The sequence below is a fragment of the Marinobacter sp. UBA3607 genome (assembly GCF_002375525.1).
GTDB classification, from domain to species: Bacteria; Pseudomonadota; Gammaproteobacteria; order Pseudomonadales; family Oleiphilaceae; genus Marinobacter; species Marinobacter vinifirmus.
Genome location: NZ_DFLY01000024.1, coordinates 59,023 through 107,886, shown reverse-complemented (window position 1 = coordinate 107,886; position 48,864 = coordinate 59,023). Strand labels below are relative to the sequence as shown.

The window sequence follows — 48,864 nt, the reverse complement described above, 5'->3', positions numbered from 1 at the left end:
AAGCGGGGAGGAGACCATATATGTATTCCGTGGCTAATCAATTTTGTTTAACAAACTCAACAATCCGCCGGGCAGCCTCCACACACTCCTCCAGCGGTGCTACCAGCGCCATTCGTACGCGGTTTTCGCCGGGATTGTGGCCGTCGACGGTGCGGGAGAGGTAGCGGCCAGGCAGTACGTGTACGTTCTGCTGGGCGGACAGTTCACGGGCGAAGGTTTCGTCGCTCATGGGCGTTTCCGGCCAGAGATAGAAACCGGCATCCGGGAAGTCTACGTTCATCACTTCGCGCAGGATGGACACCACGGCCTCGAACTTGGCCCGGTAGGCGGCACGGTTCTCCCGTACGTGGTCTTCGTCGTTCCAGGCAGCGATGCTGGCCAGCTGGTTATGAACGGGCATGGCGCAGCCGTGGTAGGTGCGGTATTTCAGGTAGCCGGCCAGTACCTCGGCGTCGCCCGCCACAAATCCGGAGCGAAGGCCCGGCAGGTTGCTGCGCTTGGACAGACTATGGAATACCACGCAGCGTTTGAAATCGTGCCGACCGATGGCGGCGCAGGTTTGCAGCAGGCCTTCGGGCGGGTTGGCTTCGTCCGGGTAGAGTTCGGAGTAGCATTCGTCGGAGGCGATCAGGAAATCGTGGCGGTCGGCCAGTTCGATCACTTTTACCAGGGTTTCCCGGGGAATCACGGCGCCGCTGGGGTTGCCGGGGGAGCACAGGAACAGGATCTGGCAGTCCTTCCAGACCGATTCCGGAACCGCATCGAAGTCCGGAATAAAGCCGTTGCTTGCGTCGCAGGGCAGGTAGACCGGATCGGCACCGGCCAGGAACGCTGCGCCTTCATAAATCTGGTAAAACGGGTTTGGGCTCACCACGGTTGCTGGCTTGCTGGAATCTACAACCGCCTGCACCAGGGCAAAGATACCCTCGCGGGTACCGTTAACCGGCACCACGTGTTTTGCCGGGTCCAGTGTGCCCTCGGCCAGCTGGAACCGGCGGCTGGCCCAGTTGGCGATGGCTTCGCGCAGCTCGTCCAGGCCTTTGGTGGTCGGGTAGTTGGCGAGTTTGTCCAGGTTGTCGGCAATCACCTGTTTAACAAAGGCGGGTGACGGGTGTTTGGGTTCGCCGATGCCCAGTGAAATCGGTGCCAGGTGCTCCGGCACGCTGATGCCGGCTTTCAGTTTGGCCAGCTTTTCAAAGGGGTAGGGGTGCAGTCTTTCCAGGTTTGGATTCATTGAATATCGTCCAGCATTTTACTCATGTGCTGTTGTAGGGCCTGGCATACGTTCGGGTCGCTCAGGGGTTTACCGTGTTCGTCGGTAATAAAGAAAACGTCCTCTACCCGTTCGCCCAGGGTGGCAATCTTGGCGTTGGTCAGGCGCACCCGGTGTTCCAGTAATACCTGGCCAATCCGTGCCAGCAGGCCCGGACGGTCGGGGGTGATGACTTCCATCACCGTGCGCTGATTAATGGTGTCGTTGGAGAAAGTCACTTCGGTAGGAAATGCGAAGTGCTTCAACTGGCGCGGAGTGCGCCGGTGGATGATGTCGGGGTAGTCTTCCGGATCGTCCAGTTCTTCGATCAGCCGCTTGCGAACCCGCTCTTTGCGGGCCGGGTCAACACCCAACGGTTGGCCCTGCTCGTCCAGCACCACGTAGGAGCTGATGGAGTAGGGGCCTTCACTGGAGTTGATGCGGGCGTCGACAATGTTCAGGTTCAGCTGTTCCAGTACCGCGGTGGTGGCGGCAAACAGGGCGACCCGGTCTTTCATATAGATGATGATTTGCGAGTAGCCGTCGGTGGGGCCACCCCGGGTGTCGCGGATCAGTACCAGCGGGTCCGGGTTGTCGCCGTGGCGGATAATCGCGGCGGTTTGCCAGGCGATATCCACGGTGGAATCCTGCAGGAAATATTCCTCATCGACCGTGTCCCAGATTTTGTCGATCTGTTCGTTAGTCATGTTCTGGGCGCGCAGGATTTCCCGGGCCTCTTCGCGGGTGGCGTCTATCCAGGCCTGGCGGTCTACCGGGGTATCGATACCCCGGCGCAGGGCTCGCTTGGCTTCGATATACAGTTGGCGCAACAGCGAGGCGCGCCAGGTGTTCCAGAGTTTCGGGTTGGTGGCACTGATGTCGCACACCGTGAGGATGTACAGGTAATCCAGGTGCGCCTGGCTGGGCATGGCCCGGGCGAAGGCCTGGATGATATCCGGATCGGAAATGTCCTTGCGCTGGGCGGTCATGGACATGAACAGGTGGTTCTCCACCAGCCAGGAAATCAGCTGGGTATCCCGTTCGCTCAGGTGATGACGCTGGCAGAAGGCCTCGGCATCAATAGCGCCCAGTTCGGAATGGTCACCGCCCCGGCCCTTGGCCACATCGTGGTACAGGCCGGCAATGTAAAGGGTATCCAGCTTGGGCAGCCGATGAATCAGGCGCGAGGCCAGGGGGTATTCGCTCTGGGCCTCGGTGCCGGTCAGTCGCACCATGTTGCGGATTACCCGCATGGTGTGGGCATCCACGGTATAAATATGGAACAGGTCGTGCTGCATCTGGCCGATGATCTGGCCAAACTCCGGCAGGTAGCGGCCCAGCACGTTGTACTTCTTCATGGCGGACAGGGTCTGGTCCAGTGCATGGGGCGTGCGCATCAGTTCCATGAACAGGGTAGTGACAGCCAGGTCGTTACGGAAGGCATCGTCAATCAAGTGCCGGTGCGCCCGCAGTGAACGGATGGTGGTGGCGCGAATGCCCTTGATCTCCGGATGCTGCGCCATCAGCACAAAGATTTCCATGATGGCGTAGGGGGCGTAGGCGAACACCTGGTTGTTGATGGCTTCTATATACAGGTTGCGCATCTGGAAGCGCTTGTTGAGCGGACGGATTTCGTCTTCCGTGCCGCTGCCGATAATCGCTTCGTCGTAATACTGCAAAAGCACGTCGGTGATTTCGGCCAGGGCCAGCACCGTACGGTAGTACTGTTGCATCATCAGTTCGACGCCCAGCCGCTTGCCCTGGTCCTGGTAGCCCAGCATCTGGGCCAGTGCCCGCTGGTGGTCGAACAGCAGGCGGTTCTCGTTGCGGTCGGCAATCAGCTGCAAGCCATAGCGCAGGCACCACAGGAAGGTTTCGCCTTCGTGCAGAATCTGGTGCTCTTCCTCGGTGAGGATGCTGAAGCGGGTCAGGTCCGCGATGCTTTGCAGGCCGAAGTGGCGTTTGGTAATCCAGCCGATGGTCTGGATGTCCCGCAGGGCGCCCGGGGAGCCTTTTACGTTGGGCTCCAGGTTGTACTCGGTGTCGCCGTATTTCTTGTGGCGTTGCTGCTGCTCTTCCCGCTTGGCCACAAAGTAGGCCTTGTCGGAACTCACCTCGTCGGAGTAGGCCTGTTCGCTCAAGGCTTGCCGCAGGCTGTCTGGCCCGGCAATGGTACGGGTTTCCAGCAGGTTGGTAAGTATCGAGATATCTTCCCGTGCGGCGGAGATGGATTCGTCCATGCTGCGCACGCTGTGGCCGATATCGAGTTTCAGGTCCCACAGCAGGGTAATGAAGGCGCCCAGATCGTCCTGCCACTCGGGCGCCATGCCCTCGCGGGTGAGGATCAGCAGGTCAATATCGGAGTGGGGGTGCAATTCGCCCCGGCCGTAGCCACCTACGGCAATCAGGGCGATGTCTCCGGAGCGGGCGAACGGATATCGATTCCAGATCAGCCGGAGCACGGTGTCTACGGTGTCGGCCCTTGAGCGAACCAGGGCCCGGACGTCTGCGCCCTCGCGGAATGCATCGGCATCGGCGTCGTAACTCTCCCGCAGTAATTGCCGGGCCGCGGAGACCGGTGAGCGGTCGTTACTGATGCGGGACTCCAGCTCACTCCGGTCCACTTAGAAGGACTCTTCCGATCGCTTGGTCAGTACTTCGTGGCCATCGGCAGTTACCAGGATGGTGTGTTCCCACTGGGCAGACAGTTTGTGGTCCTTGGTCACGGCGGTCCAGCCGTCGGCCAGCATCTTGGTGTGGTACTTGCCCTGGTTCAGCATGGGTTCGATGGTGAAGGTCATGCCTTCTTTCAGTTCCAGGCCGGTTCCGGGCTTACCGTAATGCATCACCTGTGGCTCTTCGTGGAATACCGCGCCAATGCCATGGCCGCAGTAATCCCGAACGATCGAGTAACGGTGTTTCTCGGCGTGCTGCTGGATCACATGGCCGATGTCGCCCAGGCGTGCGCCCGGCTTGACCAGTTCGATACCTTTATAGAGGCACTCCTGGGTAATCTGGATCAGTCGCTCGGTGCCGGGCTTGGGCTTCCCGACAACCCACATCTTGCTGGTATCGCCGTGGTAGCCGTCTTTAATAACCGTCACATCGATATTAATGATGTCGCCGTCTTTCAGTACTTTCTTGTCTGAAGGGATGCCGTGGCAGACAACGTGGTTGACCGAGGTGCAGATGGACTTCGGAAATCCCTTGTAATTGAGCGGGGCCGGAATGGCTTTCTGCTCGTTCACAATGTAGTCGTGGCAGATGCGGTCGAGTTCCTCGGTGGTTGCGCCGGGCTTTACGTGCTCGCCGATCATCTCCAGAACTTCAGCAGCCAGGCGGCCGGCTACGCGCATCTTTTCGATTTCTTCGGGGGTCTTGATAGATACCTGCATCGGACTTCCTGTTGATTTGCGTCAAACAGCCATTTTAAGGGGCATGGGGGTAAGGTACAAGGCGGGGTGGTGCTATGGATGCCATAGCTCCCGGTTAAGTTGCGGGGCAAAAATAATGGCGTGCGGCAGGTGCTTTGTGGTATAAACGCGCCCGCTGGAAACGAATCCGGCAAATTCACACACGTGTCAGCACGTTGTCCCAGGGTGCCGGTACCTGCTAGCAGCTCACATAATGCGCTTGCAGAGACTGGTTGGGGCAATCGGACGCGTGGAGGTCTAACCCGAAGCTAAAAGGTAAATATCATGGCTCAGGTAAATATGCGTGACCTGCTGAAAGCAGGTGCTCACTTTGGTCACCAGACTCGTTACTGGAACCCGAAAATGGGCAAGTTCATTTTCGGTGCCCGCAACAAGATTCACATCATCAACCTGGAGCAGACTGTTCCGGCCATGAATGAAGCCCTGAACTTCATTCAGTCCCTGGCTGAGAACAAGAATAAGATCCTGTTCGTTGGCACCAAGCGTGCTGCCGCCAAGATCATCAAGGAAGAAGCCGAGCGTTCCGGCCAGCCGTTCGTTAACCACCGCTGGTTGGGTGGCATGCTGACCAACTACAAGACCATCCGTCAGTCTATCCGTCGCTACCGTGACCTGGAAGCCCAGAGCAAAGACGGTACTTTCGACAAGCTGACCAAGAAAGAAGCTCTTGAGCGTACCCGTGAAATGGACAAGCTCGAGCGTTCCATTGGTGGTATCAAGGATATGGGCGGCCTGCCTGACGCGCTGTTCGTTATCGACGTAGACCACGAGCGTATCGCCATCAAGGAAGCCAACAAGCTGGGCATTCCTGTCATCGGCGTTGTTGATACCAACAGCGATCCGGACGGCGTTGACTACGTGATCCCGGGTAACGATGACGCCATCCGCGCCATCCAGATCTACGTGAAGGCTGTTGCTGATACCTGCCTGGAAGCTTCCCAGTCTGCAGGCGGTGCTGACGAGTTTGTTGAAGTCAGCGAGAACGCCGAAGGCGCTGCTCCGGCTGCCGAGTAACACTTAAACTTCACGTTTGAGTTGTAAGGTATGCCCGCCTGTTTATCCGGGCATACCTCCCCACCGAATTCGGAAACGATTTAAGAGGATTGAACATGGCTGCAATTACCGCTGCAATGGTCAAAGAGCTGCGTGAGCGTACCGGCCTTGGCATGATGGAATGCAAAAAGGCACTGGTTGAAGCGGGTGGCGACGTTGACGCTGCAATCGAAGAGCTGCGCAAGTCTTCCGGCCTGAAAGCCGCCAAGAAGGCTGGCCGTACCGCTGCTGAAGGCGTGTCTCTGGTAAAAGTGTCTGACGACAACACCGTTGCCTACATTCTGGAAGTGAACTCCGAGACTGACTTCGTTGCTCGTGACGACAACTTCATGGGCTTCGCTAACGACGTTCTGAACGTTGCTTTCGAAAAAGGCGAAACCGACGTTGCAGCCCTGATGGCTGGCGATCTGGAAGCCAAGCGTGAAGCGCTGGTTCAGAAGATCGGCGAGAACATCACTGTTCGTCGTATCATCAAGGTTGAAGGCCCGGTTGTAGGTGGCTACGTTCACAGCAACAACAAGATTGCTTCTGTTGTAGCTCTGAGCGCCGGTAACGAAGAGCTGGCCCGCGACATCGCCATGCACGTTGCCGCTGTTAACCCGCGCGTGGGTAAGCCGGACGAAATGCCTGCCGAAGAGCTGGAAAAAGAGAAGGAAATCATCAAGGCCCAGCCGGACATGGAAGGCAAGCCTGCAGAGATCATTGAAAAGATGATGGGTGGCCGTATCAAGAAGTTCCTGGCTGAGAACAGCCTGGTTGAGCAGCCGTTCGTCAAGAACCCTGACCAGAAAGTGGGTGATCTGATCAAGGCCGCCGGTGGCGACCTGGTTGGCTTCGTTCGCCTGGAAGTGGGTGAAGGCATCGAGAAAGAAGAAGTGGATTTCGCCGCTGAAGTGGCTGCTGCCGCTGGCACAGGCAAGGCCTGATCCCTCTTCCCGGCCCGGTCGCGCAAAGCGGCAGGGCTACCTGAGTCTGCCACGTCAGCCGGGTTTTCCCGGCTTTCGTGGCGGGCTTGTATCTGAGATACCCCTTTTTGAGGAGTATGTCAGATACAAGCCTGCAGCGGGTTTGATACCGGATAGCCAACAGACGAGAAGGGGATCACCATGTCGACATCTTCAAAAACCCAGCCCAGATACAAGCGCGTTCTGCTCAAACTCAGTGGTGAAGCCCTGATGGGCGAGCACGATTTCGGTATTGATCCCAAAGTTCTTGACCGCATGGCCCTGGAAATCGGTGCCCTGATAGGCATTGGTGTTCAGGTGGGGCTGGTGATTGGTGGTGGTAACCTGTTCCGTGGCGCCGCACTGAGCGCTGCCGGCCTGGACCGCGTAACCGGTGACCACATGGGTATGCTGGCCACGGTGATGAACGGCCTGGCCATGCGTGACGCCCTGGAACGCTCCAACATTCGTACCCGCGTAATGTCTGCCATCCCCATGAGTGGTATTGTTGAACATTACGACCGCCGCCGCGCCGTGCGCGACCTGAAAGAAGGCGACGTGGTGATCTTCAGCGCCGGCACCGGTAACCCGTTCTTTACCACGGATTCGGCGGCCTGCCTGCGCGGTATCGAGATCGAAGCAGATGCGGTACTCAAGGCCACCAAGGTGGATGGCGTATACTCTGCCGATCCCAATCTTGATCCTACCGCAGTAAAATATGACCACCTGACCTACGATGAGGTTCTGGAAAAGAAATTGGGTGTGATGGATCTGACAGCCATCGTCCTCGCCCAGGACCACGGTATGCCGCTGCGGGTTTTCAACATGAACCAGCCCGGCGTTCTTACCCGCATTGTGACGGGTGAGAGAGAAGGCACACTGATTGAATAACGAATTGAGGATTTTTACGTGATTAACGACATCAAAGCAGAAGCCGAAAAGAAAATGAAAAAGAGCCTGGAGGCTCTGGGTTCGGCGTTTAACAAAATCCGTACCGGCCGTGCCCATCCGGCCATTCTCGACAGCGTAATGGTGAACTACTACGGCCAGGAAACGCCCCTGAAGCAGGTGGCAAGCGTGAACGTAGAAGATAACCGCACGCTGTTGGTGGCGCCCTGGGAAAAGAACCTGGTACCGACCATCGAAAAAGCCATCATGATGTCTGACCTGGGCCTGAACCCGTCCACCAATGGCGACGCCATTCGCGTACCCATGCCCATGCTGACCGAAGAAACCCGTAAGGAAATGGTCAAGCAGGCCAGGGCCGATGCCGAGCACGGCCGGGTTTCTATCCGTAACGCCCGTCGTGACGCCAACAGCATGCTGAAGGATTTGCTGAAGGACAAGGATATCAGCGAAGACGACCAGCGCCGTGGCGAAGAAGAAATCCAGAAGCTGACCGACAAGCACATCGCTGAAGTGGACAAGCTGCTGAAGGTGAAGGAAGAGGACCTGATGGCGGTATAATCGCCCGGGTCTGTTCAGAGCAGAATGAGCGGCGGCTGGATGTCCGCCGCGCAGAGGATTTCATGACGGGACAAGTAACCGCAGAAATTCCGGTGGAGGCAGACAGCCGCCCCCGGCACGTGGCCATTATCATGGATGGCAATAACCGCTGGGCCAAGGCGCACCGGCTCAAGGGAGTGGCAGGCCACAAGGCCGGCGTGGATGCGGTGAAAGCCGTGGTAGAAACCTGTGCCCGGCAAGGCGTGGAAGTGCTCACCCTGTTTGCGTTTTCCAGTGAGAACTGGCGTCGTCCTAAAGACGAGGTTTCGGCGCTGATGCGCCTGTTCCTGATTGCCCTGGAACGGGAAGTCCGCAAGCTGCACAGGAATAACATTCGCCTTCGCATTATCGGCGACCGCTCCGCGTTTAATTCGACCCTCCAGGAACACATGGAGCGGGCCGAAACGCTCACCCGTGACAATACCGCCATGACCCTGGTGATTGCCGCCAATTACGGCGGCCACTGGGATATTACCGAGGCCACCCGGCAAGTGGCCCAAAAAGTGCGCGCTGGCGAGCTGGAAGCTTCAGATATCACTGATGACCTGATCCAGCAGCACCTGAGTATCGGTGACCTGCCCATGCCTGACTTGCTGATTCGTACAGCTGGCGAGCAGCGCATCAGCAATTTCCTGTTGTGGCACCTGGCGTACACCGAATTCTATTTCTCTGAGGTGTTCTGGCCGGACTTCAAGGCCGATCAAATGCAGAAGGCGCTGGAAGCCTACGCCGGGCGCAAGCGCCGGTTCGGGCAAACCGATGACCAGATCGCCGCCCGCGCCACAAAACAATAACGATATAGCGACCAACACCGTGTTAAAAACCCGAATTATTACCGCGCTTATCCTGGCTCCTATCGCGATCGGCGGGATTTTCTTCCTGCCTCCGGCGGGCTTCGCCCTGTTTACCGGTGCCATTATCTCCCTTGGCGCCTGGGAGTGGGCCAATATGTCCGGTATCGAAGGCCAGCCGGGGCGCGTGATTTATGCCCTGATCATGGCAGGGCTTCTGGCCGTGATCTGGCAGTTGCAGGTGCCGGCCATAACAGTGCTCTGGCTTGCCCTGCTCTGGTGGCTGGTGTGCTTCGGGCTGGTAAGTCGTTATCCGGCGGGCTCCGATCGCTGGGGTGCCATGCCGCTGCGGGCCCTGATGGGGCTGTTTGTGCTGGTTCCCGCCTGGGTAGGGCTGAACCATCTGCGTACCGGCAGCTTCCAGTTCGGTGAGCTGACCAATAACCTGCTGGCCATTCTCTATATCTTCCTGGTGGTCTGGGTAGCGGATATCGGCGCCTATTTTGCCGGCCGGGCCTTCGGCAAGGCGAAGCTGGCACCGAAAGTGAGCCCCGGTAAATCCTGGGCTGGCGTGTGGGGCGGCCTGGCTGCGGTTGCTGCCCTGGCAGTGGCGGCAAGCCTGATTGCCGGCGCCGGTGCCGTGCAAACCGTTCTGCTGGTGCTGGCAAGCCTCGTTACCGGCCTGGTATCGGTGCTGGGGGATTTGCTGGAAAGCATGCTCAAGCGATTCCGTGGTATCAAAGACAGCAGCCAGTTGCTGCCCGGCCACGGTGGCATTATGGACCGTATTGACAGCCTTACTGCCGCGATTCCCGTCTTTGCCCTGATGATCACGCTGCTGGGCTGGTTGTCTACGGGTGTCTGGAATTTATGATCACACGCAGCATTACGGTACTGGGGGCAACCGGCTCAATAGGCCTGAGTACCCTGGATGTTATTCGGCGGCACCCGGAGCGTTTTTCGGTTCACGCCCTCACGGCGGGAACACGGGCACCGGAATTAGCCGCGCTTTGCCGGGAATTCCGCCCCCGGGTAGCGGTGATGGCGGATGCCGGGGCGGCAGAGGAACTGGCTGGCCTGCTCGCCGATTGCCCCGACATTGACGTACTCAGTGGCGAGCAAGGGCTGATTGACGTGGCAGCAGCCGAACAGGCCGACACCGTAATGGCTTCGATTGTCGGGGCTGCCGGGCTGGCGCCGACACTGGCGGCGGTGTGCGCTGGCAAACGAGTACTGCTGGCCAATAAAGAAGCCCTGGTCATGTCCGGCCAGCTCTTTATGGATGCCGTGGCTGAATCCGGTGCTGAACTGCTGCCTATCGATTCGGAACACAATGCCATCTTCCAGTGCATGCCGGCAGACAAGGTGCGTGATCCGCAAGCGGCTGGCATAACCCGCATTCTGCTCACTGCCTCTGGCGGGCCGTTTCGAACTTTGCCGGCCGAACAGTTGCGCTCGGTAACGCCTGCCCAGGCCTGTGCCCACCCCAACTGGTCCATGGGCCAGAAGATTTCCGTTGATTCCGCCACCCTGATGAACAAGGGCCTGGAGCTTATCGAGGCCTGCTGGCTGTTCAATACCTCGCCGGACAAGGTGGAGGTACATGTTCACCCCGAAAGCATCATCCATTCCATGGTGGAGTATGCAGACGGCTCGGTGCTGGCACAGTTGGGCAGTCCGGATATGCGAACTCCGATCGCCAATGGCCTGGCCTGGCCGGAGCGCATTGAAGCCGGGGTCGCTCCCCTGGACCTGTTCGCCATCGGCCGCTTTCACTTCGAGCGCCCGAATTTGCAGCGTTTTCCGTGCCTGAGGCTGGCTGCTGAAGCCTTCGCCACCGGTGGCACCGCGCCAGCCGTCCTCAACGCCGCCAACGAAGTGGCCGTGGCGGCATTCCTGGAAGGCGGGCTGTGCTTTGCGGACATCCCCGTTATCATAGAGCGAACACTGGCGGCCACCGAAGTGGTATCGGCGGACAGTTTCGATACCATCTTCCAGAAAGACGCCGAAGCCCGCGAACGGGCAATGGAACAGATTCGCCTTTTATCGGTCTGATTCCGGCGGGGCGTGTTGCGCCGGCTTTCAGTTATCAACCGGACAGTCTATGCAGATTATTCAAAGCGTACTGGCACTTGCACTAACCCTCGGCATTCTGGTGACGCTGCACGAGTTCGGCCATTTCTGGGTTGCTCGCCGCTGCGGAGTCAAAGTGCTGCGTTTCTCTGTGGGTTTCGGTAAGCCGCTGTTTTCCTGGTACGACCGCCACGGCACCGAATTTGCCGTAGCCGCCATCCCTCTTGGCGGCTACGTGAAAATGCTGGACGCCCGGGAAGGCCCTGTGCCGGCCGAACTGGAAGACCAGGCTTTCACCTCCAAGCCGCCGTCCCAGCGCATTGCCATTGCGGCAGCAGGGCCCGTCGCCAACTTTATTTTCGCTATCTTTGCCTATTGGCTGATCAGCGTGGTGGGAGTGACCACGGTAGCACCCATTGTTGGCGAAGTGGCGCCAGACAGCGTGGCCGAGCGCGCGGGCCTGCAGGAAGGTATGGAAATTCTGGGGGTGGATGGCCGCCAGGTAACATCCTGGCGCGACGTGAATATGCGCCTGCTGGAGCGGGCAGGGGAGCAGGGCCCCATTTCGCTGGAGGTTTCCCGTGATGGTGCCCGTGGTACCTTTTCAGCCCCGCTGAACGGCTGGAACCTCACCAACGACGAACCCAATCCGCTGGCGGAATTCGGCATCACCCCCTGGCGCCCGGACGTACCGGCGGTGCTGGGTCAGATCAGTGAAGACGGCCGCGCCTCCATGGCGGGGTTGCAGCCCGATGACCGGGTTACCGCTGTAGACGGTGAGCCGGTGGCGGACTGGTTCGCGCTGGTAGATATCATTCGCGAGTCCCCGGAGCAGCAGCTGCAGTTAACCGTGGAGCGGAACGGGCAGACTCTGGATGTTCCGGTAACGCCGGCCACCAGAACGCTGGAAAACGGCCAGGACATCGGTTTTGTGGGCGCCGGGGTGCAGGCCATAAGCTGGCCGGACAGCGTGCTTCGGGAGATTAGCTACGGCCCGCTGGCGGCGATTCCCAATGCGCTTGAAGAAACCTGGGCCGACACCCGGCTGACACTGGTGGCCATCAAGAAGATGGTCACCGGCCTGCTGTCGCCCACTAACCTGAGCGGGCCGATCACCATCGCCCGGGTGGCGGAAGCCAGCGTCAGTTCCGGATTCGAGGATTTTGTCCGGTTCCTGGCGTATCTGAGTGTCAGCCTCGGGGTTTTGAACTTGCTGCCGGTTCCGGTTTTGGACGGCGGCCACATCGTGTATTACACCATCGAAGCCATCCGCCGGAAGCCGGTGTCGGAGCACGCGCAGGCGCTGGGATTACGAATTGGTATGGCTTTGATTCTGAGTTTAATGGTGTTTGCTCTTTACAACGACCTGATGCGGTTGTGAGAATTGCGGGCTCCTTACCGCACATTAACCAGGCGATAAAACTGAATGAGACGTTCCCTTCTAGCTGTAGCCGTTGGCCTCGCCATTACCGCAACCGGTATGAAGCCAGCGCTGGCGGATGAATTTACGGTTGCGGACATCGAGGTAGAAGGCCTGCAGCGGGTATCCGCCGGTTCCGTATTTGCCGGATTCCCGGTCAATATTGGTGAGCAGATTGACGAAACCCGCCTGGCGGGCGCCATCAAGGATCTGTTCGGCACCGGATTGTTTACCGATATCCAGGCCAGCCGTGATGGTGGCGTGCTGATTCTGACGGTGAAGGAGCGGCCATCGATTTCCTCCATCGAGATCGAAGGCAACAAGAACATCGAAACCGATATGCTGATGGATGCCCTGGCCGGGGCGGGCCTGGAAGAAGGGCAGGTGTTCCGCCGGGCCACGCTGGAGCGCCTGGAGCTGGAAATCCTGCGCTCCTACATTGCCCAGGGCCGATACAACGCCCGGGTCAAAGCGACCGCAGAAGAGTTGCCCCGCAACCGGGTAGCCGTGCGCCTGGGTATCAACGAAGGCTCGGTAGCCGCCATCCAGCACATCAACATCATCGGCAACAAGGATTTCAGCGACGAAGAGCTGATCGACCTGTTCGAGCTGCGCACCAGCAGTTGGTGGAACTCACTGACCAACAAAGACAAGTACGCCCGGGAACGCCTGAGTGGTGATTTGGAATCTCTGCGGTCGTTCTACCTGAACCGCGGTTACCTGGATTTCAGCGTCGAATCCAGCCAGGTGTCCATTTCACCGGACAAGAAGCAGGTGTTTATCGCCATCGCCCTGGATGAAGGCCCCCAGTACACCATCTCTGACATCCGCCTGCGCGGTAACGTGATTGTTGAGGAAGAGGAATTGCGCAAGCTGATCCCGGTTAAAGAGGGCGATGTGTTCTCCCGGGCCCAGATGACCGCCATTTCCGAAGCCCTGTCGTTCCGCCTTGGGCGTGAGGGCTATGCCTTTGCCAACGTGAACGCCGTGCCGGAACCGGGCGAGGACAATACCACCGCGGTGACCTTCTTCATCGAGCCGGGCAAGCGGGCCTACGTGCGCCGGGTCAATTTCGAAGGCAATGTATCCACCAAGGACGAAGTGCTGCGCCAGGAAATGACCCAGATGGAAGGTGGCGTGGCATCGTCTGACCGCATCGAGTTTTCCAAGACCCGCCTTGAGCGCCTCGGCTTCTTCCAGACGGTGGATGTGGAAACCGTCCCGGTACCCGGCACCGATGACCTGGTGGATGTGAACTACAGCGTGCAGGAACAGCCGACCGGCAGCCTGTCGGCGTCTGTGGGTTTCTCCCAGAACTCCGGTGTGATCCTTGGTGCCTCGGTGTCTGAAAACAATTTCTTCGGCAGCGGCAAACGGGTGTCGTTCGGTGTAAACGTGAGTGACTCGGTCAAGAGCGCCAACGTTTCCTACCTGGACCCTTACTTCACCGTCGATGGCGTAAGCCGCGGCTTCAGCCTGTTCGCCCGGGAAACCGACTACGAGGAAGAGGATATCTCCTCCTACCTGTTGGATGAATATGGCGGCCGCCTGACCTTCGGTTATCCGACAGATTCTATCACCCGCCTGAGTTTTGGCGCCGGCATTACTCGTTCCGATATCAAGCCCGGGGTGTTCTCTGCCCAGGAAGTCCGTGACTTCGTGGCGGAGGAAGGTGACTCCTTTACCAACTACTTCCTGTTTGGTAACTGGCGCCGCAGCACCCTCAACCGGGGCGTGTTGCCAACCGACGGTTACAGCCATTCGCTGTCGCTGGATGTCGCGGTACCGGGCAGTGACCTGACCTTCTACAAGGCTTCACACCGTACCGACTTCTACTTCCCGGTGACTGATGCACAGGACTGGATTGTGAGGGCCCGAACAGAAATCGGATACGGGGACGGTTATGGTGACCGCACCCAGATGCCGTTCTTCGAGCATTTCTACTCCGGTGGTTATGGCTCGGTGCGCGGTTACCGCGCGAACTCGCTGGGTAACCTGGCCGAGAATGCAACAAACGACTATTCCGATGAAGATCCGTTCGGCGGTAACCTGCTCACCGAGGCGGGCCTTGAGCTGATCTTCCCGACACCGTTCGCCGGGGATTCCCGCTCCATGAGAACCTCGTTCTTCCTGGATGCCGGGCAGGTGTTCGACACCGAGCGTGGATTTGATCCGGAACTGACAGAAGTGCGCACCGCCGCTGGTGTCAGCTTCCAGTGGATTACGGCCGTGGGCCCGCTTGCATTCAGCCTGGCCAAGCCGCTTAATGACAAGGCAGGTGACGATACCCAGGTATTCCAGTTCTCACTGGGCCAGACGTTCTGACACCACTATAAAAAATAAAGGATGAAACAAAGGAGATTGAAGATGAACCGTGTGACTGCTTTGATTGGTGCCGCCTTGCTGGCCTTTTCGGCCCAGGCAGCTGCCGAAACCCGCATTGGTGTGGTGGATCTGCGCCAGGCCCTGTTTGCCTCGGATGATGCGCAGACCTTCAGCCAGCAGCTGCAGCGGGACTTCGCCGGAGATGAAGATAAGGTTCGCCAGGCCCAGGAAGAAGCCCGCAAGCTGAAAGACCGCCTGGAAAAAGACGGTTCGATGATGAACGAAAGCGAGCGTAACAAGGTGGCGGGTGAATTCCAGGAGAAGGTGCAGGAGTTCAACTTCCTCAAGCAACGCCTCGATGCCACGGTTAACCAGCGCAAACAGCAGTTCCTTGAAAATGCCCGCCCGGAAGTGGATGTGGCTGTCAAAGAACTGCTGGAAGAGCATGACCTGGACCTGATCCTGCCCAGCGAGGCGGTGGTGTACGTGAAGCCGGAAATGAATCTGACGTCCCAGCTGCTGGACAAACTGAACAAGTAAAGAACAAGGGGCTCCCCGCCCCGGTGTTTGGAGAAGGCAATGTCACAGAAGTCCTATCGGCTCCAGGAAATAGCCGATGCGTTGGGAGCCAGTCTCCGGGGAGACCCCGATATCATGGTCAGCGGCCTGGCCACCTTGCAGGCCGCCGGCCCGGATCAGATCAGCTTTCTGGCCAATCCGGCCTACGGCAAATACCTGCAAGATACCCGGGCCGGTGCGGTTATCCTCTCACCCGCAGCCGCGGATGATTGCCCTACCAATGTCCTGTTACTGGACAACCCGTACATGGGCTATGCTCGCCTCAGTCACTGGTTTGACCCTGCGCCGGTGGCATCAGCCGGTGTTCATCCCACCGCTGTGGTAGATGAGAGCGCCAGCATAGACAACACTGCCAGCGTGGGGCCCCTCGCGGTCATCGAAGCCGGTGTGCATCTTGGAGCCCACGTTGTAATAGGCGCCGGCACCGTCATCGGCGCACGCAGCCGCATCGGAGACCACACGATTATCCGCCCCCGGGTTACCCTGGCCCACGACATTGTAGTGGGGCAGCGTTGCCATATCCTCAGTGGTGCGGTGATCGGTTCAGACGGTTTCGGCTTTGCCAACGAGCGGGGCCAGTGGCACCGCATTGCCCAACTTGGCGGTGTGGTGCTGGGTGATGATGTGGAAGTGGGCGCCAACACCACCATCGACCGTGGCGCGCTCGACAGCACAGTCATTGGCAACGGCGTGAAGCTGGATAACCTGATCCAGATCGCCCATAACGTTCATATCGGTGATCACAGCGCCATGGCTGCCATGGTCGGTATCGCCGGCAGTACCCGCATCGGCAAACACTGTGTGTTTGGTGGCGCCTCCGGGGTGGCAGGGCACCTGGAGATCGGGGATCAGGTACATCTTACCGGCATGACGCTGGTAACGGGTGATATCCGCGAGCCGGGCGTGTATTCTTCCGGCACCAGCGCCGACACCAACCGGAACTGGCGCAAGAACGCCGTGCGTTTCAGGCAACTGGACAGCCTGGCCCGGCGCATAAAAGAACTGGAAAAGAAATCAGAGGGCTGAGGCCGATCAACATGCAGATGAAGATTGATGAGATTCTTGAGTACCTGCCACACAGATACCCGTTTCTGCTGGTAGACCGGGTTACCGATGTGGAGAAAGGGAAGTCGATCAAGGGCTACAAGAACATCTCCTTCAACGAGCCGTTCTTTACCGGGCACTTCCCGGATAACCCGATCATGCCTGGCGTGCTGATTATCGAAGCCATGGCCCAGTTGGCGGGCATTCTCGGGTTTGTGACCGTAGAACGGAAACCCTCTGATGGCGTGATACAATATTTGGCTGGCTCCAGCAAAGCGCGCTTCAAGCGCCCCGTGGTGCCGGGAGACCGCATGGATATGGAGGCTGAATTTGTCTCCGCCAAGCGCGGTATCTGGAAATTCAATTGCCGGGCACTCGTTGATGGCGAAGTGGTGTGCGTGGCAGAAATCATGACCGCTGAGAGAGAAGCTTGATGGCGACAAATGACTGGTCGGGTGTCCATCCTCAGGCGATTGTAGACCCGTCAGCCAAACTGGCAGACAACGTAACCGTAGGCCCCTGGAGTTACATCGGCCCCGGTGTGGAGATCGGCGAGGGTACCGAGATTCTCTCCCACGTGGTGGTCAAGGGCCCAACGGTAATCGGTCGCAATAACCGCATTTTTCAGTTTTCCAGTATCGGGGAAGAGTGCCAGGACAAGAAATACGCCGGCGAGCCCACCACGCTGGTGATTGGCGATAACAATGTTATCCGCGAAAACTGCACGATTCACCGTGGCACGGTTCAGGACCGGGGCGAAACCCGCATTGGCAGCGGCAACCTGCTGATGGCCTATGTGCACGTGGCCCATGATTGCATCGTAGGCGACAACACCATCCTGGCCAACTGCGCCACCCTGGCCGGCCATGTCTCCGTAGGCGACCACGCTATTCTCGGCGGTGGCACCATGGTGCACCAGTTTTGCCACATCGGCCCCCACAGCATGGCGGCTGGCGGCAGCATCGTACTCAAAGACATTCCCGCCTATGTGATGGCGTCTGGCCAGTCTGCCCAGCCCCATGGCATGAATGTGGAAGGCCTGAAGCGTCGTGGCTTCAGCAAAGACGTGCTGATGGCCCTGCGCCGCGCCTACAAGGTGGTTTACCGTCAGGGCCTGACCACCGAGCAGGCGATTGACGAGCTCGAGAAGTCCTTTAATGACGTGCCGGAAGTCCGCCCGCTGATTGACTCGCTCCGGGGAGCGGATCGCGGCATCATTCGCTGAGCCAGGAGGCCCTGGTGGCAACTGCTGAAACCGGGCAGGTCAGCTCCCGCAAGGTAACCATTGCAATCATCGCCGGCGAGGCATCGGGGGATATCCTCGGTGCCGGGCTGATTCGCTCGTTGCGCAAACGCTATCCGAAAGCCCGCTTTGTGGGCATCGGCGGCGACGAAATGATCGCCGAAGGCTTTCACTCCCTGGTGCCCATGGAAAGGCTTTCCGTGATGGGGCTGGTGGAAGTGCTCGGGCGCATTCGCGAGCTGTTCAGTATCCGTGCCCGCCTGCTGGATTACTTCTTTACCACTCCGCCGGATGTGGTCATTGGTATCGATTCCCCGGACTTCACCCTGGCCATTGAACGCCGCTGCCGGGAAGCCGGTATTCCCTCGGTTCATTACGTAAGCCCCTCGGTCTGGGCCTGGCGCCAGAAGCGAATTTTCAAGATTGCCAAGTCTGTCGACCTGATGCTCACCTTGTTTCCCTTCGAAGCCCGTTTCTACGAAGAGCACAATGTGCCGGTGGCCTTTGTGGGGCACCCGCTGGCTGACAGAATTCCCATGCAGCCAGATACAGGGGCGGCCCGCAAGGCACTTGGCCTGAACCTCGATCAGCCGGTTCTGGCGGTATTGCCCGGCAGCCGGGGTGGGGAAGTTGAGCGCCTTGGCACCCTGTTTCTGGAGGCCTCCCGCTGGCTGCAGGAGCGCCGCCCGGATATCCAGCTGGTGATTCCCTGCGTCAACCGGGACCGGGAGAAGCAGGTAGAGGGACTGGTAGAGGCGCTGGAAGTGAAGCTGCCGGTTACGCTGGTACGAGGTCGTTCCCGGGAAGTGATGGCCGCCAGCGATGTGGTGTTGCTGGCATCCGGTACCGCAACTCTGGAAGCCATGCTGCTCAAACGCCCCATGGTGGTGGGCTACCGGTTGAGCAACCTCAGCTACAAACTGCTGTCCCGTCTGGTGAAGGTGCCCTGGGTGGCCCTGCCGAACCTGCTGGCGCAACAAGGCCTGGTGCCGGAGTTGCTGCAGGATGACGCCACACCGGAGGCCCTGGGCGCCGCCGTGCTGGAGCGCATGGAAAACACCGAGGAGCGCGAGCAGTTGCAGCAAGCCTTCACCGAGTTGCACGAAAGCCTGCGCCAGAATGCGGACGAACGTGCTGCCACCGCCATTTCCGAGTTAATGGAGCGCCGGCGCTGATGGCCGCAAAAGACCTTCCACCATTTGAGTGCAGCTACAAGGGCCGGTTACTGGCCGGCGTTGATGAAGTGGGCCGTGGCCCGCTGATTGGCGCAGTGGTGACTGCGGCGGTGATCCTGGACCCGGAGCGGCCCATCGAGGGCCTGGCGGACTCCAAGAAGCTCACCGAAAAACGCCGCCTGAAGCTTTACGACGAGATTCTCGAAAAGGCCGCGGCCTGGAGCCTGGGCCGGTGTGAGGCGGCGGAAATTGACCAGATCAATATCTACCAGGCTACCTTGCTGGCCATGACCCGTGCAGTGGAGGGCCTGGCTCTCGAACCTGAATACGTATTGGTAGACGGCAACCGTTGCCCGGATTGGCGCTGGCCCTCCGAGCCGGTGGTGAAGGGCGATGCCCGGGTAGAGGCCATCAGCGCCGCGTCTATCCTCGCCAAAGTCACCCGCGACCGGGAAATGGAGATGCTGGAACAGCAATATCCCGGCTACGGATTGGCCCAGCACAAAGGTTATCCCACACCCGTGCACCTGGAAGCGCTGAAGCGGTTAGGTGCAACGCCGGAGCACCGGCGGTCGTTTCGTCCCGTCCGGGAGTGTTTGTAAAATGAATTCGCACATACTTGCCGCCGTGTTTGCCGCAGTTTTTATGGGCACCATTGGCGCCATCTCGGTGTATGCCGGTGTCAGCGCGGAAACTGTTACCTTCTATCGCTTGTTTATAGGGGCGGCATTAATGGCCGCGTTTCTCCTGCTGACTGGACAGCGAGCAAAGGTATTCACCTGGCCCGGTTTCAAGGTTCTGGTAACCGGGGCATTCCTGGCCGGTTTTGTGGTGTTCTACGTAATGGCCATGAATTACACCAGCATGGCCAACGCCGTGATGCTGCTGTACCTGGCCCCGGCTGCGGCGTCGATAGTGGCGCATTTTTTCATGGGGGAGCGGCTGTCGGGCCTGGGTGCAGCCTTGATCGCCTTAGCGCTGTTCGGCTTTGCCATGATGATGGAATTCAACTTTAACCTCTCCGGACGCGCGGAAGAGGCGGCAGGCCTGCTTTATGCCCTGTGCGCCATGCTCTGCTACGCCGCGTTTATCCTGACCAACCGCTTGATTCACGAACGGGTGCATGTACTGACCCGAAGCGGGTACCAAATGCTGGCCGGGGCACTTTGCATGCTGCCGCTGATGCTCATGCAGGAAGAAAGCATCCAGGCTGGGCAATGGGGCTGGTTGGCGGCGGCCGGCGTGCTACCCGGCTTCCTGGCGATCATGCTGGCGGTGGTGGCGTTAAAGGCATTGCCAGCGGCAACCTACGGCACCCTCGCATATCTGGAGCCGATTACGGTGATTATCCTGGGTTGGCTGCTGTTTGACCAAAGCCTGAACCTGCTGCAAATGTCCGGTGGCGCGTTGATCATCGTCTCGGGCGTGGTGCAGGCGGTCTGGTCCCAGCGGGAGGCGCCTCCTGCGCCAGTGCGGACGTGAAGACTGGTAAGGCGGACTAAGCGACCAGCATTGCGGTGAACGAGGGTGTGGCCGGCGTGGCGGACTTACGGTCAATTTCACCTAACCACCCAAATAGGGGGCCACAAGGATTGGCACATATATGTCACATATACGTCACAGGGGAATTTGGCGGCCCCAGATGCAAAAAAGGCAGACCAGTAAGTGACTGATCTGCCTTTCTTTTTTATGGTAGCGGGGGCAGGATTCGAACCTACGACCTTCGGGTTATGAGCCCGACGAGCTACCAGACTGCTCCACCCCGCATCAAAACTGGTTGTTGGCTTCGGGGCTGGCCCCGATCAACGAGGTGCGCATAATACAGCTGGGCAGGGTGCTTGTCAAACCTTATTTAAGACTTTCGTTGTTCACCGTAACCCTTGAAAATACCGTCAGGGTTAGCTGTGAAGGTTGCTTGCATGAAGCCCAAGCATGATTAGGATGGTACAGAAGCCGCCGGGCTCCCACGCCAGAATCGGCAAGCGATTAAGCGAAAGTCTACATTTTGAAGGGGCACGCAATGCCAAGATTTCTACACACCGCCGACTGGCAGATGGGGCGTACCTACAGCCGTTTTGAAACCGAAGACGGTGCAGCGCTGGTGGAAGCCCGGTTCGAGGCCATAGACAAGCTGGCCCGGCTTGCCAATGAATCTCAGTGCCAGGCGGTGCTGGTGGCCGGTGATGTGTTTGATGCCCAGACGGTATCTGATCGCACTATTCGCCGGGTGTTCAATGCCACCAAGGCATTCCCTGGCCCCTGGGTGATGCTGCCGGGTAACCATGATGCGGCGCTCGCCGAAAGCGTCTGGACTCGCGCTCAACGGTTGGGTGCCGTGCCGGATAACGTGCACCTGGCGCTGGAACCGGGCGTTATCGAACTGGCTGCCGAAGGCCTCGCCATACTGAACGCACCGCTGACCCAGCGCCATACCTATGGTGATCTGACAGAAGCTTTCGGCCGCTACGAGACCCCGGCAGGATTGGTTCGGGTGGGGCTCGCCCACGGCAGTGTGCAGGGATTGCTGGCGGCGGAAATCGATTCCACCAACCCCATTGCGCCGGACCGGGCGCAAGCCAGCAAGCTGGATTACCTGGCATTGGGAGACTGGCACGGTACCAAGGAAATCAACGAACGCACCTGGTACAGTGGTACCCCGGAGTCGGAGCGGTTCCGGAATAACGAGGCCGGTAATGCCCTGATTGTCGATATTGCCGGTCCGGGCGAGCTGCCGCAGGTTCAGGTGGTAGCCACCGGTCGTTACCAGTGGCATCAATGGCGGGAAACCCTTTCTGTGGAATCAGACCTGGACCAGTTACTGGAACGCCTGCAAAACCTGCCCGAATCCTCGGTGGTGGATCTTCGGCTGGACGGCCTGATCACCCTGGCGGGCGAAGAAAAGCTGCTGCATGGATTGTCGGTTGCCGAAGCCCGTTTCCGCAGCATTCGTTGCGAGCGCAGTAACCTGCAGCTGGCACCCACCGACGACGATATTGCTGCCCTGAAAGCCGACGGCTACGTTGGCGAGGTGGTCGAAACCCTGCGGGAGCAGCAAGCCGGGGAACAGGGCGAAGCCGCCCGGGATGCCCTGGCCATTCTGGCCTCCATGCTGAAAACACCGGCTCAGGAGGCAGGCCAATGAAACTGCAGAGCCTGAAAGTGGAACAGCTGCGCCAGTTTCGCCCACCCTTTGCCCTTGAGCATCTTCAGCCTGGCCTGAACCTGATCCACGGGCCCAATGAATCCGGCAAAAGTACCCTGGTGCGTGCCATCCGGGCGGCGTTCTTTGAACGTTACCGATCCCAGGCGGTGGACGACCTTCGCCCCTGGGGCGACTCTGCAGCCGCTCCCACCGTTGAACTGGCCTTCGAGCATCAGGGGGCCCAATGGCGCCTGGTTAAAAGTTTCCTGAAACGCACCCGCTGTGACTTGTCGGTCGGCAATGAGACCTGGAGCGAAGACGATGCGGAGGAAAAGCTGGCGGAGCTGTTGGGTTACCAGTATCCCAAGCGGGGTGCCAGCAAAGCGGAGCATTGGGGTATTCCGGGCCTGTTGTGGGTAGAGCAGGGCACGGGGCAGGATATCGAGCAAGCTGTTGAACACGCGGGCGATCACCTGAAATCCGCCCTCAATGCCCTGGTTGGCGAGGTGGCCAGCACCGGCGGCGATGCAGTCATCGAGGAAGTAAAAGGCAAGCGCGACGTGTTGCTGACGGCCACCGGCCAGCCCAAGGGTGACTACAAAAAACTGGATAAAGAGCGGGAAGATCTGCAGCAACAGGTCGACGATTTGCAGCTGCGGGTTGAGCAGTATCAGGGGCAGGTGGATCGCCTCGGGCAGTTGTCGCAGGAGTTTGATCGCACCGAACAGGAAAAGCCCTGGGACGATGCCCGACGGCAACTGAACCGGGCCCGTGAACAGCTACAGCAGGTCGAGCAGCTGGAACAGCAGCAGGAACAGGAAAAGAATACTTTGGCGCAGCTGGTTCAGAACCGCGAGCTGCTGGAGCAGAACCTCGGCCACTTGAGCCGGCTGGACGAACAGCGCAGCGCCCGTAAGGCAGAACTGGAGAGCGCCGAACGCAAACTGCAACAAATCGAACAGCAAACCGCTGCCCTGGCTGGCGCCCTGAACGATGCCCGGGCTGCCTATGAAAATGCCCGGTCACAACTGCAACTTGCTCGCCAGCAGGAAATCCGGCAGCGGCTGGAGCAGGATCTGCGCCAGTCTGAACAGCGACAGCAGGCCCTCAGCCAGAACCTGGCCAGGGCCCGGGAATACCAGCAACAGGTTGACGAGGCCCGGGAAGAGGCAAAGGCAAACCGCATTGATACCGCCGCGGTGGCCCGCCTGAAAACAACCGCCAGGGAACTGAATGACGAAACCATCCGTTCCGGCACCGTTGCCACCCGCCTGAGCTGGCAGCTGCAGCCCGGCGCTAGTATTACCCTCGACGACCGGCAACTGGAGGGGCAGGGAGAACAGCAATTGCTGGAAGCCTCGCAGCTGGTTATTCCGGGCGTAGGCACCCTGGGCATCGCCCCGGGCGGCGAGGAGCTGGCCAGTACCAGACGCAAGCTCGAAACGCTCGAACAGTCCCTGGACGAGCAATTGCAGGCCATGGCTGTGGCGTCCGTTGAGCAGGCAGACAGCCGTGCTTCCGCCTGGGAGGCAGCGGAGCAAAAACGTAAGCATGCCGTCGAGTTGTTGCGTTCGGTCGCCCCGGCCGGTCTGGAGCCACTGGAAACCGAGCTGGCGGAACTGCAGGCAGAATTGAAAGCTGTTCGTGAAAAACTGGAAGCCACTCCCGTATCGGATCAGGAAGTTCAGGTATTGGATCTGGCCTCGGCCGAAAACGCCCTGGCCAGTGCCGAGAAGCGCTTGAATGACGCCGAGGCCAGCGATCGCAGCCATCAGGCGCAACTGCTCACCGGCAAGCAGGCCCGGGATAACGCGAGGGCCGAATGGCAGCGGCTGGAAGACGAGGCCAACAGCCCCGAGCGCCAACAACAGTTGACCCGATTAACGGCTGAGCTTGCCCGGATCGAACAGCAGCAGGTCAGCCTGCGCGAGAGCATGGCGAAGCGGGAGCAGCAAATCCGCGAGGCCCGGCCGGATATCCTACGGCAGGATATCGACCGTTTTCAGCGCACGATCCAGACTTTGCAGCAAACCCAGGAAGACCGGCAACGGGAACTTCGGGACATTCGTGTTCGGCTTGAAGCCTGGGGTGCCGAAGGCCTGGAAGAGCAATTGAGCGAGAAGCAGGCGGAGCTGGAACAGTGCCAGCGCCGCTACCAGGAGCTGGATCGCCGCGCCCGGGCACTGGATTTGCTGCTCACATTGCTGACGGACAAACGCCAGGCGCTGACCCGGCGCCTGCAGGCCCCGCTGCAAAAACACCTTAACCATTACCTGTCGCTGCTATTTCCGAATGCAACGCTGGAGGTGGACGAACACCTGCGGCCGGGAACCTTCAACCGGGGGAATGAGCTGGGCCAGATTGCCGAGCTGAGTTTTGGTGCCCGGGAACAGATGGGGCTGATCAGCCGCCTGGCCTATGCCGACCTGTTGAGGGAAGCCCAAAGGCCCACCCTGATTCTCCTGGACGACACCCTGGTGCACAGTGATCAGAACCGGCTGGAAGACATGAAACGTATCTTGTTCGATGCTGCACGCAGGCACCAGATCCTGCTGTTCACCTGTCATCCCGAGAAATGGCAAGACCTCGGGGTGCCACCCATTGACCTCCAGAAGCTGAAAAGCTGAAACGAAAAATTTCGTAAAATAACTGAAACTTATTACGACATAACTGATCTGCCCCCGGGTTTAATCGAATCTTGGCAGTTCCGGTTTTACCAGCGGCTTGCCGGCAGCTTCCCAGGCTTCAATGCCACCTGCAATGGACTGAACATGAATGTACCCCATTTCCTTCATTGCCCTGGCTGCCAGGGCTGAACGGCCGCTGTTCTTGCAGTAGATCACCAGGTTCAGGGCCCGGTCTTCAAATGCCGGATCGTTGGTGAGCTTGAATTCCAGAATGCCACGGGACACATTGACGGCGCCGGGAATGTGGCTGGTGTTGTATTCGTCTGCTTCGCGCACATCCAGCAGTACGTCCGCTTTCTTGATGGCGTCGTCGGCCTGGTCCAGCGGAATTTCACGAATTTCCGCGCGGGCGGCTTCCACAAGGTCGTGTGCTGTTTTCATTGGCAGTCTCCTAAAAGTTGGGTCACGGCAGGTTCTCCCGCCAGTGCTTCACGTGAACCTGGGCCTTGATGGCATCGATCACTTCCAGAATCAGGGTGATCAGCGCCTCTTTCTCGCGGTCTTCCGTCAGCCCCTGAGCCGGGTCCGGCAGGAACACGTTAACGATGTCTTCAATAAAGGCATGGTTGGTGGAGGAGGCGAGGTCATCCAGGATCTGGTGCACCACGTTGGCCACGATGTCACCCACCGCATTTTCCAGGGTGTCCTGAATGGTCGGACCCACGACCGGCAGGTACTTCAGGCGTGACAGTTCCAGGTTCTGTTTCAGGGCATGGTCTACCCGGTTTTCCAGGTAAACCCGCAGGGCACCCCGATTGGGGATATAGCCCTGCTTTGCGGCCTGGGCGACCCTTTCGGACAGCCAGTCAGACAACATTTCCCGCCGCGGGAAAAGAATGTCGTGTTGGATACGCTCGAACAGGGGCGAACCACGTTTCACCTCATCCTGCACGCCGCTCAGCACCTTCAGTACAATCCGGTCAGACAGCTCTTCCATAAAGGCTTCGTAGTAGAAGATGACAAACCGGTACAGGCGGGTGCTGGTGAAGTCGATGATCTTGTACTGGTGCAGCCGGTAAATAATGGAAATAATCCGCAGCACCCGCAGAAAGCGGAGGCTGCCTACCGGAATACACCCCACCAGGTCGTACCAGTGGATGAACGGATAGAAATACCAGCGGTCATACACCCGGGCCTTGATGGAGTAGCCCCAGCGCAGGACAAACTCGCCCAGGAAGATCGACACGAAGATCAGGTCGTAGAAAATGAAGCGTTCGTGGATGGGGTGGTAAAGCTCCTGAATGGCCGGGGCGTAGTCTTTCAGCAGGTTTTGTACGGCTATAAAGTTATAAATCGAGTCCCAGATAATCAGCGCGAGATTGAGGATCAGCAGCCCCAGCATCACAAAGTCGATGATGAACCAGGTGAGCTGGTGGCTGGATTTTAGGTTTTCTCGGTTTATCTTGAGCATCCGGGCTACCTTGGGGCCTACAATATCAAAGCTAAGTGACTGGAAGGTTAGCCTATTCAGTCGGTAAACTCAGCAACCTGTTTCAGGGAATCAGCCCGGACACCGGATCGGACGCCATTAAAACCAGCATGCTGTTAGCCAGAACCTTACAACGCCTTGCCACCATCAGCCCGGGCCTGGTGATGCTGGTACTTGCCCCTGCCGTATTCGCCAGCCAGGTTCGGGTGGAGGTTGAGGGCGATGTGGATAACCTCCAGGACAACGCCCAGATCTTTGTTGGCGAAGTGGAAGGCCGCACTGCCGATGGCTTGCGCCGTTACGCCAACACCGCCATTGCCCAGGTGAAAGAGGCGGCCCGGGCGCTGGGCTATTACAGTCCCGAGGTACGCTGGAAAGTAGAAGAAGCCGGCGATGAACCGGCGGAGCTGGTGCTTACCCTCATTCCCGGCGAGCCGGTGCTTATCCGCTCCCGCAATGTGATGATCGAAGGGCCGGATGGTGCACGGGAAGACTTCAGGCAGAACCTCCCGAAAACGCCTGCGCAAGGTGATGTGCTGCACCATGGCCGGTACGATGCCCTGCGCCAGTCTATCCAGAACACCGCCAACAGGCTGGGCTATTTCGAGGGCGAATTCCTGACCCGCCGGCTGGAAGTGGATCCCGCCAAAAACGCCGCTGACATCACCCTGGAGTACCAATCCGGCGAACGCTACCGGCTGGGCAAGGTCACCTTTCTGGAAGGCCACGAGTTCGAACAGAACCTGCTGGAGCAGTTTGTTACTTTCGAGCCCGGTATTCCGTTCCATGCCGATGAAGTGGCAAAACTCAGTAACGATTTGTCCAACAGTGGCTATTTCTCCGGCGTGGATGTAGACGCCGCGCCGTCAAAGGCAGAGGACCGGGTAATCCCTGTCGATATCGCCCTGACGCCCCGGCCGCCGCGCTCCGTGGCCGCCGGCGTTGGCTTTTCGACAGACGTCGGCCCCCGGTTCCGGGGTAACTGGCGGGAACACTACATTAATCCCATGGGGCACCGCCGGGGCGCCGACACCGAACTGTCCGAGTTACGCCAGAGCGTGAGCGGCTGGTACGAGCTGCCGCTGGACCCGCCCATGACGGATGCCATCCGCCTGACCTCCGGTTATCAGCGCGAGCATATTGAAGATGTGGAGTCTGAACGGCTCACCTTTGGCCAGCAGTGGAGCCACCAGCTGGACAACGGCTGGATGCAGATATTGTCCATGCGCTGGGAAGGGGAGCGCTTCAATATTGGTGAGGAAGAGCAGGGTAACTCCAGCCTGTTATTGCCGGGTGTCAGTTATTCCAAGCTGCACGCCAACTCGCCGCTCGACCCGTCCCGGGGTTATCGCCTTCAGTTCGACGTGACCGGGGCCCATCGGGCGGTGATTTCGGATGCCGATATCCTGCATGTGAACTTCCTGGCCAAGGGGCTCTATACCCTGGCCGGCAAGCACCGGTTTCTAGCCCGCTTCAATTTCGGTGGCGTGGCCACCAACAGCTTCCGGGATGTCCCGCCTTCGTTGCGCTTCTTCGCCGGTGGCGACCAGAGCGTTCGCGGCTACGGCTATGAAACCCTGGCACCCAAAGACTCGGATGATGTCGTCATCGGTGGTCGTTATATGGTGGTGGGAAGCGCCGAATACCAGTATGAGTTTGTCCGCAACTGGCGTGTGGCGGCCTTTATTGATGAGGGTAATGCCGTGGATGATGTCTTTGATCCCCTGGCCACCGGCGTGGGTATGGGCATTCGCTGGGTGAGCCCGGTGGGCCCTTTGCGCCTGGATGTGGCCAAGGGTATGGATGACCAGTTCGGCGGCGGCTGGCGGATTCACTTCTCCATGGGGCCGGAACTGTGACCGAAACGAATCAGACACCTCCGCAGCCGGAGCATGGCGCAGTGCCAGCCAGGCCGCCCCGACACAAACGCTGGTGGTTCTGGCCACTGGTGATTGTGTTGCTGGTGTTGCTGTTGCCCCTGGTGCTGGTGGCTATTGTTTTGCTGGCGCTTCTGACCGATGCCGGCACCGCCTGGACCATTGACCAGATTCCCGGGCTGCAAACCGAGGCGGACCAGGGTTCCCTGCTGGGCCAGTGGCAGGCGGAACGGCTGGAATGGCGCGGCTATGGCGTGGAAGTACTGTTGCTGGCGCCGGAAGTGGACTGGTCTCCCAGCTGCCTGTTCGAAAAGACCCTGTGCCTGGATACCCTGAAAGCCGAACAGATCGATGTCACGGTTCAGCCTTCCGATACCGCCGAAGAAACAGAACGGGGTGATATCAGCCTGCCCGCTATCAACCTGCCGGTGGCGTTGGTGGTGGGGGATGTACAACTAGGGCCGTTTGAGCTAAACGGCAGCCCCATCTGGGACAAGGTGGAGCTGCGCAGTGAAGCATCCGGCGCCAGCCTTACCGTAAACCACGCCCTGTACCAGCTGGGCGAGATCCGGGTGACTGCCAGTGGCCGTGCTGAAATGCGCCGGGACTGGCCGGTGGATCTCGATGTTACGGCACAGTTGCCACCCCCGAGCGGAGACAGCTGGACGATTGCAGCCAACCTGGCCGGCAGCGTGCGGGATCTTCGGGTATCCGGAACCAGCAGCGGTTACCTGAATGCACAATTGAACGGCACCGTGCAGCCGCTGGCAGCGCAGTTGCCGGCGGCGCTCACCATTGAGTCAGAGAGCTTCCTGGCCTACGACACCCTGCCGGAAACCCTGACCCTGGAAAACTGGGTGGTGTCGCTGGACGGGTCCCTTGCCAAGGGCTTCCGTACCCGTACCCGTGCCAACCTTCCCGGTACAACCGGCACCATCGAAACCGTCATCAGGGGCCTGGTCACAACCGGTGGTGTCGAGAACCTGGTCCTGACCATGACCGGGCCGGCGGCCAGTGCGCCCTCTGGCGAACAGCCCGACGCTCCGGGCACCCTGGAAGTTCAGGGCAGCGCGAGCTGGTCTGGTGGCCTGCAGGTAGAGGCCGACCTGGTCCTTGACCGTTTCCCCTGGTTCGGACTGATTCCCGGGCTGGAGCCGCCACCGGTTGCCGTGAACCGGCTGGAAGGGAATGTTGAGTACAACGATGGCAACTACAACGCCGATTTACAGGCGGCGGTGAGAGGTCCGCAAGGCGATGCGGAGCTTACCGCAGCCCTGAACGGGGACCTGGAAGCGGTTCGCATCACACAGCTGGATATGACCACCGGTGCAGGTTCCCTGACCGGCGATGCCGAACTGGCCTTCGCGGATCAGCTGGCCTGGCAGGCCCGGCTGCTGCTGGATCAGTTCAACCCTGGCTACTGGGTGCCGGTGCTGGAAGCCAGTCTCAACGGTGAAGTCAATTCCGAGGGCCGGCTGGTGCCGGACAGCCTGCCGGTAATGACCGCCAACTGGGACCTGAAAGGTCGCTGGCAGCAGGAGCCGGCCACCGCCCGGGGTAAGCTCAGCAGCGATGGTACCGACTGGCGCGTGCAGGATCTGCTGGTGGCGATAGCGGAGAACCGGATAGAAGGCGAGGGGCGCTACGGTGAGAGCCTGGGCGCGGGCCTGACTGTGAACCTGCCGCAGCCGGACCGTCTGCTGCCCGGCCTGGCCGGTCGCTTCTCGGCCAGGGTGGACCTGGCGGGTTCGGCGCAGGATCCCGCGGGCAAGGTGACGCTTGATGCCAGTGAATTCGAATGGCAGGACCTGCTGCGCATTGAAAACATGGAGCTGGATGCCAGCCTTGCCAGTGGCGGTGTGCTGGATGCCAGCCTCAACGCAGAAGCGTTGCGTGTCGCTGGGCAGGAACTGGCTGCGGTGACTGCAGACCTTGATGGTACCCGGGCGGATCACCAGCTGGCGTTGACTGTGCAGCACCCGGAAGCCTCGGTGGCGCTGACGTTCGCCGGCGCCCTGGGTGAAGCCTGGAACAGCTGGCAGGGCGCCTTGGCCCGGGGCGAAATCGATGTGCCCGGCTCGGAGCAAACCTGGCGGCTGGAAGCGCCGGCAAGCCTGGATTACACGGCTGACGGCGAAGTGTTGTTTGGCGCCCACTGCTGGCGCTGGCAGGCCAGCTCGGTGTGTGCTGAAGACCAGCAGCTGCTGCCGGATACCCGGATCGCCTATCAGGTTCGCCAGTTCCCCATGCAGGCGCTGGCGCCGTTGTTCCCGGAAACTTTCCGCTGGCAGGCGTCCCTGAATGCAGACATTAACCTGGCACTCACCGAACAGGGCCCCGATGGCCTGATCAGTCTTGATGCTGGCGGCGGGGCCTTCGAGTTCCTGATCCTGGATGACTGGGAAACCCTGCAGCATGAATCCCTGACCCTGGAAGCCCGGCTAAAGCCTGAATCCGCAGAACTGGCCATGGCGCTCCGGGGCCCCGAACTGGGCAGCTTTGACCTGGAACTGGCGGTGGACCCGAATACCGAAAGCCGGCCCATCGATGGCCGCTTCAACCTGAAAGATCTGAACCTGGCTTTCCTGTCGGCCTTTGCCGGCATTGAAGAGGTGGCCGGCGAGGTCAATGGTCAGGGGAGTTTGTCTGGGCCGCTGTTCCGGCCCCAGGTGCAAGGAAAACTGGCGCTCACCGACGGCCGGGTGTTCGACCCGGGCCTGCCGCTGCCCATGGAAGACATCGTGCTGGTTCTGGAATTTCTGGGCAGCCGGGCCGACATCAGCGGCCGTTGGAAGAGTAACGATCGCAGCAGTGGCGAGCTGGGCGGTTACCTGGACTGGCAGGATGAACCTGAAGTCCAGCTGAATATCAGCGGCGAGCGGCTGCCGGTTTCGGTCGAGCCCTATGCCCGGGTAGAAGTGGGCCCGGATCTGACCATTGCTTTCCGCGCCGGTGAGCTGGCGGTGTCAGGCCGGGTGGATGTGCCCCGGGGTGATATCGAAATCAAGGGCCTGCCGCCATCGGCGGTTTCGGTATCCGAGGACGAAGTCATTGTCGGTGTCGAACAGGAAGAGCCCGCCATTCGCACCATGCTGATGGATATCACCGTGGTGGTGGGTGAAGACGAAGTATCCTTCAATGCCTTTGATGTAACCGGCAACCTGGAGGGCACCCTTCGCATTGGCAACAACATGGATACCCGCGGCACCCTGCAGTTGGTGGACGGTCGCTACGAAGCCTTCGGGCAAGACCTGGACCTGCGCAGGGCGCGGATAATCTTTGTGGGGTCTCTGGCCGAGCCATACCTGGATGTGGAAGCCGTGCGCACCGTCGATACCGTTGTGGCGGGTATTCGCCTGAGCGGGCCGGTGAACGCGCCGACCACGGAAGTGTTCTCGGAGCCGTCCATGCCCCAGAGTGATGCGCTGTCTTACATCATTCTCGGCCGGGCGCCCCAGAGCCAGGGCGATGAAGGCCAGATGAGCCGGGCGGCGATTTCGCTGGGGCTGAACCAGGCCAGCGGTATAACCCAGAGTATCGGAGACGAGTTGGGTATTCGTAACCTGACCCTGGAAGCGGAAGGCTCTGGCGACCAGTCTGCCGTAGTGGCCAGTGGTTACATTACCGACGAGCTCAGCCTGCGCTACGGGGTGGGTATTTTCGAGCCAATCACGACCGTGGCGCTGCGCTATGACCTGGGCAAGTATTTCTATCTGGAGGCGGCCAGCGGGCTGGCGGCCTCCCTCGATATCTTCTATACCCGTAATTTCTGACCCGGTTCAGTCCAGTTCGAAGGTGGCGCTCACGCTGGACTGAATCTCACGGGGGCCCACGCTCGAGACGGTATCCCGGGCGGACTTGGCTTCTGCCATCATCATCGGCACGGGCCGGTGCCCACCGTTGATGTTGATAGACACCACCTCGCCGCAGGTTTTGTCCAGCTGCTCCGCCACGAACTGGCAGCGGTTTCGGGCGTCCTCGATGGCCCGGGCCAGCGCCTGCTGCTCAAGCCCCTGCTCGTCGGAATGGAAAAACTGGTGGCTGCCAAGGTTGTACTGGAGGCCCAGTTTATTGGCCTGCTCCAGCAGCGGGTTCAGCAGTTCCAGGTCATTGATCGAGAAGCTCACGGTCTGGCTGGCGACGGAGACCCGTTCCGGCTCCTTGCCTTTCTCCTGAACCGGCAGGGTGCGTGTATACAGGTTTACATCCGCGTCGGAGTAGTCCTGCAACTGGTCTCGCCAGTTTTTGATGGCGCTACGCCACTTGTCCATGGTGTCAGCTACCTGGGCGGAAGCCTTTTGCGGTTGCCTGTGCTCGGCAGAAACCGAGAATTGCAGGCGGGCGCTGTCCGGGTTGTAACGCACCACGCCTTCGCCGGTCAGGCTGACTTCGCCGGCATTGGCGGCCAGGGGCACAGCTGCAGTCGCTAACAGGGCGGCGGTCAGTGCCAGGGGGTGTTTCAGCGATACCATCATCAAACTCCTTATTGATCAAAGGCCGAATATCGGCTTTCCAGTCTTTCCAGTTTTCTGCCCCGGGCGGCGTGCACAAAGTGGCTGAAAATGTGCCGGTGCCCGGTGTGGTAAAGCAGGTATTCCGGATGCCATTGCACGCCCATCAGCCACTGGGCTCCGGTGTTTTCAATGGCCTGTACGAACCGGTCGTTATCCAGCGCCGTTACCCGCAGGTTCCGGCCCAGCCGTTTGATGGCCTGGCTGTGAATTCGGTTGGCGCCAATCACCGTGGCAGGCATCAACCGGCCTAGCCGGCTGTCTTTCACCAGTTGTACGGTTTGCAGGGGCAGCAACAGAGGCCGGTGGCGGGTATGTTCCCGTAGCGGAGTTACGTTCTGGCACAGGGTGCCGCCGTGGAACACATTGATAAACTGTGCGCCCCGGCAAATGCCCAGCACCGGAATATTGATGGCTTCGGCCTGAACCAGCAGCCGGTGATCGGTGGAATCCCGCTTGCGATCGTACCGGGCCGTTACCTGGGGCTGTTGCCCGTAAAGCTCCGGGTGTACGTGGGTGCCACCGGACAGCACCAGCCCGTCCAGCAGGGACACATCGGTATGACTGCCGGGGCGAATGTAATGGGTGTTGGCACCGTGCAGGCGCAGGGCCAGGTTGATCAGCCGGTGCGCCAGGCTTCTTCGCACCGGGCCACTGATGCCGATAGTCAGCCCCGGTTTCTCCGGCAGCTCTTCTGCCATCGGCATGTCGTTGCCCTGATAATCAGACATAACCGTGTTGTTTCAGCCAGTTGTCCGTGGTCTCACGCCAGGAATGGGTGAGGTTGTGGAAGCTGAACTTCTGGGCTTCCCGGAACCGGCTGCGTAAATCGGCCAGGTCTTCCGGATGTGCGGCCAGCTGCTCCAGAACCACCCAGTCATTCCACACCGTGGAGAAATGCCAGCGCGGGTTGTCGATGTCGCAGTCCGGCAGACGGTAATGCAGGGTAGGGCGGCTCTTGATCCTGGGGTCCTTCACGTAGCCTGCCAGCAGTTCCTTGTCGAGATGGGCGAACAGCGGCAGCAGGTCCAGGGCCTTGTTGCGGGTGGGGTTGTAGTGCAGGTAATCCCGCATCAGGGTTTCCAAATCCGGGCGATAGTCATCCGCCATCAGCTTCTCGGTATACCGGCTGCTCCAGGGTTCGATATAGGTGGTGAACTTACGGCTGATATCCAGCTGGTGCCGGGCTTTAAGCCAGTCGTAAAGGGCAGCAAAGGCTTGCAGGTAGGCTACCAGGGTGGCGGGTTCCAGGTCCGGCAATTCCGGGTTCAGCTGCAGGCCAAAGGCAAAGTAGATGGCTTCACGGCTACCTTCGGCGCCCAGTTCCCGTAGCTCATCCATCAGGGTTTCGATCAGTTCCAGTTTCGAGAACGCCAGCGGCGGGCCGACAATCTCCAGCGGAATGACCTTCTCGGCAGCAAAGTCGATCACATCCATGGCATGGCTGCCCAGCTCCCGGATGGATTGCGGCAGGCGCTCGTCGTCCAGGTCCAGCTCCTTGATGGGATCGGAGTCCAGTTCGATGGTAAAGCGGCCATGTTCGGTGTCCAGTGCGGTCACGTAGCGTGAGGTCAGCTCCGGCGACCCCCCGAGCAAGCGGGCGGCATGCTGCACCAGTTGTTCGTAACCGAGCCCCGAAAGCTCGATTTCGACCCCTACGCGGCGTTCTCCACCTTCGTGGTTTTTCAGTCTTTCCGGCATCTTGCAACGATTGGCTGCGTTCATGGAGTGTTTGCATCCCCTTGCTTCGTTTCAGGTCACCTTAACACAGGCTTGCGCCGTGTCCCGTTACCCAAAGGAAAGAAACTGCACAGGGACTTTACACTGGATAAAACACTGTATATAGTCAAATCACTGTATAAAAAACCAGGACGAACAACCCCGGAGAAAAAGCATGAAGCTGACCGCCCGACAGTCCCAGGTGCTGGATATTATCCGGCGATATCTGGATGAAACCGGTTATCCGCCCACTCGCGCAGAAATCGCTGCCGAGCTGGGTTTCCGCTCGGCCAATGCGGCGGAAGAGCATCTCAGGGCGCTGGCTCGCAAAGGTGCGATCGAGATGGTGCCGGGCGCCAGCCGCGGTATTCGCCTGCCGGAGGCTGAGCCGGATCTGGGGTTGCCGGTCATTGGTCAGGTAGCAGCGGGTAGCCCGATCCTGGCGCAGGAGCATGTGGAAGATCATTGCACCCTGAAGCCGGACTTCTTCTCGCCCTCGGCAGATTACCTGCTGCGGGTTCGGGGTATGAGTATGAAGGATATCGGCATCCTGGATGGCGACCTGCTGGCGGTGCATCGCACCCAGGATGTTCACAATGGCCAGGTAGTCGTGGCCAGGGTGGGCGAGGAAGTTACCGTCAAACGCTACCGCCGTGAAGGCTCAAGGGTCTGGCTGATTGCGGAGAACGAAGAGTTTGCTCCTATCGAAGTGGATCTGAGTGAGCAGGAATTGTTTATCGAAGGTCTTGGTGTGGGTGTAATCCGGCGCTCCGATCTTCACTGAACAGGCAGGTGAGTTATGGAACAGTTGAGCTTCAATCAGAACATGGCGTTTCATCCGGCCGCAGTGGCACCGGCGCAAGCGATCTCTGCGGGCCAGCGCCCGGCAAGCATGCGCCGGCCTGCAGGTGGTTCGGCAGCGGGTCATTCGGGCCTGGGCGGCAATGTGACGGAGATTATCCTGCCGGAAGGACAGGTAGAGAACTTTCAGCTGTTATTGCCCATGCTCACCCAGCTGAACCAGGAAAAGCGCTGGCTGGCGTGGATTGATCCGCCCCAGGCGCTGGTGGCCAAGTGGCAGAAGATGCACGGCATTGTGGCGAACGAGATCCTGGTGCTGCGTTCAACCGCGGAATACCCGGCCCAGCAGCTGGCAGAGCGCGCCCTGGGCGCAGGTACCTGTCATGCGGTAGTGCTCTGGACCAACAAGCTGGGGCGCGCCGCCTTTGATTCACTGCAAAAGGCTTCTGCGAAAGGCAACAGTCACGGGGTGATTTTGCGCCAGCGCTGAGGGCTGGCGCAGTATCGGTCAGTGCAGGGTATAGCTGGGCTGGGGGTCGATCGCGTCGCCGTCTTCGTCATCCCAGTCCATGTCATGGCCCATGTCGTAGTCGATATTGCCGGCGGCTTCAATGCCTGCAGCAATCATGGCCTTTGCCACGTTCATATCCCGGTTCTCCATCATTTCCCGGGCTTCTTCGGAAAAAGAAATGCGCACCAGTGGGGCGGCATCATCGTCTATCCGGCGCAACGCGTAGTCGCCGTCAGAGAGTTGTACAATTTCAAAAAACGATGGTGACATTCGTTAAACCTTTGTCGTCATTCGGGTTGTTTCGGTGCAGCCGTGGTCAGGGCTGCTACCACTCGCCGTGCCGCTCTTCGAGTTCCCTTGCAAAAATGGCCATGGCTGCCCTGGTCTGTTCCAGTGCCTGCAGGGAGCGGTCCGGGCCTTCTTCTGCGGCTACCGCAATAATGTTGTCGGCAGAGACCGTCTTTTTCTGCGCTGGTGGTTGGCCCAGGGCCTTGTCCAGCTGAACCAGGTGGTTCCACCAGCTGTCCCGCTGCTGCGCGAGGCTGTCGAGAGTCTCGACTTCCGCCACGTCGTAGTCGAACAGCGCCTTTAACTCGGCCAGGCTGTGCGGCGTTTCCGTCTTTTTCTGGTGCAGCCTTGCGATCATGGTCAGTAGTACGTCGCGGGCTCGCAGCAGGACTTCTGCCACTGCCTGAGACCGGGCTTCTCCGATCACGGCTGCCGGCAGTCCGGTGCTAGCAGCATTGTTGGTTGTTGGCTGGTCAAATTCCCGGATCAGTACCTGGGCCAGGTACAGTTTTTGTGAAACCAGTGAATACCACGTTGAAGCCATGCAATACCTGCCCACATGCAGTGCCGGATGATCAGTTGCCCGCCTGAAGACCACACCCTTGTATATCCATCAGGCCAAGCGGCTAATAGTATCATTTTTGTCCACCCATTTCCTCCCCTTTGATGGTTGCTGTTGATACAGGTGCCTGTTCACAAGAAACTACAAACCTTCACTTGAAACGGTCGTTTGAAACTGGCAAAAAGGGCCGCAATTCGGGCGAAGGTCGATCGCCCGACCATTCAGAATGGAGGTTGAGGGATGCGAAACCAGTTGGTTGCGGCGGTTACCGCAGCAGTAATGGGGTTGTCCGGATCCGTTGTGGCAAAGGTTTCACCTGCCGAAGCAGAGCGGTTGAACAATGAGCTCACCCCGGTCGGTGCCGAACGCGCCGGTAATGCCGAAGGCACTATTCCGGCCTGGAACGGCGGCCTGGCAACACCACCGGCAAACTGGCGAGTGGGAACCAAGGAGATTGATCCGTTCCCGGAAGACAAGCCGCTTTATACCGTTACTCGCGATAACATGGACCAGTACCGTGATGTGCTGTCGGATGGCCATATCCGGATGCTGGAACAGTACGGGCCGGAATTCTTTATGCCGGTTTACCAGACGCGCCGGACGGCAGCCTTCCCCGAGCATGTCTACGAAAAGTCTTTCGAGAATGCCTTGAGCGCAGAGCTGCTGGATAACGGCAACGGCGTGCGAAATACCATCATGACCAGTCCGTTCCCCATTCCCCAGAATGGGCTTGAGGCGATCTGGAATCACATCCTCCGTTATCGGGGTGAAGAGGTTTCGTTCCGCAGTGCCTCCGCCACGCCCCAGCGGGATGGCGCCTACAACGAAGTGGTTAACCAGTACGATTACTACTTTGCCTACAGCCAGATTGGCGCCGAGCTGGCAGATATCGACAACAAGATCTTCTACCTGAAAACCGAGACCATCGCGCCCAGCACCCTGGCCGGCACCATCACACTGGTGCACGAAACTTTGGACCAGGTCCGTTCACCGAGGCTGGCATGGCGGTATGATTCCGGTTCACGGCGTTTGCGCCGGTCACCGAACCTGGCCTACGAGACAGATCTGCCCAACTCCTCGTCGCTGCGTTCCGTTGACCAGAAAGACATGTACAACGGTGCCCCTAACCAGTACGACTGGGAGCTGAAAGGCAAGCGGGAACTGCTGGTGCCGTACAATGCGTACAAGCTGCATGACGACAACATTCGCCCCTCGGATGTGATTCGCCCGAACCACATCAACCAGGAGCTGACCCGCTACGAGTTGCACCGGGTCTGGGTAGTGGAAGCCAAGCGGCGCATTGGTATTGGCCATATCTACGATCGCCGGGTGTTCTACATTGATGAAGACAGCTGGCAGATCATGGCCTCCGAAGAGTACAACGAAGAGGGTGAGCTGTGGCGCGTGTCTGAAGCCCACAACATCAGTTACTACAGTGTGCCGGTGTTCTGGACCACCATGGAAATGACCTACGACCTCAAGGCGCAGCGTTATTACATTGATGGCCTGGATAACGGTTACCCGGCCTACGATTTCGATCCGGGCTTCCGGGGTAATGAATTTACCGCCTCGGCGGCACGGCGGGCAGCACGACGCTGATACCTGACAGAGATACCGGTTAATGCCCAACAACAATAAAGTACTGGTAGTGAGTGAAGATCCCGACCTGCGCCGGGACCTTGTTACTATCCTGGAGTTTCTGGGTGAAGGCCCGGTGGCTGCTGACGACCTGTCCGTGGCGGAGCAATTGCGGGATGCGGAGGATCAGCCGGAGGGGTTCTCCGTGGCCGTGGTGGCAGGTGATGGCCAGGCCGTACAGGATAGCCTTCAGGAGCTTGCCCGCATCGCCCCGGATTTGCCGGTGTTGCTGGCCGGCGGGCCTGAGGCTGCCGACCTGCCCAGAGATCTCGCCAGCCGCATTATCGCCCGCCTTGAATGGCCCCTGAATTACGCCAAGTTTGTCGATTCCCTGCACCGGGCCCAGGTGTACCGTTCCCAGTTTGATCAGGGCAACGGCCGCGGGCACCAGCGGGGTGTCCAACTGTTTCGCAGCCTGGTGGGCACCAGCCGTCGCATACAACAGGTGCGGGATCTGATGGAGCAGGTCGCCGACCGGGACGTCAGCGTGCTGATTACCGGAGAATCCGGAACGGGCAAGGAGGTGGTCGCCCGGAACCTGCACTACCATTCCGATCGTCGCGACCAGCCCTTCGTGCCGGTAAACTGCAGTGCCATACCGGCGGAGCTGCTTGAAGGCGAGCTGTTTGGCTATGAACGGGGAGCCTTTCCCGGTGCCATCACCGAGCGGGCCGGGCGCTGTGAACTGGCCAACGGCGGAACCTTGTTCCTGGATGATGTCAGCGAGCTGCCCCTGAACACCCAGGTGAAGGTGCTTAGGCTGGTGCAGGATGGCAACTTCGAACGCATCGGCAGTAATCGCTCCCGGCCCACCAACGTGCGGATTATTGCGGCGGCAGACAAGAATCTCGAGCAGCTGATCGAAGCCGCCCGCTTCCGTGAAGACCTGTACTACCGGTTGAATGTTTTTCCCATCGATATGCCCGCCCTGCGGGATCGGGTCGAAGATATTCCCCTGCTGATCAACGAACTGATTTCCCGTATGGAAAAGGAAAAACGCGGCTCCCTGCGGCTGAACTCGGCTGCCATCATGAGCCTGTGCCGCCATGACTGGCCGGGCAACGTGCGGGAGCTGGCCAACCTGGTGGAGCGGCTGGCCATTATGTACCCCTACGGCGTGATTGGTGTTCAGGAGCTGCCCCGGAAGTTCCGCTACCTGGATGACCACGACGAACACCGGGCGCCGGAAGATCAGGGCTTGCCGTCTGCCATTCCCGGCCTGGTGGGGCTGGACGGGCCGGTACTGCTGCCGGTTAACGGCATTGACCTCAAGGACTACCTGGCCAATCTCGAGAAGCAACTGATCGAGCAGGCCCTCAATGAAACCGGGGGCGTGGTGGCACGGGCTGCAGAGAAACTGCGTATCCGCCGTACCACATTGGTAGAGAAGGTGCGCAAGTACGGCCTGCGGGAAGAAACCCCGTCCTCCTGACGCCAAAGCGCTCCGTGTTTACCTGCGGGGCTTTGATTTCGGCGGCCTTTCTGAGAAAGTATCGGGATATGCGCACGACAGGGAGTTGACCGATGAACGACAAACCGCATCTTGATGAAGAGGCGCTGGCCGAACTGAAGGATGTCATGGAAGAAGAGTTTGATGTCCTGATCCAGGCCTATCTGGCCGACTCCAGAAGCCGCATCGAAAGCCTGGAGCAGGCGCTGTCAGAGAATAACCCGGACATTTTTGCCAAGACCGCCCACAGCTTCAAGGGCAGCAGCATCAATATTGGTGCGCCCCGGCTGGGGCAGGCGTGCTTTGAAGCGGAGAAGCTGGGTAAGGCCGGAGCACTGGAACAGGCTCCGGCCGTACTGGAGCAGATTTACACGGAGTTTCGGGAGGTGCAGCAGCGCCTCGAGAACTTCGGTTAATCGTTTTTGCTTTCGTAGATCTTGCGGCCCCAGGCTTCTTTCTCGCCCGGCAGGACCAGGTTCAGGATAATCGCCACCACGGCACACAGGGCGATCCCTTCCAGCTGCCCAAGCACCATGTTGCCAATGCCGAATACCAGGGTAACACCCACAATCACCAGGTTACGGGACTGAGACAGGTCCACCTGGTGGCGGATCAGGGTGTTCAGGCCCACCACGGCGATCGACCCGAACAGCAGGCACAGAATGCCGCCCATGACCGGCACAGGAATCGTCTGCAGCGCGGCGCCGAACTTGCCCACAAAGGCCAGGACAATGGCGACAACGGCCGCCCACCACATCACTTTCGGATTGAAGTTGCGGGTCAGCATGACTGCGCCGGTGACTTCCGAGTAGGTGGTGTTAGGCGGCCCGCCCAGCATAGATGCAGCACTGGTGGCCAGGCCGTCGCCCAGCAGGGTGCGGTGCAGGCCGGGCTTTTCCAGGTAGTTCTTGCGGGTGACGTTGCCGATCGCCAGTACATCGCCAATGTGCTCAATGGCCGGGGCAATGGCCACCGGAATCATGAACAGGATGGCGCCCCAGCTGAACGCGGGTGCGACGAAATTCGGCACCGAGAACCAGGCCGCCTGCTCGATGGCGGTGGTGTCGACAATGCCGGCAAACCAGGACAGCACATAGCCCACAATTACGCCGAACATGATCGGCACCAGCCGGAAGATGCCCTTGGCCCAGACTGACATCACAATGGTCACGGTCAGGGAAATCATCGCAATCCAGATGGCCGTGTTGTAGGGCACCAGCTCTGCGGCACCGTCACCGGTGCGGCCAGAGGCCATATGCACGGCCAGCGGGGCCAGGCCCAGGCCGATGGTCATGATCACCGGGGCGATCACCACCGGCGGCAGCAGGCGGGTGACAAACCCGGTGCCGCGCAGGCGAACCGCGCCGGACAGGATGATGTACAGGATACCTGCCGCCATCAGGCCGCCGAGGGTTTCTTCCAGCCCGAACCGGCCCTTGGCGGCAATGATCGGGGCGATAAACGCAAAGGACGATGCCAGGAAGATCGGAATCTGGCCTCCGGTCACCACGTGGAAGATCAGGGTGCCGATACCCGCCGTGAACAGGGCCACGTTCGGGTCCAGCCCGGTAATCAGCGGCATCAGCACCAGGGCGCCGAAGGCCACCAGCAGCATCTGGGAGCCGGCCAGCGCCTGCTTCCAGACCGGGTCGTTGCTATGGTCCTGCATACTCAGACGTCCTTCTGCTTGGTGCCGAAGATCTTGTCGCCGGCATCGCCCAGGCCCGGCAGGATGTAGCCTTTCTCGTTCAGGCGTTCGTCAACTGAAGCGGTGTAGATGGAAACGTCCGGGTGTTTCTCCAGTACTTTTTCCACGCCTTCCGGGGCGGCTACCAGCACCAGGGCACGGATTTCAGTGCTGCCGGCCTTCTTGAGCAGGTCGATGGTGGAAATCATCGAGCCACCGGTAGCCAGCATCGGATCGATGATCAGGGCCATGCGCTGGTCCAGCTCGCCCACCAGTTTTTCCAGGTAGGTTTCCGCTTCCAGGGTGGTTTCGTTACGGATCTGGCCAACCACGCTTACCCTTGCCACCGGAATCAGGCTCAGCACGCCGTCCAGCATGCCCAGGCCTGCCCGCAGAATCGGCACGATGGTAATCTTCTTGCCGTGAATCTGCTCAACGGTGACCGGGCCTGCCCAGCCATCAATGGTCTGCTCCTGCAGGCTGAAATCCTTGGTTGCCTCGTAGGTCAGCAGGGCGCCAACTTCCTGGGCCAGTTCACGAAAATTCTTGGTGCTGATATCTGCCCGGCGCATCAGGCCAAGTTTGTGCTGGATCAGGGGATGCTTTACTTCGTGGATTGGCATTTGTGGCCACCTGTGTGTTCGGATAGTCTGGCGTGGATTTGCTTGAAATAAATGGCGCAAGGATACCGTATCTTTAGCTCCGAGTCAGGCACTCAGAGGGCCATCAAGAGGCCGCGCAGCAAGTTTTTCAGAGAACCATAACAATCATGAATAAACCCCGTCCGGTTCAGGTAATTGCCGTGTCCAGCGGCAAGGGTGGAGTAGGGAAAAGCAACATAGCCGTTAACCTTGGTATCGCACTGGCCGAACGGGGCCGCCGCGTGGTGGTGCTCGACGCCGGCCTGGGTTTGGGTAACCTGGATGTGCTGCTGGGGCTTACGGTCCACCATAACCTTCAGCACGTGCTGGATGGCCAGTGCTCCCTGGAAGACATTCTGGTAGACGGCCCCGGTGGTATCCGGGTGGCACCGTCCGCGTCCGGCAGCCTGGCCATGACCCGCCTGACTGCGGCCCAGCACGCCGGGCTCATCCACGCCTTCAGTGATCTGGGCGATCAGACCGACGTATTGATCATCGATACCTCAGCCGGCGTATCCGACTCGGTATTGGCGTTTTTGCGGGCTGCCCAGGAGATTCTGCTGGTCTTGTGTGACGAGCCCACTTCCATTGCCGATGCCTACGCCCTGATCCGCATGATGCACCGCGATTACGGCACCAGCCGTTTCCGGGTGCTGGCCAACCAGGTGCGCAACGACAGGGAAGGCGCCCAACTGTTTGAAAAACTGACCAGAGTCACCGGTCGTTTCCTGGATGCGGGGCTACACTACAGTGGAGCCATTCCCAGTGACGACGCCGTGCGCAAGGCCGTGCAACGGCAAAAGGCGTTTATGGAAGCCTACCCCAGGGCAAGGGCGTCCCTCGCTATGCGGGCACTGGCAGAAAAAGTCGAAAACTGGCCTTTACCCTCTGCTCCCGGGGGGCATCTTGAATTTTTTGTGGAGCGTCTGGTTGGAGCCGTTGAATGAAACAACTGTATTCCCGTGCCCGTGAGGCCCTGCTGGCGGTATCCCGCCAGGATTTTGTTTCCGGTGCGGATCTCGCGCCATCCATTACCGGCCATTCCATTCCCCGGGAAGAAACCGTCCGCCATCTGCTGGGGCTGATGCCGGAAATCGACAGCCACCAGGTGGTTATGCACGTGGGTGGGGGTTCCGGCTATCTGACGGCCGTGCTGGCGCGGCTGGCCCGCCGGGTGATCTACGTCGACAAGAACCCGGTGCTGGCGGAAAAAGCCCGGGAACGGTTCTTCCAGTGCAGCCTGCATAATGTGGACGTCATGCAGGTGTCTGCCGATGCCGGTATCGAGGTCGATGAACTCTGCGACCTGGTGCTGTGCACAACGTTTATCAAAGATCCGGCACTTCTGTTGCCCTGCGTGAAGCGGGATGGCCATATCCTTTGCCTGGAGGGGCGCGCCGGCCCGGTGCCCAGCCTGGCGATGTTCCGAAACACGGGTGGCCAGCTGGAGCGGGTTCGCACCCTTGGCTGGGTCGACTTCAACCGGAACTCAGAGCAGATCCTGATCGACCTGGGGCTGGTGAGCGATGCAGTGCTGTCCCAGGCCCGAATCGAAGCCGCTGCCGGCAACGACCGGGTCCTGGATGTGGTGCGCCGCAAACTGAACCTGGAAGAGATCGACCTGTACCGGTCTGTGGCCCAGCAGCGGGGCATGAAATTCACCGACGGTGACGAGGTGCTCAACAGCCTGAACGTGGAATTGTTCCGGCGCTTCTCCCGCACCTTCCTGGATTTGTCGCGGCTGATTCCGGTGTCGGAAGAGGACAGCACGCTGACTGTTGTCACTGATGATCCGGACGCCCGTACCGACCAGCTCGAACGGTTGACCCCAAAGCACCGCATTGTCTGCATGCTGGTTACCCCCACGGATTTCCGGCGTATCTGGTCGGCCCTGGACCTGACGGTCAAAGGCAGCCGCTTTGTGGCAGAGCAGGGTGCGAATGCCGGGGAAAAACCGTCGGAATCCGGGGCCAGCAAGGATTTGTTGGGCAAGGATAACTCCAGGAGCATCAGCCCGTACCTGGTGTCGGTCTACGAGGCCATCCTGCTGGATGCCGTCAGCGAGAAGGCCAGTGACATCCATATCGAGCAGTACGAGAACCGGGTGCGCATCCGCCTGCGGGTAGATGGCGACCTGCACGACTTGCCCCAGTATCAGCTCTCGGCCCGGGAAATCCGGGGCGTTATCAACGTTATCAAGCTGCGGGCGGAGCTGAACATCGCCGAGCACCGGCTGCCCCAGGGCGGCCGTTCCCGGCTGCAACTGGGTAATACGTCCTACGACCTGCGGATCCAGACCCAGCCCTCGCTGCACGGCGAGAACGCCGTTATCCGCCTGCTGCCACAAACCGGTCGGGCCATGACCATTGCCGAGCTGGGTATGTCGCCGGCGATCGGCGCCCGCTATGAGCGCTTGCTGGATAACCCCGCGGGCCTGGTGCTGGTGGTGGGGCCGACCGGCTCCGGTAAGTCCACCACGCTTTATGCCGGTTTGCAGACGCTGGCGGACGATGGCCGGCGCAAGGTGATTACGGTGGAAGATCCTATCGAGTACTCCATCGACAACATCCAGCAAACCCGGGTGCGTACCGAAATCGGTTTCAGTTTTGCGGACGCCATGCGGGCTTTCGTCCGGGAAGACCCGGATGTGATCCTGGTGGGTGAAATCCGGGACCAGGAAACCGCCCTGGAAGCCATCCGGGCCTCCCAGACCGGCCACGTGGTGCTTTCAACCCTGCACTGTAACGATGCGGTGGATTCCCTGCAGCGTCTGTACGACCTGGGCATTCATCCCAACTCCATTGCCGGCGAATTGCTGGCAGTGATTGCCCAGCGACTGGCCAAGCGTATCTGCAAGCATTGTCGCAAACCGGCCGAGGCGGATCCGGCGATTCTGGCCGAGGTCTTCCCGAACGGGGCACCTGCAGATTTCCGCTGTTTCGAAGGGGAGGGCTGCGACAAGTGCAACGGACGGGGCACCCATGGCCGGGTGGCCATCGTTGAGTACATGGAAGTGGATTCGGACATCCGGAACGCCATTTCCAGCCAGCCGCCGATCGGTGAGTTGCGTTGGCGGGCGCTGGATGCCGGACTGATTACCATGCGCGACAGTGCGCTGGACCATGTGATTGAAGGCTTGATCCCGCTGTCTGAATTGCCGCGTATCCTGCCCAGGGAGCGCATGGCACCGGAAGTCCGTGGTGGTCGAAGGAGTAACGGATGAACAACACCAAAACAACGGTAAAAGCGGCCCAGCGGGAGCCAGCGGAAGTCACCTACCGGGAAGAGCTCGACAAGCTGGTCGCTATGGATCAGGGGCCGGTGCCGCCGGGCTGGAAGATGTCGCCCCGGGCGGTGGAGAAGTTCCTGGTGGGCGACGAAAAACTCGGTATCGAGCGCAAGTTCGTGGCAGACCGGGCCATGGTCACCCGTATTATCATTTCCCTGTGTACCAATCGGGGCTGCCTGCTGGTGGGTGAGCCGGGTACCGCTAAGTCCTGGTTGTCGGAACTGCTGTGTGCTGCCATCTCGGGCAATTCGACCCTCACGTTACAGGGCGGCGCCATCAGCCAGGTCAGCCAGTTGTTGTACAGCTGGAACGACGCACTTTTGCACAGCGAAGGCCCCACGCGCCGGGCCCTGGTACCCACGCCCCTGTTGCGGGGCATGATGGAAGGCCGGCTGGTGCGGTTCGAGGAAATCGCCCGCTGCCCCCAGGCCCTGCAGGATGCCATGCTGTCTGTGCTGTCAGACCGGGTGGTGGTCATTCCCGAGCTGGGCGAAGACGGGGTGATTCTCGCCCAGGAAGGTTTCAACCTGGTGGCTACCTCCAACAGCGTAGATGAAGGGGTGCACCAGATGAGTGCCGCCCTCAAGCGCCGGATGGACTTCGAGGAAATCCGCCCGATCCGCCTGCTGGCCGATGAAATGGACGTGGTGCTGCGGGAAGTGCGCAAGGCCAACCAGCGCGCCGGCATAGAGGTAGCACTGGATGAAAAGGTAGTGGAAGTCCTGGTAACCCTGTTCCATGAACTCCGTAACGGCCAGACCCTGGACGGCCGAAGCACCGACCGGCTGGCCGGTGCGGCGCTGTCGACGGCCGAGGCGGTGTCCGTGGCCCATGCGGCGAGCCTCAATGCCTGGTATTACGGTGGCGGCACCATGACCATCGAACACCTGATGCATCACATCATCGGTTCGGCCCTGAAAGACCAGCCGGATGACCGCCGGCGCCTGAAGCATTACTTCGAAACTGCGGTCGCCCCGCGCAAGGGTGATCACTGGCAGCAGGTTTGGGCACTGCGCACCCTGATTCAATAAGTTAGGCTTGCTGAGTACATCGGTATTTGACGTCACGCATGGGTAATCCGGTGTCGCATTCGTTATAATGCGCACTCATTCACCGGATGCCTGCGTGGCGTCCTTCGCTCTGCAGACGGGGCCCCGATGTCCGAGCCGTTATTACAGGCTGTAAATCTCGAATGTGAGCGCGACGAGCGCCTGTTGTTCCAGAATCTCAGTTTCTCGGTAATGCCGGGTACCGTTACCCGTATTGAAGGCCCCAACGGCACCGGCAAAACCACCCTGCTCAGAATCCTTGCCGGTTTGAACGACGCCTGGTCAGGTGAATTGCTCTGGTGTGGCGAACCCCGGGCCTGGCACCGTGAATCCTTCCTGCGCAACATGCTGTACCTTGGGCACCGCCCCGGCATCAAACCCCTGCTCACTCCCATGGAAAACCTTCGGGCCCTGATGGCTGGCCGCCGCACCGTCAGCGACGACATATTGTCGCAGGCACTGGCGGGAACAGGACTGGCGGGCTTCGAGAATGTACCCTGTCGCAACCTGTCCGCCGGCCAGCAGCGCCGGGTGGCACTGGCGCGCCTGTTGATTGCAGACGAACCCTTGTGGCTGCTGGATGAAGTGTTCACGGCGATTGATGCGGATGGCGTCAAAGCCATTGAAGAATTATTGCAGCAGCGGGCTGCAGAAGGCGGTGCGGTGCTGGTGACGACCCACCACGACCTGCAGTTGCCCGGAATGAAGCGCATTACACTGGGGGGAGGGCAGAGTGATGAATGCTGAATCCCGGCCGGCGTTGAAACCGGTAGAGAGTGCCATCGGCCCGGTGCAGGCCATGGCGGCGGTCTTCATGCGGGATGTCCGGGTGGCCTTCCGGCAGCGCCAGGATCTGCTCAACCCGCTGCTGTTCTTTATTATGGTGGTAACCCTCTTTCCGTTAGGGGTTAGCCCTGAAGTGGCATTTCTCAAGCAGTCCGGTGCCGGTATTCTCTGGGTAGCGGCCCTGTTGTCGGTGCTGCTGTCGCTGGACCACCTGTTCCGGCACGACTTTGATGATGGCACCCTGGAGCAATTGATATTACAGCCACAGCCCCTGTTCCTGCTGATCCTGGCCAAGACACTGGCCCACTGGATACTCACCGGCCTGCCGCTGGTACTGCTTACGCCAGTGTTGGGAATAATGGTGCACCTGGACGGGAACTCTGTGGCAATTCTGTGTCTAACGCTGCTGATCGGTACCCCGGTACTGAGCCTGATTGGTGCCATCGGCGCGGCGTTGACACTGGGGTTACGGTCTGCCGGTGTGCTCTTGTCACTGCTGATCATTCCGCTGTACATTCCCGTGCTTATTTTCGGTACCGGGACCGTGGCGGCAGCAGCCGAGGGCGCGCCCGTGGCCGGTTATCTCGCATTGATGGGGGCATTCCTGGTACTGGCGCTGACTCTGGCGCCATTTGCAGCCGCCGCCGCGCTGCGAATCAGCATGTCTAACAGTTAAAAGAAAGACGGTGACCAACTGATGTGGCAATGGTTTCACAAATTGGGTTCCCCCAAGTGGTTTTACGGCATCGCTAACCGCTTGATGCCCTGGTTGCTGGCCGGCGGGCTGATCGTGCTGCTGGCCGGACTGGTGTGGGGGCTGGCGTTTGCGCCGAAAGATTACCTGCAGGGCAACAGCTACCGGATTATCTTCATCCATGTGCCGGCGGCGTTCCTGGCCCAGTCAATCTACATAATGATGGCAGTTGCTGCCGTGGTTACCCTGGTCTGGCGCATGAAACTGGCGGACGTGTTTGTCAAAGCCATCGCGCCGGTGGGGCTGGTGCTCACCTTTCTGTCGCTGTTCACCGGAGCCGTGTGGGGTAAGCCCACCTGGGGCACCTGGTGGGTGTGGGATGCCCGTCTCACCTCCATGCTCATTCTCCTGTTCCTGTACGGGGGCGCCATCGCGCTGGACCGTGCCATCAACGACGAGAAATCTGCCGCCCGCGCCGTGGCTGTGCTGGTACTGGTGGGGGTAGTAAATATCCCTATCATCAAATATTCGGTGGACTGGTGGAATACACTGCATCAGCCGGCCACCTTCAAGTTGACTGAGAAGCCCTCCATGCCGATGGAAATGTGGGTGCCGTTGCTGCTTTCAGTGCTTGGCCTGTACCTGTTGTTTGGCTGGCTGGCCTGTCTGCGAATGAAAACCGAGATCCTGTTGCGGGAGCAGCGTACCCGCTGGGTCAGAGAACTTGTTCTGGCGGGAAGGAAATAACCAATGGCATTCGATTCGTTCTCCGCATTTATTGCCATGGAAGGGCACGGCCCCTATGTGTGGGCGTGCTACGCCGTATTTGTTGTGTTGCTGGGCGGGCTGATGATCTGGTCTGCTCGCCGCAACCGTGCCGTATACGATTCCTGCAGACGCAGGCTAGAACAGCAGCAGGGAAGCAAAGACAGCGTCCGCCCGAAAGCGGCGGCCACTTTCACCCGAGTTGAAGTTTCCCAGGACTGAACAGCAGGTAACCCATGCATCCGATCCGCAAAAAAAGACTGACCATTCTTGCCTTCCTGGTTGCCGGCATTGCGCTGGCGGTGGGCCTGACGACCTATGCACTGCGCCAGAACATCAACCTGTTCTACGACCCGACAGAAATCTCTGCCGGTAATGCCCCGGTTGATGTACGCATCCGTGCCGGCGGCATGGTGGAAGCAGGCAGTGTGATACGTGATACCGAAAGCCTGAAGGTGAACTTCCGGGTGACGGATTATGCCGCGTCTGTGCCGGTGCA

At 59.7% G+C, this 48,864-nt stretch carries 45 protein-coding genes and 1 tRNA gene (1 of these 46 only partly in view); 33 read left to right on the top strand and 13 right to left on the bottom strand.

Going from position 1 to position 48,864, the window contains the following annotated elements; genetic code table 11:
- Positions 1-37: 37 nt before the first annotated feature.
- Genes dapC through map form a run of 3 tightly spaced genes read right to left on the bottom strand, consistent with a single transcriptional unit; the run spans position 38 to position 4,647 of the window.
- Positions 38-1,234 carry a succinyldiaminopimelate transaminase gene (gene dapC / locus B2589_RS09300; RefSeq protein ID WP_286816375.1) on the bottom strand — a complete coding sequence of 399 codons (1,197 nt, stop codon included), beginning with the start codon at positions 1,232-1,234 and terminating at the stop codon, positions 38-40.
- Complete coding sequence (locus tag B2589_RS09295) at positions 1,231-3,876, bottom strand: [protein-PII] uridylyltransferase (RefSeq protein ID WP_286816374.1); 2,646 nt, start codon at positions 3,874-3,876, stop codon at positions 1,231-1,233. Before B2589_RS09295 ends, dapC begins: the two co-directional genes overlap by 4 nt.
- On the bottom strand, positions 3,877-4,647 hold the full coding sequence (gene map / locus B2589_RS09290) for a type I methionyl aminopeptidase (RefSeq protein ID WP_286816373.1): 771 nt from the start codon (positions 4,645-4,647) through the stop codon (positions 3,877-3,879).
- A gap of 303 nt (positions 4,648-4,950) precedes the next feature.
- Here map and rpsB point away from each other — a divergent pair, with 303 nt between their 5' ends.
- The 16 genes from rpsB (at position 4,951) to B2589_RS09210 (ending at position 20,321) form a co-directional block, all read left to right on the top strand.
- Positions 4,951-5,700: a 30S ribosomal protein S2 gene (gene rpsB / locus B2589_RS09285; RefSeq protein ID WP_022989863.1), complete on the top strand. Its 750-nt coding sequence runs from the start codon at positions 4,951-4,953 to the stop codon at positions 5,698-5,700.
- 95 nt (positions 5,701-5,795) lie between these two features.
- Positions 5,796-6,665 (top strand): translation elongation factor Ts, encoded by an 870-nt coding sequence (gene tsf / locus B2589_RS09280; protein ID WP_022989864.1) that lies wholly within the window; start codon positions 5,796-5,798, stop codon positions 6,663-6,665.
- A gap of 180 nt (positions 6,666-6,845) precedes the next feature.
- A complete protein-coding gene (gene pyrH, locus B2589_RS09275; protein ID WP_022989865.1) occupies positions 6,846-7,574 on the top strand; it encodes a UMP kinase in 729 nt (242 codons plus the stop codon).
- Between the two features lie 18 nt (positions 7,575-7,592).
- Positions 7,593-8,150: a ribosome recycling factor gene (frr, locus tag B2589_RS09270; RefSeq protein WP_022989866.1), complete on the top strand. Its 558-nt coding sequence runs from the start codon at positions 7,593-7,595 to the stop codon at positions 8,148-8,150.
- A 62-nt stretch (positions 8,151-8,212) separates the two neighbouring features.
- Positions 8,213-8,983, top strand: a complete 771-nt coding sequence (gene uppS / locus B2589_RS09265) for a polyprenyl diphosphate synthase (RefSeq protein ID WP_022989867.1) — start codon at positions 8,213-8,215, stop codon at positions 8,981-8,983.
- A 19-nt stretch (positions 8,984-9,002) separates the two neighbouring features.
- Entirely contained in the window at positions 9,003-9,854 is an 852-nt protein-coding gene (locus B2589_RS09260) for a phosphatidate cytidylyltransferase (protein WP_286816379.1), read from the top strand.
- Positions 9,851-11,035 carry a 1-deoxy-D-xylulose-5-phosphate reductoisomerase gene (gene ispC, locus B2589_RS09255; protein WP_286816372.1) on the top strand — a complete coding sequence of 395 codons (1,185 nt, stop codon included), beginning with the start codon at positions 9,851-9,853 and terminating at the stop codon, positions 11,033-11,035. The genes B2589_RS09260 and ispC overlap by 4 nt, the downstream gene beginning before the upstream one ends.
- A gap of 49 nt (positions 11,036-11,084) precedes the next feature.
- Complete coding sequence (gene rseP, locus B2589_RS09250) at positions 11,085-12,434, top strand: RIP metalloprotease RseP (RefSeq protein WP_286816371.1); 1,350 nt, start codon at positions 11,085-11,087, stop codon at positions 12,432-12,434.
- A gap of 45 nt (positions 12,435-12,479) precedes the next feature.
- Positions 12,480-14,798 carry an outer membrane protein assembly factor BamA gene (bamA, locus tag B2589_RS09245; RefSeq protein WP_286816370.1) on the top strand — a complete coding sequence of 773 codons (2,319 nt, stop codon included), beginning with the start codon at positions 12,480-12,482 and terminating at the stop codon, positions 14,796-14,798.
- Between the two features lie 42 nt (positions 14,799-14,840).
- A complete protein-coding gene (locus B2589_RS09240) occupies positions 14,841-15,338 on the top strand; it encodes an OmpH family outer membrane protein (RefSeq protein WP_273131890.1) in 498 nt (165 codons plus the stop codon).
- Positions 15,339-15,377: 39 nt separating this feature from the next.
- Entirely contained in the window at positions 15,378-16,403 is a 1,026-nt protein-coding gene (lpxD, locus tag B2589_RS09235) for a UDP-3-O-(3-hydroxymyristoyl)glucosamine N-acyltransferase (protein WP_286816369.1), read from the top strand.
- A 17-nt stretch (positions 16,404-16,420) separates the two neighbouring features.
- A complete protein-coding gene (fabZ, locus tag B2589_RS09230; protein WP_200861362.1) occupies positions 16,421-16,855 on the top strand; it encodes a 3-hydroxyacyl-ACP dehydratase FabZ in 435 nt (144 codons plus the stop codon).
- A complete protein-coding gene (gene lpxA, locus B2589_RS09225; RefSeq protein ID WP_273131891.1) occupies positions 16,855-17,646 on the top strand; it encodes an acyl-ACP--UDP-N-acetylglucosamine O-acyltransferase in 792 nt (263 codons plus the stop codon). The genes fabZ and lpxA overlap by 1 nt, the downstream gene beginning before the upstream one ends.
- 14 nt (positions 17,647-17,660) lie before the next feature.
- Positions 17,661-18,839, top strand: coding sequence for a lipid-A-disaccharide synthase (lpxB, locus tag B2589_RS09220; protein WP_286816368.1), 1,179 nt, complete (start codon positions 17,661-17,663; stop codon positions 18,837-18,839).
- Complete coding sequence (gene rnhB / locus B2589_RS09215; protein ID WP_094624771.1) at positions 18,839-19,441, top strand: ribonuclease HII; 603 nt, start codon at positions 18,839-18,841, stop codon at positions 19,439-19,441. The genes lpxB and rnhB overlap by 1 nt, the downstream gene beginning before the upstream one ends.
- Position 19,442: 1 nt before the next feature.
- Positions 19,443-20,321, top strand: a complete 879-nt coding sequence (locus B2589_RS09210; protein WP_199456922.1) for a DMT family transporter — start codon at positions 19,443-19,445, stop codon at positions 20,319-20,321.
- A 208-nt stretch (positions 20,322-20,529) separates the two neighbouring features.
- Here the strand turns inward: B2589_RS09210 and B2589_RS09205 are convergent.
- Positions 20,530-20,606, bottom strand: a tRNA-Met gene (locus B2589_RS09205).
- 253 nt (positions 20,607-20,859) lie between these two features.
- Here B2589_RS09205 and B2589_RS09200 point away from each other — a divergent pair.
- Both B2589_RS09200 and B2589_RS09195 read left to right on the top strand, forming a co-directional pair.
- Positions 20,860-21,981 (top strand): metallophosphoesterase family protein, encoded by a 1,122-nt coding sequence (locus B2589_RS09200; RefSeq protein WP_286816367.1) that lies wholly within the window; start codon positions 20,860-20,862, stop codon positions 21,979-21,981.
- A complete protein-coding gene (locus B2589_RS09195; RefSeq protein WP_286816366.1) occupies positions 21,978-24,608 on the top strand; it encodes an AAA family ATPase in 2,631 nt (876 codons plus the stop codon). The genes B2589_RS09200 and B2589_RS09195 overlap by 4 nt, the downstream gene beginning before the upstream one ends.
- A 60-nt stretch (positions 24,609-24,668) precedes the next feature.
- Here B2589_RS09195 and B2589_RS09190 read toward each other — a convergent pair whose 3' ends face one another.
- Both B2589_RS09190 and B2589_RS09185 read right to left on the bottom strand, forming a co-directional pair.
- On the bottom strand, positions 24,669-25,049 hold the full coding sequence (locus tag B2589_RS09190) for a rhodanese-like domain-containing protein (protein ID WP_286816365.1): 381 nt from the start codon (positions 25,047-25,049) through the stop codon (positions 24,669-24,671).
- A gap of 22 nt (positions 25,050-25,071) precedes the next feature.
- Entirely contained in the window at positions 25,072-26,079 is a 1,008-nt protein-coding gene (locus B2589_RS09185) for a hypothetical protein (RefSeq protein ID WP_286816364.1), read from the bottom strand.
- Between the two features lie 128 nt (positions 26,080-26,207).
- Between B2589_RS09185 and B2589_RS09180 the strand changes: the two genes are divergently transcribed.
- Positions 26,208-27,956: an autotransporter assembly complex protein TamA gene (locus B2589_RS09180; RefSeq protein WP_414673945.1), complete on the top strand. Its 1,749-nt coding sequence runs from the start codon at positions 26,208-26,210 to the stop codon at positions 27,954-27,956.
- Between the two features lie 41 nt (positions 27,957-27,997).
- Positions 27,998-31,747, top strand: coding sequence for a translocation/assembly module TamB domain-containing protein (locus B2589_RS09175; RefSeq protein ID WP_286816363.1), 3,750 nt, complete (start codon positions 27,998-28,000; stop codon positions 31,745-31,747).
- Between the two features lie 6 nt (positions 31,748-31,753).
- Here the strand turns inward: B2589_RS09175 and B2589_RS09170 are convergent, their stop codons facing one another.
- The 3 genes from B2589_RS09170 to B2589_RS09160 are packed head-to-tail and all read right to left on the bottom strand — an operon-like array spanning position 31,754 to position 34,210.
- Positions 31,754-32,449 (bottom strand): SIMPL domain-containing protein, encoded by a 696-nt coding sequence (locus B2589_RS09170; protein ID WP_244177392.1) that lies wholly within the window; start codon positions 32,447-32,449, stop codon positions 31,754-31,756.
- Between the two features lie 8 nt (positions 32,450-32,457).
- Positions 32,458-33,216, bottom strand: a complete 759-nt coding sequence (locus B2589_RS09165; RefSeq protein ID WP_022988739.1) for a gamma-glutamyl-gamma-aminobutyrate hydrolase family protein — start codon at positions 33,214-33,216, stop codon at positions 32,458-32,460.
- Positions 33,209-34,210: an amidoligase family protein gene (locus tag B2589_RS09160; protein WP_199456930.1), complete on the bottom strand. Its 1,002-nt coding sequence runs from the start codon at positions 34,208-34,210 to the stop codon at positions 33,209-33,211. Before B2589_RS09160 ends, B2589_RS09165 begins: the two co-directional genes overlap by 8 nt.
- Positions 34,211-34,379: 169 nt before the next feature.
- Here B2589_RS09160 and lexA point away from each other — a divergent pair, with 169 nt between their 5' ends.
- Together lexA and B2589_RS09150 are read left to right on the top strand one after the other, a co-directional pair.
- Positions 34,380-34,988, top strand: coding sequence for a transcriptional repressor LexA (lexA, locus tag B2589_RS09155; RefSeq protein WP_036219354.1), 609 nt, complete (start codon positions 34,380-34,382; stop codon positions 34,986-34,988).
- Positions 34,989-35,003: 15 nt separating this feature from the next.
- Positions 35,004-35,495, top strand: a complete 492-nt coding sequence (locus B2589_RS09150) for a cell division inhibitor SulA (RefSeq protein WP_058340169.1) — start codon at positions 35,004-35,006, stop codon at positions 35,493-35,495.
- A gap of 18 nt (positions 35,496-35,513) precedes the next feature.
- Here the strand turns inward: B2589_RS09150 and B2589_RS09145 are convergent, their stop codons facing one another.
- Both B2589_RS09145 and B2589_RS09140 read right to left on the bottom strand, forming a co-directional pair.
- A complete protein-coding gene (locus B2589_RS09145; protein ID WP_286816362.1) occupies positions 35,514-35,786 on the bottom strand; it encodes a hypothetical protein in 273 nt (90 codons plus the stop codon).
- A gap of 55 nt (positions 35,787-35,841) precedes the next feature.
- The gene (locus B2589_RS09140; protein ID WP_286816361.1) at positions 35,842-36,348 is read right to left on the bottom strand and encodes a DUF6586 family protein; all 507 of its coding nucleotides are present in this window, start codon (positions 36,346-36,348) and stop codon (positions 35,842-35,844) included.
- A gap of 258 nt (positions 36,349-36,606) precedes the next feature.
- Here B2589_RS09140 and B2589_RS09135 point away from each other — a divergent pair, with 258 nt between their 5' ends.
- The 3 genes from B2589_RS09135 to B2589_RS09125 all read left to right on the top strand — a co-directional run bounded on the left by B2589_RS09135 (position 36,607) and on the right by B2589_RS09125 (position 39,870).
- Positions 36,607-37,965, top strand: a complete 1,359-nt coding sequence (locus B2589_RS09135; protein WP_286816360.1) for a DUF1329 domain-containing protein — start codon at positions 36,607-36,609, stop codon at positions 37,963-37,965.
- 22 nt (positions 37,966-37,987) lie between these two features.
- Positions 37,988-39,436, top strand: a complete 1,449-nt coding sequence (locus B2589_RS09130) for a sigma-54 dependent transcriptional regulator (protein WP_286816359.1) — start codon at positions 37,988-37,990, stop codon at positions 39,434-39,436.
- Positions 39,437-39,528: 92 nt separating this feature from the next.
- The gene (locus B2589_RS09125; protein ID WP_094625570.1) at positions 39,529-39,870 is read left to right on the top strand and encodes an Hpt domain-containing protein; all 342 of its coding nucleotides are present in this window, start codon (positions 39,529-39,531) and stop codon (positions 39,868-39,870) included.
- On the opposite strand, the gene B2589_RS09120 is transcribed toward B2589_RS09125, so the two are convergent.
- Entirely contained in the window at positions 39,867-41,123 is a 1,257-nt protein-coding gene (locus B2589_RS09120; protein WP_058340164.1) for a uracil-xanthine permease family protein, read from the bottom strand. The genes B2589_RS09125 and B2589_RS09120 overlap by 4 nt on opposite strands.
- A 2-nt stretch (positions 41,124-41,125) precedes the next feature.
- Positions 41,126-41,764, bottom strand: a complete 639-nt coding sequence (gene upp / locus B2589_RS09115) for a uracil phosphoribosyltransferase (protein ID WP_022988748.1) — start codon at positions 41,762-41,764, stop codon at positions 41,126-41,128.
- A gap of 146 nt (positions 41,765-41,910) precedes the next feature.
- Here upp and B2589_RS09110 point away from each other — a divergent pair, with 146 nt between their 5' ends.
- The 8 genes from B2589_RS09110 to ccmE all read left to right on the top strand — a co-directional run.
- The gene (locus B2589_RS09110; RefSeq protein WP_286816357.1) at positions 41,911-42,729 is read left to right on the top strand and encodes a MinD/ParA family protein; all 819 of its coding nucleotides are present in this window, start codon (positions 41,911-41,913) and stop codon (positions 42,727-42,729) included.
- Entirely contained in the window at positions 42,726-45,005 is a 2,280-nt protein-coding gene (locus B2589_RS09105) for an ATPase, T2SS/T4P/T4SS family (RefSeq protein WP_286816356.1), read from the top strand. Before B2589_RS09110 ends, B2589_RS09105 begins: the two co-directional genes overlap by 4 nt.
- Positions 45,002-46,102: an ATP-binding protein gene (locus B2589_RS09100; protein WP_286816355.1), complete on the top strand. Its 1,101-nt coding sequence runs from the start codon at positions 45,002-45,004 to the stop codon at positions 46,100-46,102. The genes B2589_RS09105 and B2589_RS09100 overlap by 4 nt, the downstream gene beginning before the upstream one ends.
- 126 nt (positions 46,103-46,228) lie before the next feature.
- Positions 46,229-46,867, top strand: a complete 639-nt coding sequence (ccmA, locus tag B2589_RS09095) for a cytochrome c biogenesis heme-transporting ATPase CcmA (protein WP_058340159.1) — start codon at positions 46,229-46,231, stop codon at positions 46,865-46,867.
- On the top strand, positions 46,857-47,582 hold the full coding sequence (ccmB, locus tag B2589_RS09090) for a heme exporter protein CcmB (protein WP_058340158.1): 726 nt from the start codon (positions 46,857-46,859) through the stop codon (positions 47,580-47,582). Before ccmA ends, ccmB begins: the two co-directional genes overlap by 11 nt.
- Positions 47,583-47,603: 21 nt before the next feature.
- Positions 47,604-48,347, top strand: coding sequence for a heme ABC transporter permease CcmC (ccmC, locus tag B2589_RS09085; protein WP_022988752.1), 744 nt, complete (start codon positions 47,604-47,606; stop codon positions 48,345-48,347).
- A 3-nt stretch (positions 48,348-48,350) separates the two neighbouring features.
- Positions 48,351-48,587 carry a heme exporter protein CcmD gene (ccmD, locus tag B2589_RS09080; protein WP_199455836.1) on the top strand — a complete coding sequence of 79 codons (237 nt, stop codon included), beginning with the start codon at positions 48,351-48,353 and terminating at the stop codon, positions 48,585-48,587.
- A 14-nt stretch (positions 48,588-48,601) separates the two neighbouring features.
- Positions 48,602-48,864, top strand: partial view of a cytochrome c maturation protein CcmE gene (gene ccmE / locus B2589_RS09075; RefSeq protein WP_199455835.1) — the 5' portion only. Its footprint extends 214 nt past the window's final position; only the first 263 of its 477 coding nucleotides appear in the window; it begins with the start codon at positions 48,602-48,604; its stop codon lies beyond the right edge, outside the window.

What these genes read in the sequence shown, in the direction of transcription:
- dapC (WP_286816375.1), bottom strand. Translation starts at nt 1,234, where the DNA reads ATGAATCCAAACCTGGAAAGACTGCACCCCTACCCCTTTGAAAAGCTG.
- map (WP_286816373.1), bottom strand. Translation starts at nt 4,647, where the DNA reads ATGCAGGTATCTATCAAGACCCCCGAAGAAATCGAAAAGATGCGCGTA.
- rpsB (WP_022989863.1), top strand. Translation starts at nt 4,951, where the DNA reads ATGGCTCAGGTAAATATGCGTGACCTGCTGAAAGCAGGTGCTCACTTT.
- tsf (WP_022989864.1), top strand. Translation starts at nt 5,796, where the DNA reads ATGGCTGCAATTACCGCTGCAATGGTCAAAGAGCTGCGTGAGCGTACC.
- pyrH (WP_022989865.1), top strand. Translation starts at nt 6,846, where the DNA reads ATGTCGACATCTTCAAAAACCCAGCCCAGATACAAGCGCGTTCTGCTC.
- uppS (WP_022989867.1), top strand. Translation starts at nt 8,213, where the DNA reads ATGACGGGACAAGTAACCGCAGAAATTCCGGTGGAGGCAGACAGCCGC.
- ispC (WP_286816372.1), top strand. Translation starts at nt 9,851, where the DNA reads ATGATCACACGCAGCATTACGGTACTGGGGGCAACCGGCTCAATAGGC.
- rseP (WP_286816371.1), top strand. Translation starts at nt 11,085, where the DNA reads ATGCAGATTATTCAAAGCGTACTGGCACTTGCACTAACCCTCGGCATT.
- bamA (WP_286816370.1), top strand. Translation starts at nt 12,480, where the DNA reads ATGAGACGTTCCCTTCTAGCTGTAGCCGTTGGCCTCGCCATTACCGCA.
- B2589_RS09240 (WP_273131890.1), top strand. Translation starts at nt 14,841, where the DNA reads ATGAACCGTGTGACTGCTTTGATTGGTGCCGCCTTGCTGGCCTTTTCG.
- lpxD (WP_286816369.1), top strand. Translation starts at nt 15,378, where the DNA reads ATGTCACAGAAGTCCTATCGGCTCCAGGAAATAGCCGATGCGTTGGGA.
- fabZ (WP_200861362.1), top strand. Translation starts at nt 16,421, where the DNA reads ATGAAGATTGATGAGATTCTTGAGTACCTGCCACACAGATACCCGTTT.
- lpxA (WP_273131891.1), top strand. Translation starts at nt 16,855, where the DNA reads ATGGCGACAAATGACTGGTCGGGTGTCCATCCTCAGGCGATTGTAGAC.
- rnhB (WP_094624771.1), top strand. Translation starts at nt 18,839, where the DNA reads ATGGCCGCAAAAGACCTTCCACCATTTGAGTGCAGCTACAAGGGCCGG.
- B2589_RS09210 (WP_199456922.1), top strand. Translation starts at nt 19,443, where the DNA reads ATGAATTCGCACATACTTGCCGCCGTGTTTGCCGCAGTTTTTATGGGC.
- B2589_RS09200 (WP_286816367.1), top strand. Translation starts at nt 20,860, where the DNA reads ATGCCAAGATTTCTACACACCGCCGACTGGCAGATGGGGCGTACCTAC.
- B2589_RS09195 (WP_286816366.1), top strand. Translation starts at nt 21,978, where the DNA reads ATGAAACTGCAGAGCCTGAAAGTGGAACAGCTGCGCCAGTTTCGCCCA.
- B2589_RS09190 (WP_286816365.1), bottom strand. Translation starts at nt 25,049, where the DNA reads ATGAAAACAGCACACGACCTTGTGGAAGCCGCCCGCGCGGAAATTCGT.
- B2589_RS09185 (WP_286816364.1), bottom strand. Translation starts at nt 26,079, where the DNA reads ATGCTCAAGATAAACCGAGAAAACCTAAAATCCAGCCACCAGCTCACC.
- B2589_RS09180 (WP_414673945.1), top strand. Translation starts at nt 26,208, where the DNA reads ATGCTGTTAGCCAGAACCTTACAACGCCTTGCCACCATCAGCCCGGGC.
- B2589_RS09170 (WP_244177392.1), bottom strand. Translation starts at nt 32,449, where the DNA reads ATGATGGTATCGCTGAAACACCCCCTGGCACTGACCGCCGCCCTGTTA.
- B2589_RS09165 (WP_022988739.1), bottom strand. Translation starts at nt 33,216, where the DNA reads ATGTCTGATTATCAGGGCAACGACATGCCGATGGCAGAAGAGCTGCCG.
- B2589_RS09160 (WP_199456930.1), bottom strand. Translation starts at nt 34,210, where the DNA reads ATGAACGCAGCCAATCGTTGCAAGATGCCGGAAAGACTGAAAAACCAC.
- lexA (WP_036219354.1), top strand. Translation starts at nt 34,380, where the DNA reads ATGAAGCTGACCGCCCGACAGTCCCAGGTGCTGGATATTATCCGGCGA.
- B2589_RS09150 (WP_058340169.1), top strand. Translation starts at nt 35,004, where the DNA reads ATGGAACAGTTGAGCTTCAATCAGAACATGGCGTTTCATCCGGCCGCA.
- B2589_RS09145 (WP_286816362.1), bottom strand. Translation starts at nt 35,786, where the DNA reads ATGTCACCATCGTTTTTTGAAATTGTACAACTCTCTGACGGCGACTAC.
- B2589_RS09140 (WP_286816361.1), bottom strand. Translation starts at nt 36,348, where the DNA reads ATGGCTTCAACGTGGTATTCACTGGTTTCACAAAAACTGTACCTGGCC.
- B2589_RS09135 (WP_286816360.1), top strand. Translation starts at nt 36,607, where the DNA reads ATGCGAAACCAGTTGGTTGCGGCGGTTACCGCAGCAGTAATGGGGTTG.
- B2589_RS09130 (WP_286816359.1), top strand. Translation starts at nt 37,988, where the DNA reads ATGCCCAACAACAATAAAGTACTGGTAGTGAGTGAAGATCCCGACCTG.
- B2589_RS09125 (WP_094625570.1), top strand. Translation starts at nt 39,529, where the DNA reads ATGAACGACAAACCGCATCTTGATGAAGAGGCGCTGGCCGAACTGAAG.
- B2589_RS09120 (WP_058340164.1), bottom strand. Translation starts at nt 41,123, where the DNA reads ATGCAGGACCATAGCAACGACCCGGTCTGGAAGCAGGCGCTGGCCGGC.
- upp (WP_022988748.1), bottom strand. Translation starts at nt 41,764, where the DNA reads ATGCCAATCCACGAAGTAAAGCATCCCCTGATCCAGCACAAACTTGGC.
- B2589_RS09110 (WP_286816357.1), top strand. Translation starts at nt 41,911, where the DNA reads ATGAATAAACCCCGTCCGGTTCAGGTAATTGCCGTGTCCAGCGGCAAG.
- B2589_RS09105 (WP_286816356.1), top strand. Translation starts at nt 42,726, where the DNA reads ATGAAACAACTGTATTCCCGTGCCCGTGAGGCCCTGCTGGCGGTATCC.
- B2589_RS09100 (WP_286816355.1), top strand. Translation starts at nt 45,002, where the DNA reads ATGAACAACACCAAAACAACGGTAAAAGCGGCCCAGCGGGAGCCAGCG.
- ccmA (WP_058340159.1), top strand. Translation starts at nt 46,229, where the DNA reads ATGTCCGAGCCGTTATTACAGGCTGTAAATCTCGAATGTGAGCGCGAC.
- ccmB (WP_058340158.1), top strand. Translation starts at nt 46,857, where the DNA reads ATGAATGCTGAATCCCGGCCGGCGTTGAAACCGGTAGAGAGTGCCATC.
- ccmC (WP_022988752.1), top strand. Translation starts at nt 47,604, where the DNA reads ATGTGGCAATGGTTTCACAAATTGGGTTCCCCCAAGTGGTTTTACGGC.
- ccmD (WP_199455836.1), top strand. Translation starts at nt 48,351, where the DNA reads ATGGCATTCGATTCGTTCTCCGCATTTATTGCCATGGAAGGGCACGGC.